Annotated in this window: 53 protein-coding genes (1 of these 53 running past the window's edge); 20 read left to right on the plus strand and 33 right to left on the minus strand. The window is 72.1% G+C overall.

The genetic code is table 11. The features are described from left to right. Together trmFO and CRT23_RS09145 are read left to right on the plus strand one after the other, a co-directional pair. On the plus strand, positions 1 to 11 hold the 3' portion of the coding sequence (gene trmFO / locus CRT23_RS09140) for a methylenetetrahydrofolate--tRNA-(uracil(54)-C(5))-methyltransferase (FADH(2)-oxidizing) TrmFO (protein ID WP_103709426.1). The gene continues 1408 nt to the left of window position 1, outside the view; the window shows 11 of its 1419 coding nt (coding positions 1409-1419); its start codon lies beyond the left edge, outside the window; it ends in the stop codon at positions 9 to 11. A gap of 135 nt (positions 12 to 146) precedes the next feature. Beyond that, the gene (locus CRT23_RS09145) at positions 147 to 1469 is read left to right on the plus strand and encodes an MFS transporter (RefSeq protein ID WP_103709427.1); all 1323 of its coding nucleotides are present in this window, start codon (positions 147 to 149) and stop codon (positions 1467 to 1469) included. On the opposite strand, the gene CRT23_RS09150 is transcribed toward CRT23_RS09145, so the two are convergent. Both CRT23_RS09150 and CRT23_RS09155 read right to left on the minus strand, forming a co-directional pair. Further along, positions 1450 to 1980 carry a GNAT family N-acetyltransferase gene (locus tag CRT23_RS09150; protein WP_103709428.1) on the minus strand — a complete coding sequence of 177 codons (531 nt, stop codon included), beginning with the start codon at positions 1978 to 1980 and terminating at the stop codon, positions 1450 to 1452. The genes CRT23_RS09145 and CRT23_RS09150 overlap by 20 nt on opposite strands. Positions 1981 to 2159: 179 nt before the next feature. After that, positions 2160 to 3878 (minus strand): L-lactate permease, encoded by a 1719-nt coding sequence (locus CRT23_RS09155; protein WP_055949243.1) that lies wholly within the window; start codon positions 3876 to 3878, stop codon positions 2160 to 2162. A gap of 278 nt (positions 3879 to 4156) precedes the next feature. On the opposite strand from CRT23_RS09155, the gene CRT23_RS09160 reads away from it, so the two are divergent. Further along, positions 4157 to 5080: a manganese catalase family protein gene (locus tag CRT23_RS09160; protein ID WP_055949125.1), complete on the plus strand. Its 924-nt coding sequence runs from the start codon at positions 4157 to 4159 to the stop codon at positions 5078 to 5080. A 169-nt stretch (positions 5081 to 5249) separates the two neighbouring features. Here CRT23_RS09160 and CRT23_RS09165 read toward each other — a convergent pair whose 3' ends face one another. The 5 genes from CRT23_RS09165 to yajC form a co-directional block, all read right to left on the minus strand. Continuing rightward, complete coding sequence (locus tag CRT23_RS09165; protein WP_055949120.1) at positions 5250 to 6131, minus strand: phytoene/squalene synthase family protein; 882 nt, start codon at positions 6129 to 6131, stop codon at positions 5250 to 5252. Next, positions 6128 to 6517, minus strand: a complete 390-nt coding sequence (locus tag CRT23_RS09170) for an MTH938/NDUFAF3 family protein (RefSeq protein WP_055949117.1) — start codon at positions 6515 to 6517, stop codon at positions 6128 to 6130. The genes CRT23_RS09165 and CRT23_RS09170 overlap by 4 nt, the downstream gene beginning before the upstream one ends. A gap of 7 nt (positions 6518 to 6524) precedes the next feature. Next, positions 6525 to 7472, minus strand: coding sequence for a protein translocase subunit SecF (secF, locus tag CRT23_RS09175; RefSeq protein ID WP_055949114.1), 948 nt, complete (start codon positions 7470 to 7472; stop codon positions 6525 to 6527). 76 nt (positions 7473 to 7548) lie between these two features. Beyond that, complete coding sequence (secD, locus tag CRT23_RS09180) at positions 7549 to 9159, minus strand: protein translocase subunit SecD (protein WP_055949109.1); 1611 nt, start codon at positions 9157 to 9159, stop codon at positions 7549 to 7551. A 134-nt stretch (positions 9160 to 9293) separates the two neighbouring features. Next, positions 9294 to 9629: a preprotein translocase subunit YajC gene (gene yajC, locus CRT23_RS09185; RefSeq protein ID WP_055949106.1), complete on the minus strand. Its 336-nt coding sequence runs from the start codon at positions 9627 to 9629 to the stop codon at positions 9294 to 9296. A gap of 259 nt (positions 9630 to 9888) precedes the next feature. Between yajC and CRT23_RS09190 the strand changes: the two genes are divergently transcribed. Next, positions 9889 to 10800: an ATP-binding protein gene (locus tag CRT23_RS09190; RefSeq protein WP_103709429.1), complete on the plus strand. Its 912-nt coding sequence runs from the start codon at positions 9889 to 9891 to the stop codon at positions 10798 to 10800. Between the two features lie 218 nt (positions 10801 to 11018). Here CRT23_RS09190 and CRT23_RS09195 read toward each other — a convergent pair whose 3' ends face one another. Further along, positions 11019 to 11432 (minus strand): DUF3597 domain-containing protein, encoded by a 414-nt coding sequence (locus CRT23_RS09195; RefSeq protein ID WP_055949101.1) that lies wholly within the window; start codon positions 11430 to 11432, stop codon positions 11019 to 11021. Between the two features lie 360 nt (positions 11433 to 11792). On the opposite strand from CRT23_RS09195, the gene CRT23_RS09200 reads away from it, so the two are divergent. After that, positions 11793 to 12830 (plus strand): ABC transporter substrate-binding protein, encoded by a 1038-nt coding sequence (locus tag CRT23_RS09200; RefSeq protein WP_103709430.1) that lies wholly within the window; start codon positions 11793 to 11795, stop codon positions 12828 to 12830. Between the two features lie 173 nt (positions 12831 to 13003). On the opposite strand, the gene CRT23_RS09205 is transcribed toward CRT23_RS09200, so the two are convergent. Continuing rightward, entirely contained in the window at positions 13004 to 14572 is a 1569-nt protein-coding gene (locus CRT23_RS09205; RefSeq protein WP_103709431.1) for an ATP-binding protein, read from the minus strand. A 475-nt stretch (positions 14573 to 15047) separates the two neighbouring features. On the opposite strand from CRT23_RS09205, the gene CRT23_RS09210 reads away from it, so the two are divergent. Continuing rightward, positions 15048 to 15254: a hypothetical protein gene (locus tag CRT23_RS09210; RefSeq protein WP_055949090.1), complete on the plus strand. Its 207-nt coding sequence runs from the start codon at positions 15048 to 15050 to the stop codon at positions 15252 to 15254. Positions 15255 to 15276: 22 nt separating this feature from the next. Further along, complete coding sequence (locus tag CRT23_RS09215; protein WP_103709432.1) at positions 15277 to 15561, plus strand: hypothetical protein; 285 nt, start codon at positions 15277 to 15279, stop codon at positions 15559 to 15561. Between the two features lie 39 nt (positions 15562 to 15600). Here CRT23_RS09215 and CRT23_RS09220 read toward each other — a convergent pair whose 3' ends face one another. Continuing rightward, the gene (locus CRT23_RS09220) at positions 15601 to 16602 is read right to left on the minus strand and encodes a P1 family peptidase (protein WP_103709433.1); all 1002 of its coding nucleotides are present in this window, start codon (positions 16600 to 16602) and stop codon (positions 15601 to 15603) included. Further along, positions 16596 to 17441 (minus strand): NAD(P)H-dependent oxidoreductase, encoded by an 846-nt coding sequence (locus CRT23_RS09225; protein WP_103709434.1) that lies wholly within the window; start codon positions 17439 to 17441, stop codon positions 16596 to 16598. Before CRT23_RS09225 ends, CRT23_RS09220 begins: the two co-directional genes overlap by 7 nt. Before the next feature lie 91 nt (positions 17442 to 17532). Here CRT23_RS09225 and CRT23_RS09230 point away from each other — a divergent pair, with 91 nt between their 5' ends. Beyond that, positions 17533 to 18453: a LysR family transcriptional regulator gene (locus CRT23_RS09230; RefSeq protein WP_103709435.1), complete on the plus strand. Its 921-nt coding sequence runs from the start codon at positions 17533 to 17535 to the stop codon at positions 18451 to 18453. A 70-nt stretch (positions 18454 to 18523) separates the two neighbouring features. On the opposite strand, the gene rarD is transcribed toward CRT23_RS09230, so the two are convergent. From rarD to CRT23_RS09260, 6 genes are all read right to left on the minus strand, one after another. Further along, on the minus strand, positions 18524 to 19381 hold the full coding sequence (gene rarD, locus CRT23_RS09235; protein WP_103709436.1) for an EamA family transporter RarD: 858 nt from the start codon (positions 19379 to 19381) through the stop codon (positions 18524 to 18526). A 173-nt stretch (positions 19382 to 19554) separates the two neighbouring features. Then, positions 19555 to 20004 carry a hypothetical protein gene (locus tag CRT23_RS09240; RefSeq protein WP_103709437.1) on the minus strand — a complete coding sequence of 150 codons (450 nt, stop codon included), beginning with the start codon at positions 20002 to 20004 and terminating at the stop codon, positions 19555 to 19557. 130 nt (positions 20005 to 20134) lie between these two features. Next, positions 20135 to 20890: an amino acid ABC transporter ATP-binding protein gene (locus tag CRT23_RS09245; RefSeq protein ID WP_103709438.1), complete on the minus strand. Its 756-nt coding sequence runs from the start codon at positions 20888 to 20890 to the stop codon at positions 20135 to 20137. Further along, complete coding sequence (locus tag CRT23_RS09250) at positions 20887 to 22023, minus strand: amino acid ABC transporter permease (protein WP_103709439.1); 1137 nt, start codon at positions 22021 to 22023, stop codon at positions 20887 to 20889. The genes CRT23_RS09245 and CRT23_RS09250 overlap by 4 nt, the downstream gene beginning before the upstream one ends. Before the next feature lie 41 nt (positions 22024 to 22064). Beyond that, on the minus strand, positions 22065 to 23285 hold the full coding sequence (locus CRT23_RS09255) for an ABC transporter permease subunit (protein WP_103709440.1): 1221 nt from the start codon (positions 23283 to 23285) through the stop codon (positions 22065 to 22067). Beyond that, complete coding sequence (locus tag CRT23_RS09260; protein WP_103709441.1) at positions 23282 to 24313, minus strand: amino acid ABC transporter substrate-binding protein; 1032 nt, start codon at positions 24311 to 24313, stop codon at positions 23282 to 23284. Before CRT23_RS09260 ends, CRT23_RS09255 begins: the two co-directional genes overlap by 4 nt. Before the next feature lie 149 nt (positions 24314 to 24462). On the opposite strand from CRT23_RS09260, the gene metC reads away from it, so the two are divergent. Then, entirely contained in the window at positions 24463 to 25650 is a 1188-nt protein-coding gene (gene metC / locus CRT23_RS09265) for a cystathionine beta-lyase (RefSeq protein ID WP_103709442.1), read from the plus strand. A 626-nt stretch (positions 25651 to 26276) separates the two neighbouring features. On the opposite strand, the gene CRT23_RS09270 is transcribed toward metC, so the two are convergent. The 5 genes from CRT23_RS09270 to CRT23_RS09290 all read right to left on the minus strand — a co-directional run bounded on the left by CRT23_RS09270 (position 26277) and on the right by CRT23_RS09290 (position 31112). After that, positions 26277 to 26870 (minus strand): pyridoxamine 5'-phosphate oxidase family protein, encoded by a 594-nt coding sequence (locus tag CRT23_RS09270; RefSeq protein ID WP_103709443.1) that lies wholly within the window; start codon positions 26868 to 26870, stop codon positions 26277 to 26279. After that, positions 26867 to 27208 carry a lipid-A-disaccharide synthase N-terminal domain-containing protein gene (locus CRT23_RS09275; RefSeq protein ID WP_055949066.1) on the minus strand — a complete coding sequence of 114 codons (342 nt, stop codon included), beginning with the start codon at positions 27206 to 27208 and terminating at the stop codon, positions 26867 to 26869. Before CRT23_RS09275 ends, CRT23_RS09270 begins: the two co-directional genes overlap by 4 nt. Before the next feature lie 3 nt (positions 27209 to 27211). After that, on the minus strand, positions 27212 to 27937 hold the full coding sequence (locus tag CRT23_RS09280; RefSeq protein ID WP_103709444.1) for a glycosyltransferase: 726 nt from the start codon (positions 27935 to 27937) through the stop codon (positions 27212 to 27214). A gap of 21 nt (positions 27938 to 27958) precedes the next feature. Beyond that, positions 27959 to 29815, minus strand: a complete 1857-nt coding sequence (locus tag CRT23_RS09285) for a glycosyltransferase family 39 protein (protein ID WP_245436081.1) — start codon at positions 29813 to 29815, stop codon at positions 27959 to 27961. A 124-nt stretch (positions 29816 to 29939) separates the two neighbouring features. Continuing rightward, on the minus strand, positions 29940 to 31112 hold the full coding sequence (locus CRT23_RS09290; RefSeq protein WP_103709445.1) for a GlxA family transcriptional regulator: 1173 nt from the start codon (positions 31110 to 31112) through the stop codon (positions 29940 to 29942). A gap of 57 nt (positions 31113 to 31169) precedes the next feature. Here CRT23_RS09290 and CRT23_RS09295 point away from each other — a divergent pair, with 57 nt between their 5' ends. The 5 genes from CRT23_RS09295 to CRT23_RS09315 all read left to right on the plus strand — a co-directional run bounded on the left by CRT23_RS09295 (position 31170) and on the right by CRT23_RS09315 (position 36914). Further along, positions 31170 to 31877, plus strand: a complete 708-nt coding sequence (locus CRT23_RS09295) for a DJ-1/PfpI family protein (RefSeq protein ID WP_103709446.1) — start codon at positions 31170 to 31172, stop codon at positions 31875 to 31877. A gap of 130 nt (positions 31878 to 32007) precedes the next feature. Continuing rightward, positions 32008 to 33327 carry an O-antigen ligase gene (locus CRT23_RS09300; RefSeq protein ID WP_103709447.1) on the plus strand — a complete coding sequence of 440 codons (1320 nt, stop codon included), beginning with the start codon at positions 32008 to 32010 and terminating at the stop codon, positions 33325 to 33327. Next, positions 33324 to 34484: an acyltransferase gene (locus CRT23_RS09305; protein ID WP_103709448.1), complete on the plus strand. Its 1161-nt coding sequence runs from the start codon at positions 33324 to 33326 to the stop codon at positions 34482 to 34484. The genes CRT23_RS09300 and CRT23_RS09305 overlap by 4 nt, the downstream gene beginning before the upstream one ends. Positions 34485 to 34645: 161 nt before the next feature. Continuing rightward, positions 34646 to 34945 carry a hypothetical protein gene (locus CRT23_RS09310; RefSeq protein ID WP_103709488.1) on the plus strand — a complete coding sequence of 100 codons (300 nt, stop codon included), beginning with the start codon at positions 34646 to 34648 and terminating at the stop codon, positions 34943 to 34945. A 163-nt stretch (positions 34946 to 35108) separates the two neighbouring features. Next, on the plus strand, positions 35109 to 36914 hold the full coding sequence (locus tag CRT23_RS09315; protein ID WP_103709449.1) for a methanol/ethanol family PQQ-dependent dehydrogenase: 1806 nt from the start codon (positions 35109 to 35111) through the stop codon (positions 36912 to 36914). A gap of 145 nt (positions 36915 to 37059) precedes the next feature. Here CRT23_RS09315 and CRT23_RS09320 read toward each other — a convergent pair whose 3' ends face one another. Further along, the gene (locus CRT23_RS09320; RefSeq protein WP_103709450.1) at positions 37060 to 37563 is read right to left on the minus strand and encodes a hypothetical protein; all 504 of its coding nucleotides are present in this window, start codon (positions 37561 to 37563) and stop codon (positions 37060 to 37062) included. A 115-nt stretch (positions 37564 to 37678) separates the two neighbouring features. Then, a complete protein-coding gene (locus tag CRT23_RS09325) occupies positions 37679 to 38776 on the minus strand; it encodes a replication protein RepA (protein ID WP_103709489.1) in 1098 nt (365 codons plus the stop codon). Positions 38777 to 39389: 613 nt separating this feature from the next. Here CRT23_RS09325 and mazG point away from each other — a divergent pair. Beyond that, positions 39390 to 40199, plus strand: coding sequence for a nucleoside triphosphate pyrophosphohydrolase (mazG, locus tag CRT23_RS09330; protein WP_280951970.1), 810 nt, complete (start codon positions 39390 to 39392; stop codon positions 40197 to 40199). A gap of 50 nt (positions 40200 to 40249) precedes the next feature. Here mazG and CRT23_RS09335 read toward each other — a convergent pair whose 3' ends face one another. Genes CRT23_RS09335 through pabB form a run of 4 tightly spaced genes read right to left on the minus strand, consistent with a single transcriptional unit; the run spans position 40250 to position 43559 of the window. Continuing rightward, positions 40250 to 40651 carry a DoxX family protein gene (locus CRT23_RS09335; protein ID WP_055949043.1) on the minus strand — a complete coding sequence of 134 codons (402 nt, stop codon included), beginning with the start codon at positions 40649 to 40651 and terminating at the stop codon, positions 40250 to 40252. A gap of 13 nt (positions 40652 to 40664) precedes the next feature. After that, positions 40665 to 41498, minus strand: a complete 834-nt coding sequence (locus CRT23_RS09340; protein WP_103709452.1) for an aminotransferase class IV — start codon at positions 41496 to 41498, stop codon at positions 40665 to 40667. Further along, positions 41485 to 42105 carry an aminodeoxychorismate/anthranilate synthase component II gene (locus CRT23_RS09345; RefSeq protein WP_103709453.1) on the minus strand — a complete coding sequence of 207 codons (621 nt, stop codon included), beginning with the start codon at positions 42103 to 42105 and terminating at the stop codon, positions 41485 to 41487. Before CRT23_RS09345 ends, CRT23_RS09340 begins: the two co-directional genes overlap by 14 nt. Beyond that, a complete protein-coding gene (gene pabB, locus CRT23_RS09350; RefSeq protein ID WP_103709454.1) occupies positions 42102 to 43559 on the minus strand; it encodes an aminodeoxychorismate synthase component I in 1458 nt (485 codons plus the stop codon). The genes CRT23_RS09345 and pabB overlap by 4 nt, the downstream gene beginning before the upstream one ends. 269 nt (positions 43560 to 43828) lie before the next feature. Here pabB and rimO point away from each other — a divergent pair, with 269 nt between their 5' ends. Beyond that, complete coding sequence (gene rimO, locus CRT23_RS09355; protein WP_103709455.1) at positions 43829 to 45184, plus strand: 30S ribosomal protein S12 methylthiotransferase RimO; 1356 nt, start codon at positions 43829 to 43831, stop codon at positions 45182 to 45184. A 352-nt stretch (positions 45185 to 45536) separates the two neighbouring features. On the opposite strand, the gene CRT23_RS09360 is transcribed toward rimO, so the two are convergent. Both CRT23_RS09360 and CRT23_RS09365 read right to left on the minus strand, forming a co-directional pair. After that, the gene (locus CRT23_RS09360) at positions 45537 to 46169 is read right to left on the minus strand and encodes a nicotinamidase (protein WP_103709456.1); all 633 of its coding nucleotides are present in this window, start codon (positions 46167 to 46169) and stop codon (positions 45537 to 45539) included. A 28-nt stretch (positions 46170 to 46197) separates the two neighbouring features. Next, on the minus strand, positions 46198 to 47172 hold the full coding sequence (locus tag CRT23_RS09365) for a quinone oxidoreductase (protein ID WP_103709457.1): 975 nt from the start codon (positions 47170 to 47172) through the stop codon (positions 46198 to 46200). A 341-nt stretch (positions 47173 to 47513) separates the two neighbouring features. On the opposite strand from CRT23_RS09365, the gene CRT23_RS09370 reads away from it, so the two are divergent. After that, positions 47514 to 47792 carry a hypothetical protein gene (locus CRT23_RS09370; protein ID WP_181017298.1) on the plus strand — a complete coding sequence of 93 codons (279 nt, stop codon included), beginning with the start codon at positions 47514 to 47516 and terminating at the stop codon, positions 47790 to 47792. 3 nt (positions 47793 to 47795) lie between these two features. On the opposite strand, the gene CRT23_RS09375 is transcribed toward CRT23_RS09370, so the two are convergent. After that, positions 47796 to 49187, minus strand: coding sequence for a GntP family permease (locus CRT23_RS09375; protein ID WP_103709458.1), 1392 nt, complete (start codon positions 49185 to 49187; stop codon positions 47796 to 47798). A 186-nt stretch (positions 49188 to 49373) separates the two neighbouring features. Between CRT23_RS09375 and CRT23_RS09380 the strand changes: the two genes are divergently transcribed. Beyond that, positions 49374 to 50585, plus strand: coding sequence for an FAD-dependent monooxygenase (locus CRT23_RS09380; protein ID WP_103709459.1), 1212 nt, complete (start codon positions 49374 to 49376; stop codon positions 50583 to 50585). On the opposite strand, the gene CRT23_RS09385 is transcribed toward CRT23_RS09380, so the two are convergent. After that, positions 50586 to 51872: a patatin-like phospholipase family protein gene (locus CRT23_RS09385; RefSeq protein ID WP_103709460.1), complete on the minus strand. Its 1287-nt coding sequence runs from the start codon at positions 51870 to 51872 to the stop codon at positions 50586 to 50588. Positions 51873 to 52098: 226 nt separating this feature from the next. On the opposite strand from CRT23_RS09385, the gene CRT23_RS09390 reads away from it, so the two are divergent. Next, positions 52099 to 53151 (plus strand): CoA ester lyase, encoded by a 1053-nt coding sequence (locus tag CRT23_RS09390; RefSeq protein WP_103709461.1) that lies wholly within the window; start codon positions 52099 to 52101, stop codon positions 53149 to 53151. Between the two features lie 107 nt (positions 53152 to 53258). Beyond that, on the plus strand, positions 53259 to 53585 hold the full coding sequence (gene hspQ / locus CRT23_RS09395; RefSeq protein WP_244472571.1) for a heat shock protein HspQ: 327 nt from the start codon (positions 53259 to 53261) through the stop codon (positions 53583 to 53585). Between the two features lie 122 nt (positions 53586 to 53707). Here the strand turns inward: hspQ and CRT23_RS09400 are convergent, their stop codons facing one another. Then, a complete protein-coding gene (locus tag CRT23_RS09400; RefSeq protein WP_103709462.1) occupies positions 53708 to 54502 on the minus strand; it encodes an invasion associated locus B family protein in 795 nt (264 codons plus the stop codon). Between the last annotated feature and the right edge of the window lie 372 nt (positions 54503 to 54874).

Consider the following 54874-nt stretch of genomic DNA (forward strand, 5'->3'; position numbering starts at 1 on the left):
CGGCCGAGTAGGGGGCCGGCTGCGGCGTTCCGAACACGCCGCCCGCAGGGACACCGCCCCCTCCCTCTCCCCCTAGCCTCGGCGAAACAATACGATCACCCTGGGATGAAGGGCCCAGGGCCGAACGTATCAGGTGAGGAACTCCGATGGCGGGATATCCCGACCACGACCAGGGCGGCTCCCGGGCCGCCGCCGTCCTGCGGGTGACGAGCGGCAACTTCCTGGAAATGTTCGACTTCTTCGCGTTCGGGTTCTACGCCTCCTACATCGCCAAGGCGTTCTTCCCCAGCGAGAGCGAGTTCGCCTCGCTGATGCTGACCTTCATGACCTTCGGGGCCGGCTTCCTCATGCGCCCCCTCGGGGCGGTGCTGCTCGGGGCCTACGTGGACCGGGTCGGCCGCCGGAAGGGGCTCATCGTCACCCTGGCGATCATGGCCGCCGGGACGATCCTGATCGCCCTGGTCCCCGACTACGCCACCCTCGGCCTCCTGGCGCCCGCCCTGGTGCTGGTCGGCCGCCTGCTCCAGGGCTTCTCCGCCGGAGTCGAGCTCGGGGGCGTCTCGGTCTACCTCGCCGAGCTGGCGCCCCCGGGCCGCCAGGGCTTCTACGTCGCCTGGCAGTCGGGCAGCCAGCAGGTGGCGATCATGGCGGCGGCGGCCATCGGCTACGCCCTCAACCGCCTGCTGTCGCCGGCCGAGATGGGCGCCTGGGGCTGGCGCATCCCCTTCCTGATCGGCTGCCTCCTGGTGCCGTTCCTGTTCTACATCCGGCGCTCGCTGCAGGAGACCCCGGCCTTCCAGGCCCGCAAGGTCCACCCGCCGGTGGGCGCGGTGCTGCGCACCCTGGGGCGGAACTGGCGGATCGTCGGGCTCGGGATGCTGATGGTGGCGATGACCACGATCGCGTTCTACGCCATCACGGTCTACACCCCGACCTTCGGCAAAAACGTCCTCAAGCTCTCGGACACCGACAGCCTGATCGTCACCTTCTGCGTCGCGGTGTCGAACCTGTTCTGGCTCCCCGTGATGGGGGCGCTCTCCGACCGGATCGGCCGGCGCCCGATCCTGCTGCTGTTCTCGGGCCTGACCCTCGTCACCGCCTATCCGGCCCTAGCCTGGCTCGTGGCGCATCCGAGCTTCGAGACCATGCTGGCGGTGCTGCTGTGGCTGTCCTTCCTGTACGGCAGCTACAACGGCGCCATGGTGGTGGCGCTCACCGAGATCGTGCCGCCGGAGGTGCGCACGGCCGGGTTCTCCCTGGCCTATTCCCTGGCGACCGCCCTCTTCGGCGGGATGACGCCGCTGATCTCGACCTCGCTCATCGCGGCCACCGCCAACAAGGCGGCCCCCGGCCTCTGGATGGCCTTCGGCGGGGCCTGCGGCCTCCTCGCCACGGTGCTGATCTACCGGCAGCGCGCCCGCGCGCCGGGGCTGGGCGCCGCGGCCCGGGTCACGCCTGCGAGACCGTGAAGATCCGGCGTCCGGGCAGCTGGCCCGCGTCGCCGGTATCGCGAAACCCGACCTTGCGCAGGAGGCCGACCGAGGCGGCGTTCTCGGGGCGGCACTGCGCGATGATGACGCGATGGGGGAAGCGCGCGCGCAGCAGGCCGAGCGCGGCGGTGACCGCCTCGGTGCCGAGCCCCTGCCCCCGCGCCGCCCCGCCGACCCAGTAGCCGACCTCGGCGGCGTGGTCGCCGCGCAGGTGCAGGCCGATCACCGCCGCGAGCGCCCCGTCCGCCCGCAGCCAGGCGCCGAGGAAGCAGTCCTTCGTCACCTTGGCCGGGCCGATGAGCTGGCGCGCATCCTTCAGGGTGAAGGGCGTGGGCAGGAAGTCGACCGCCCCGGTGATGGCCGGGTCGTCGGTCAGGGCGCGCAGGGCCTCGGCGTCGGACGGCCCCAGCGGCGCGAGGCGCAGCCGCGCGGTCTCGACCGGCTTGAGGTTCGCGAGGCTGTAGCGCGCGGCGAGCTTGCGGAAGAACATCCCCTGCACTTGGCCTCAAGCAGCCCGCGGCACAAGACGCTGCGTGCGCCGGCCAGATGACGGACCGGGTGTGGGCAGGGTCTCGGGCAGGGTCTCGGGCAGGGTCTCGGGCAAGAAAAAGCCCGCTCCGGGCGATCCGGGGCGGGCTCTGGCGTCGGCAGGTCGGTTCGACGGGGATCCTACGGGTGGATCACCATCGCGCTGAACGGGTGCACGTAGGCCTGCAGCATCACGAGGCCGCCCACGAGGCAGGCCAGCACGATCGAGTGCCAGAACACGAAGCGCAGGATCTTGCCCTCCTGGCCGAAATAGCCGGTGGCGGTGGAGGCGACGACGATCGACTGGGCGTCGATCATCTTGCCCATCACGCCGCCCGACGAGTTCGCCGAGGCCATGAGGATGCCCGATAGGCCGAGCTGCTCGGAGGTGATCTTCTGGAGACCGCCGAAGAGCACGTTGGAGGCCGTGTCCGACCCCGTGAGCGCGACGCCGAGCCAGCCCAGCAGCGTGCCGAAGAACGGGTAGAGGATGCCCGTGCCGGCGAAGGCGAGGCCGAGGGTGGCGTCGACGCCGGCGTAGCGGGTGAGCACGCCGAGGGCGAGCATCGCCGCGATGGTGATGAGCGAGTAGCGCAGCACCCAGATCGTCTCGAAATAGGCGGTGATCAGGCGCAGCGGGGAGAAGCGCATGATCAGGCCGGAGATGAGCGCCGCGAAGAGCACGCCGGTGCCGGTGTAGGACATGTAGGTGAAGGAGAAGACGGCGGCTTCCGGGTGGGCCTTCGCCACCACCGGCGGCACCTTCATGATCACGTTGTGCAGGCCCGGCACCTCGTACTTCCAGGTGAAGAGCGGGTTGACGAGGCCCTTGAACCAGCCGGTGCCCCAGATCGCCACGATCACCGAGAGGATGATCCACGGGACCCAGGCCATCAGGATCTCGCGCGAGGTGGCGGTGCGGCCACCGAGATCCACCTTCGGCAGGTCGCCGGGCACGGCCGCGCCGAGCGAGACCGGACGGCCGCCGTTGACGTAGCCGATCGAGGGGTCGTTGCCGCGCAGGGCCGGGGAGGTCCAGATCTCCTTGGGCTGCCAGACCTTGAGGAAGGCCACCAGGGCGCCCATCGAGATCAGCGAGGCGCCGATGTCGACGATCCAGGGGTTGACGTAGTTCGAGATCAGGAACTGGGCCACCGCGAAGGAGCCGCCGCAGACCAGGATCGGCGGCCAGATCTTGATCATGCCGCGGAAGCCCGCGAAGACCCAGATCAGCCAGAACGGCACGAGAATCGAGAAGAACGGCAGCTGCCGGCCGATCATCGCGCCGAGGATGTAGGGATCGTAGCCCGTCACCGAGGCGAGGCCCTGGATGGGGGCGCCGAGGGCGCCGTAGGCCACCGGCGCGGTGTTGGCGATGAGCGAGAGGCCGGAGGCCGCCAGCGGCGAGAAGCCGAGGCCGATCAGGATCGCGCCCGTCACCGCCACCGGGGTGCCGAAGCCGCCCGCGCCCTCGAAGAAGGCGCCGAAGGCGAAGGCCACCAGCAGGAGCTGGATGCGCCGGTCGGTGGTGATGCCCGCCACCGATTGCTGCAGGGTGCCGAACCAGCCCTTCTCCACCGTCAGGCGGTAGAGGAAGATGACGTTCAGGATGATCCAGCCGATGGGGAACAGGCCGAGCGCCACGCCGTAGGCGGAGGCGCGGGTGGCGAGGTCGGCCGGCATGCCGAACAGGAAGACGGCGACGCAGAAGGCCAGCACGAGGGAGAGCACGGCCGCGATATGGGCCTGCACCTTGCCGCTCGCGATCATGCCCAGCAGGGCGATGACGGGCAGCGAGGCCGCCAGGGTCGAGAGCCAGGCGTTCCCGAATGGGTCGTAGACCTGATTCCAGGTGGTCACTGTGTTCACGGGCGCCGTACTCCTCCAGGGCAACCCGATCTCATGCCGGGCCTTGGGTCCGTTGCTAGCAGAGCCGTTCGGCCGGCTCAACGCGGTTAATCATGTATTCAGAGGGTGTTGCACGCGGAACGACGCGCATCGCCGCCGCCGCCGCGGGTTTTTCCGGTCCGGATGCCCGCCCGGAGCCCTCCGCAATTCGGGCCGCGCGGCGGAACATGCACCCGCGGCGGCCACTTGCCTGTCGAGACCCCGATTGGCCAGAAGCGGAGAATTAATCTATGTTTATGCGCGTCGACAAGCTACAGGCCGAGCTTCCTGCCCCTAAGCGGAAAGATCCGAACGCGGCCGCGGCCCTACAGGAGCTGCTCGGCGGCAAGTATGGCGAGATGTCGACCCTGGGCAATTACATGTTCCAGAGCTTCAATTTCCGCAGCAAGTCTAAGCTGCGCCCATTCTATAGCCTGGTCGCTGCCATCACCGCAGAGGAACTCGGCCATGTGGAGCTCGTCAGCAACGGCGTGGCGATGCTCAACAACGGTCCCGACAATGACGGCGACGAGTCGGATGGCGGCGACATCTCGAAGGCCCCGTTCGAGGACATGAAGGATATCCGCCTGGCGGCCGCCTTCCTGTCGAACGGCGGCGGCGTCACGCCGGTCAACAGCAACGGCGCCTCCTGGAACAACGACTTCATCACCACCACGGGCAATGTCGTGGTGGACCTGCTGCACAACTTCCACCTCGAGTGCGGCGCCCGCCTGCACAAGCTGCGCGTCTACGAGACCCTGACCGACCCGACGGGTCGCGAGGTCTGCGGCTACCTGCTGGTGCGCGGCTCGGTCCACGCCCACGCCTACGCCCTGGCGCTCAAGAAGATCACCGGCGTCGAGATCGAGAAGTTCCTGCCGACCCCGAACATCAACCTCGACAAGATCCCCGAGTGCCAGAAGTACCTGCAGGAGGGCTCGCACCGCCGGCTCTACACCTTCAGCCCGGGCGACTACACCGAGATGGCCGGCATCTGGGGCAACGGCGAGGTGGCGCTGCCGGGTGACCCGCCGGGCGAGCTCAGCGTGGTCGAGGGCATGCCCGATGGCGGCAAGATCCACCAGCTCACCGGCGTGCCCTCGGCCTTCACCCCGGACTACGCCCCGGAGGAGATGTTCGAGATCGCCGCGAAGCTGACCAAGAAGGCCCGCTGACCGACGGCCGGTCGCCTCCGCCCTTCTTTAGACCCGGTGAGGGCGGCTCCCCGGGAGCCGCCCTTTTTCCAGACCCCGTGAGGGCGGCTCCCCCGGGAGCCGCCCTTTTTCCAGACCCCGTGAGGGCGGCTCCCCCGGGGGCCGCCCTTTCTCGTGACGGGTGGCGGCCTCAGCCCCGGCGGGAGGCGCGCCAGAGGGTCCAGAGACGGCGCCAGCGCGGGATCTCGACCACGGTGTTGAGGGGATCGTAGCCCGGCCGCTCCATGGCGGCGAGGTAGGGCTCCACCAGGGCCACCGGCAGGAAGGCGGGGCGGGCCGCGGGCGCGATGGTGGCGCGGGCCGCCGCGTAGGCCTTGAGGTGGCGGCGGGCCAGCGCCCGGAGGTCGGCGGTGGCGCGCAGGAGCCCGGGGCCGCCGCGCCCGGTGACGATGTCCTCGCGGGTGACGCCGTAGGTCTTGAGGATGTCGGTGGGCAGGTAGACTTGGCCGGAGCGGGCGTGCCAGGGCAGCGCGCGCAGGAGCCCGGTGACCCCGTAGGCGACGCCGGCATGGCCGGCCGCTGCGGCTCCGCCGGGCTCGACCCCGTCGCAGAGGACGAGGGCGCCGAGGCGGATCAGGGCCGAGACGGTCTCGCCGCAATAGCCCTCGAGGTCGTTCACCCGGGGCATCGGGTCCTCGTAGAGGTCGAAGACCCGGGCGTCGATGAGGTCGACGAAGGGCTGGCGCCCGAGCTTGCGCCGGACGATGGCGTCGTCGAGGGCGGCGGCCACGGGGTTGGCCTTCACGTCGCCGCGGGCCTCGCCCTGGAGGGCGTCGCGCCACCATTGCAGGCGGATCTCGCCGGCCATCGGGTTGGAGGCGGCCTCGCGCACCCGCGCAACGGTGAGGCTGAAGGCGATGAGGGCGAAGAGGTGGGGACGGGCGCTCGCGGGCGCGAACAGGGTGGCGAAGTAGCGGTCGGGATCGCCCGCCCGGACCAGGGCCTCGCAATGCTGGAAGGCGAAGGCGAGGTTGCCCTCGGCCGGGCTGGTCCGGGTGTCCGAGTCCGTCATGCGACCGCGATCAAGGCGGCGGCGACCTTGCGGTTCTCCGCCATGAGGATGTTGTAGGTGCGCGCCGCCGCCCCCGTCTGCATCACGTCGAGGCCGATGCCACCCTCCTTCAGCCAGCGCCGGAGCGCATCAGGAAAAGGCGCGATATCGAGCCCGGTTCCGATCAGGAGCAGTTCGACCGTCCCGGCCTCGGCCAGGATCGGGCGAAGGGCGTTCCGGTCGATGGCGCGGGGCTCGCGCACGTCCCAGGCCCGGATGCCCGACGGCGTGACCAGGATCGAGCCGCGATGCGACATCTCGGCGAAGCGGAAGCCGCCGTTCCCGTAGGCGTCGATGAGGTGGCGCCCGGGAACGAAGCCGTCGTGCAGGCTGCCGGAGGACGCCATGCCCGCGCTACTCCGCCGCCTGGGGCACGCGCCCGCCGGCCGGGCGCCCCTGCGCCTTCACGCCCGAGAGCATCAGGCCGAGATAGATCAGCACCGGCGTCGAGACGAAGATCGCCGAGTAGGTGCAGATCACGACGCCGGCCAGCATCACGATGGCGAAGCCCTTGATCGCCTCGCCGCCGAACAGCACCAGGGCGAGCAGCGACAGGAAGGCCGAGGTCGCGGTCATCACCGTGCGCGACATGGTGGAGTTGATCGAGAGGTTGAGGAGTTCCACCGTCGGAATGGTCTTGTAGCGCCGCATCAGCTCGCGGGTCCGGTCGAACACCACCACGGTCTCGTTGAGCGAGTAGCCCACGATGGTGAGGATCGCGGCGATCGAGGTCATGTTGAACTCGATGCGGCTGATGACGAAGACGCCGAGCGTCAGCACGATGTCGTGCAGCGTGCCGACGATGGCGCCCAGCGCCAGCTCCCGCTCGAAGCGGAACCAGAGGTAGAACAGCACGGCGAGCACCGAGAGCACGACGCCGATGGTGCCGGACTGCACGAGTTCGCCCGAGACGCGCGGCCCCACGGTCTCGGTGCGGCGGAAGACGTAGTCGGCGTCGAAGGCGGCGTGCGCCTTCTGCATCACCGCCGTCTGGCCCTGCTCGCCCGGCTGCAGGGGGAAGCGGACCAGCACCGTGCCCTCGCCGCCGAGCTCCTGCACCTCGGTCTCGCCGAAGCCGAAGCCGTTGGCGGTGTGGCGGACGGCCCCGACATCGGCCGTCTTCGACTTCGCCTGCAGCTCCACCAGGGTGCCGCCCTTGAAGTCGATGCCGAAGTTCAGGCCGACGGTGAGGAACAGCACCACCGTCGCCACCGACAGGAACGCCGAGAGCGGGAAGGTGAAGCGCCGGAAGCGCATGAAGTCGACGTGCGACTCGTCGGGCCAGAGGCGGAGCAGGCGCATGATCGGTCTCGAAACTCTTGTCCGGGACGTCGGCCGGGAAAGCCGTGTCCGTCCCCGGGGGGCGGCAGGGCCGGGATCAGAACGGCAGGGTCTTGGGCCGCGCCATGTTGTACCACAGGGCGATCATCATCCGGGTCAGGGTCACGGCGGTGATGACCGTCGTGAGAATGCCGAGGATGAAGACCACGGCGAAGCCCTTCACGGGGCCGGAGCCGAGGAAGAACAGGATCAGGGCGGCGATCGCCATGGTCGAGTTCGAATCGATGATGGTGGCGAAGGCCTTGTCGAAGCCGGCCTGGAGCGCCGACACGATGGAGCGCCCGGCCCGGACCTCCTCGCGCACGCGCTCGTAGATCAGCACGTTGGAATCCACCGCCGTGCCGATGGTGAGCACGATGCCGGCGATGCCCGGCAGGGTCATGGTCGCCTCCAGCACCGACATCAGGCCGAGGATGAGGCCCACGTGCACGATGAGGGCGATGTTGGCGAAGAAGCCGAACACCCCGTAGGTGGCGAACATGAAGGCGATGACCAGGGCGCCGGCCACCAGGGTGGCGTACTTGCCGGCCTGGATCGAGTCGCTGCCGAGGCCGGGGCCGACGACGCGGCGCTCCACCACGGTGAGCTTGGCCGGCAGCGCGCCGGCCCGCAGCAGGATCGAGAGCTCGTTGGCCTGGGCCACGGTGAAGTTGCCGGTGATCTGGCCGGAGCCGCCGGTGATCGGCGTGTTGATGCGGGGCGCCGAGACCACCTCGTTGTCGAGGACGATGGCCATGCGGCGGCCGACATTCTCCGAGGTCGCCTGGCCGAAGCTCTGGGCGCCCTTCAGGTTGAACTTGAAGCTAACCATCGGCTCCTGGGTCTGATGGTCGAAGGCCGGCTGGGCGTCGGTGAGGTCGGCGCCGGAGGCCATCACGCGGCGCTCGACGGGGACGCGGGCGCCCTTCTCGTCCTTGGAGGGCAGCAGGTCGACGTCGCCGGAGGGCGAATCCGCCAGCATCCGGAACTCGAGCTTGGCCGTCTTGCCGAGCTGGTCCTCCAGCTTCTGCGGATCCTGGAGGCCGGGGACCTGGACCAGGATGCGGTCGGCGCCCTGCTGCTGGATCGAGGGCTCCTTGGTGCCGCCGAAATCGATGCGGCGCCGGATGACCTCGATGGCCTGGGTCACGGCCCGGCGCGTCCGGTCGGTCAGGCCCGCATCCGTCAGGGTGATCTGGATCACGCCCTCGGGCTTCTCGGTGATGTTGAGGGTCTGGCCGCCGCCCTGGCCCACCAGGGCGTTGGAGATCGGCTGCGAGAGCTCGCGCAGCTTCGGCAGCACCTTGGCGCGGGCGGCCTCGTTCGCGATCCGGAGCTGGACGCCGCGCGGGATGATCTGGATGCCGCCCTCCGGGGTCACGCCGCCGGCCTCGCGTAGGACCCGGCGGACATCGTCGCGCAGGGCCGTCGTCAGGGACTTGGCGAGGTCGTTCTGGTCGACCTCGAGGAGGAGCTGCGAGCCGCCCTGGAGGTCGAGGCCCAGCACGATGGCGCGCTGGGGCACGATCCAGCTCGGGAACCAGCTCGGGAGCGAGGCCATGAAGCCGGCGCGCTGCTCGGCCGAGAAGAAGCTCGGCACGGCGAGGCTGAGGCCGATCAGGATGACGGCCAGCGTCGTGACGATCTTGGTTCTCGAGAAGCGCAGCATCCGCCGGGTCCGTCCTGTGTCCGTGTTCTCAGGGGCGATGCGGGCCCTTGTGCCCCGCCCGCAATCCCCGCCCGCAATCCCCGCCCGCAATCCCCACCCGTATGACCGGGTGGCTGCCGTCAGGCGGCCTTGCGTCAGGCGGCCTTGACCGGCGCGCCCTTGACGCGGACTTCCGAGATCATCGCGCGCACGACCTTGACGCGGACGTTGGGCGCGATCTCGACCTCGATCTCCGAGGCCTCGTCGGCGACCTTGGTGACACGGCCGACGATGCCGCCGGTGGTGACGACGGTGTCGTCGCGGCGGACGTTCTTGACCATGTTCTGATGCTCCTTCACGCGGCGCTGCTGCGGGCGCAGGATCAGGAAGTACATGATCACGAAGATGAGGACGAACGGCACCACCTGCAAGGCGATGTCCGCTCCGCCAGCGGCCGAGGTGGCCCCTTGCGCGAAGGCGGGGGTGATCAAGCGGGTGACTCCTCGAGGATAAGGCCCGCGCCGCCAGACCCTCGGTCGAGGGGGCGTCCGGGCTTGCCAAAAAGCGCGCGGACTATAGCCAGGGCCTAAGTGAAAGCAACGCCGCCCGGGTGAGGCGAATGGGTCAGCGGGCCGCAAATCGCCGGCCGCGACGCGATTTATCGGGTTCATCGCGGCGCTCCGGCACCGTAAAGCACGGCACCCGTCGCCACGGCCCCATCGCTCGACCCCGCGTTTCGAGGAACCGTCCATGACCGCCACGCCCCCCGCCGACCCCGCCGCGCTCGCAGCGTTCCTGCCGGTGCGGGAGTTCCTACCGGTGCTGGAGCGGATCGCCGCCGCCCTGGAGCGCGCCGCCCCCGCCTCCCGCGCGCCCGTCGACCTGACGGCCGCGGACGCCTTCCTGTGGGGACCGGAGCGCCGGCTGATCCCGGTGGCTAAGGTCAACCGGGTGGCGATCGGCCTGCTCACCGGCATCGACCGGGCCCGCGACACCCTGGTGGAGAACACCCAGCGCTTCGCCGACGGCCTGCCGGCCAACAACGCGCTCCTCTGGGGCGCGCGCGGCATGGGCAAGTCCTCGCTGGTCAAGGCGGCGCAGGCCGAGATCAACGCCGCGCGGGCGCCCGGCGCCCTCCCCCTGAAGCTGGTGGAGATCCACCGCGAGGACATCGAGGCGCTGCCCGACCTGATGGCGACGCTGCGGGGCGACGCCCATCGCTGGATCGTCTTCTGCGACGACCTCTCCTTCGACGGCGACGACACCTCGTACAAGTCCCTGAAGACGGCGCTGGACGGCGGCATCGAGGGACGCCCCGAGAACGTGCTGTTCTACGCCACCTCGAACCGGCGCCACCTGCTGGCCCGGGACATGGTGGAGAACGAGCGCTCCACGGCGATCAATCCGGGCGAGGCGGTGGAGGAGAAGGTCTCGCTCTCGGACCGCTTCGGCCTCTGGCTCGGCTTCCACAAGTGCAGCCAGGACGAGTACCTGGCGATGATCCGCGCCTACGTGGCGCGGCACGGCCTCCGGGCCGATCCCGAAAGCGTCCGGGCCGAGGCCCTCGAATGGGCGACCACCCGCGGCTCCCGCTCGGGCCGCACCGCGTTCCAGTTCATCCAGGATCTCGCCGGACGCCTGGGGCAGCGGCTGGAGGGCTGAGGCGGGCTCCCGGGTCGTCGTTGCGCGCCGTCTTCCCGGGTCGTCGTCGCGCGCCCCGGCGGCGCAGCGGGGGGCGACGGCTCCGTCTGCGCCGCGGCCGAGGGCCGGGAACCGCAGGTCAAACGAAAAGGGCAGAGGACGATGTCCCCTGCCCCCTCGGGCGTCACCCTGAATCAGGCCACGCCGAAATCAGGCCAAGCCGAACCTTTGATCAGGAATCAATCCTTGAGATCGGCCGGCACCTTGCCGCCGTTCTCCTCGAGCTTCTTGATGACCTGCTTGTGCAGCCAAACGTTCATCGTGGCCGAGTCCTCCTTGTCGCCGGTGTAGTGCAGCTCGTCGGCGAGCTGCTTGCGGGCGGTGAGGCTCGAATCGAGATCGAGGAGCTTCATCAGGTCGACGATCGAGGTGCGCCAGTTCAGGGACTGCGAATTCTTCGCCGCCATGCCGTTGAGGACCTGCTCGACGTCGACGGGACCGCCGGCCGGGGCGCCGGTGCTGGTGGGGGTCGAGGCGGGGGCATCCGAGCCGCCGGCGGAGGGCTGTGCGTTCGCCTCGGACGGCTTGGCCTGCGCGTCGCCGCCGCCGAAGGGGTGGAGGATCTTGCTGACGATGCTGCCGAGGAGGCTCATAACGGGGTTTCCCTCAATCTCACGTCGGCGGCCGGTGCCGCGACGGGGTGACAACGACAGGCGTCCGGCCGCGTTCCCGTAACGAGACAGATCACCGGGCGGCCCGTCCGAATCCGGTGGGTTCCCAACCGTGCCGGCCCGTGCTCCCGTTCTTCGTCGGCAGGAGATTCCGCTTCTCCCTTACACGGCACGGAGAGATGAAAACCCTAAACATCCGGGGCGGGACGCCGAGACCGGAGCGGATTCTTGCGCTGCGGTCCCGTGCGTGCCACTGCGCGGCATCCTCGTCCCCGGCCCCGCCGCACGCCGTCCCGCCGCGTGCGGGCCCGGGTTCGGCCTGCCCCTGACCGGAACCACCCGATGCGCCTGACCCGCCGGACTGCCACCTTCGCCGCCACCCTCGCCGCCTGCGCGGGTCTCCTCGCCGCCGGACCGGCCGCGGCGCAGACCGCCGCCCCGGTCCCGGTTCGCATCGGCGTCATCCCGGTGATCGGCGCGGCGCCGATCTTCGTGGCCAACGGCGAGGGCTGGCTCAAGGAGGCGGGCCTCGCCCCCACCTTCACCACCTTCGAATCCGGCCCGAACATGATCCAGGCCCTGGCCTCGGGCACCATCGACGTCTACGTCGCGGGCGTCGCGCCGCTGGCCGTGGCCCGCACCAAGGGCATTGACGTGCGGGTGGTGGCCGCCACCGCCATCGAGGAGATGGTGTTCGTGGCGGGCCCGAAGCTCGCCCCCTACTTCGCCGACGGCGCCGACAAGGCGGAGGCCTTCGCGAAGTTCCGGGCCAAGGAGGGCAAGGCCGCCCGCCTCGCCACCCAGCCGGCGGGCTCGGTGCCCAACACCACCCTGCAGCACTGGCTCTGGCAGGTGGCCAAGGCCGACAAGGCCAATGCCGAGGTGGTGGCGATGGGCATCGACGCGACCCAGCAGGCGATGCTGGCCGGGGCCGTCGACGGCGCCTCGATCCGCGAGCCGGCGCTCACCATCGTGCAGATGCGCAATCCCGCCATCAAGCTGATCGCCACCGGGGGCGAGATGTTCCCCGACCAGCCGGGCACCGTGGTGGGCGTGTTCGGCGCCTTCGCCGACAAGAACCCCGCCGCCGTGGAGGGCCTGGTGAAGGCCGTGATGCGCGCCACCGAGCTCCTGAAGAGCGACCCGGCCCGCGCGGCCAAGCCCGTGGAGGCGGCGCTCGGCAAGGGCATCACCGACACCGCGACCATCACCAAGGCGCTGACCTCGCCGGCCGCCCGGTTCACCGCCGATCCGCGCCAGATCATCGCGGCGACGAAGGCGATGCAGGCCTACCAGGTCTCCATCGGCACCCTCGACAAGGACGTGCCCCTGGAGGGCCTGTTCGAGCCGAAATACTACGAGGCCGCCACGAAGCGCTGAGGCATCCTATCAGCCCCGGTCCCGGGCGCGCCGCGCCTGGGTGAGCCCGCCGGAGCCCCGGGACCCGGATCGGCAACACAGCGCGGGGCCAGCCGGCGCGAAACGAGACCGGCCCCGATCCGCCCTCCCCCAGGGGATCACGCGGATCGGGCCAACGGAGGCCGTCGGCGGCCCTACTCGGCCGCGAACAGCCCGGGCAGCCCGGATTCTGGGTCGGCCGGCGGGGACGCGGTGCCGGGCTTCGCCTCCAACGGCGCCTTGGGGTCGCCGGGTCCGGTCTCGCAGGCCAGGGCCGGCAGGGCGACGATGCGGTTGCCGCGGTAATCCATGCGGCAGACGATGGTGCCGCGGGTCTCCACGTAGGCGAGCAGGCGCCGGGCCCGGCCGGGCGAGCGGCTGCCGATCGCCCGCGCCAGGGCCTCGTCGCCGGGGCAGGGCTCGCCGGCGAGCGCCGCCCGGGCGAGGAGCAGGAACAGGCCCTGGACCTCGTCCGGCAGGGTGGCGGCGACCCCTTGCGCCTCCTCCCAGCGCCCGTCCGCCTCGTCCGGGGCGACGTCGGCCCCGTCGAACCCGGCGCGGGCGACGCCGAGGCGGCGGCGGAAGGCGGCCAGGCTGATCGCCTCGCCGTCGAGGCCGCGCATGCGGCAGCGCACGAGGAAGTCCTGGTAGACCACCGCCACCGGCTGGCCGCCGGCATCGGGGTCGGCGGCGATGCCCCGCAGGACCGTGTCGAGCCCGGCCCGGACCTCCTCCTCGCTGAGGGGCGTGGGCGCCTCCACCGGCTCGGGCCGGTAGGCGCTGAGCTCGCGCATGAGGTCAGCCGGCGTGGCCCGCGGCGCCGGCGGCGTGCGCGGCGCCGGGGCCCAGGCCTGCGCCGGCTCGTCGGGCGAGCGGGTGAGGATGAGGGCGCGCAGGTCCGCATCCGCCGGGGCGGGCAGCGGCACCAGCTTGGGCGAGCCCGAGCGCGCCGAGGTCGTCACCGGACCGATGCGCAGCGCCAGGGGCCGCCGGCTCAGGGCCGGGCCGAGGGCGACGAACTCGCCCCGCGACAGGTCGCGAAAGCGCTCGGCGCCGCGCCGGTCGAGGCCGAGGAGGTCGGCGGCGCGGGCCATGTCGATGTCGAGGAAGGTGCGGCCCATGAGGAAGTTGGTGGCCTCGGCCGCCACGTTCTTGGCGAGCTTGGCGAGGCGCTGCGTCGCGATGATGCCGGCCAAGCCCCGCTTGCGGCCCCGGCACATCAGGTTGGTCATGGCGCCGAGCGAGGCCTTGCGGGCCTCGTCCGAGACGTCGCCGGCCGCCGCCGGGGCGAAGATCTGCGCCTCGTCGACCACGATCAGGGCGGGGTGCCAGTGGGTGCGCTCGGCCTCGAACAGCCCGCCCAGGAAGGCGGCCGCGGCGCGCATCTGCGCCTCCATGTCGAGGCTCTCCAGGGTGAGCACCACCGAGACCCGGTGCGCCCGCACCCGCGCGGCGATGGCCTGGAGGTCGGCCTCCCCGTGGGCCCCGTCCACCACCACGTGGCCGTAGGCCTCCGCCAGGGTGACGAAGTCGCCCTCGGGGTCGATCACCACCTGCTGCACCGCGCCCGCGCTCTGCTCCAGCAGGCGCCGCAGCAGGTGCGACTTGCCCGAGCCCGAATTGCCCTGGACCAGGAGACGCGTGGCCAGGAGCTCCTCGAGGTCGAGGCGCGCGGGCTCAGCCCCCGGCCCCATGCTCAGACCCATCTCGATGCCGACCGTCATGCCTGCTCCGGCTCTCGCCCCGGGGCTGGTTCCCCGGCGCGCCCTCAGCTCTCGCACGAAGGTCTTAACACGCGCGTCCGCCGGCGGGTCCGGCCCGCGCCGCCGGCATCCACAGGCCAGGGGCCGCACCCCGGCGGCGAGGGCGCCGACCGGTCGCGACGCGTTCTTCTTTCGTTCGAGGCGCCGCGGTGACCCCTGTATTGTGTCCTAGGCTTTTGTGCCTGTGTGTTTTGTCCTAGGTTCATTTCCTTATCCGGCGGCAGGTGTCCGGACGGACGCACGAACAAACGGGAAACATCGGCCTGTCCAAGCCTGATCGGCCATGATCGGCCATGATCGGTCGATGACGGGCCCCGGCGGCCCGGCGATCGGCCGAGGACGGGCCCCGGCGGGCCGGCACCAACCGGCACTAAGTTGCACACGAATGCGGGAGAGGCCCTTGCCGCACGGGAGCCCCGACCCAGTTACTCCGGGCATGAACCCGATCCTCGTCGTCGCCCTCGTCTGCGCCTCCACCGTCCAGGCTCCGGATTGCTCCCGCGAGACGGCCCTCGACATCATCACCGGTCCGGCCCACACCCTGCAGGAATGCCTGGTGCAGGGACCGGTGCTCGCCGCCAGTGCCGGGCGCGGCAGCGCGGAGAACACCTACGTGAAGACGCGCTGCGAACCGCGGCGCTGAGCCGGCCGGAGCGGAGCAGCCGATGGACGATGTCAGCCCCGAGCGCGCGGTGATGATCCGCCTGCGGGCCCGCCTCGCGGTGGTGGAGCGCGCGGCCTGGTTCGGCCTCGTCCAGGCCATGCGCACCCAGCCGGCCGAGACCGAGGCCTATCTCGCGGCCGAGCGGGCCAAGTGCGCGGAGGGCTTCGGCCAGCGCGGCTGGGCCGCCGACCTGACGGAGGCCGAGCGCCGCATGCTCGGCGCCGAGGTCGATGCGGGCCTCGCCGGCCTCATCGCGGATGCCAAGGCCGAACTCGGCCCGTCCTGAAACCGTCCGAACGCGGCCGGCGCCGGAGCCGTCCGGTCGTCACCCGTCGAAGCGGTCGACCCAGGCCGGTGGCCCGGCCCATCCGGGCGGCACCGTGGCGCGATGCACCCCGATCGCCACCGCGCGGGCGAGGGTGCGCGCCGCCGCGTCGCCGATCCGCGCCAGGTCGATGACCGGGTCGGCGAGGGGAACCCGGCCGGTGGCCACGGCGAAGACGGCGTCGCCGTCGAGGGGCGTGTGGACCGGCTGGATCGCCCGGGCGAGGCCGTCCTGGGCCATCACGGCGAGGCGGCGCGCCTGCGCCTTGGTGAGGACGGCGTCGGTGGCGACCACCGCCAGGGTGGTGCTGGCCCCGGCCCCGGACAGGGCCTTGCGCGGCCAGTCGAAGGCGTCGGCCGGCATCGCGGCGGGGAGCCCGAGGCCGCCGAACTCGGCGCCGACCTCGTAGGGGCCGGCCCAGAAATGCGGCCCCGCCCCCACCGTCGCCCGGCCGAAGGCGTTCACCGCCACCAGGGCGCCGACGCGGATGCCCAAGCCCGCGACCGCCGCCGAGGCCGAGCCGATCCCACCCTTCAGGTTGGCGGTGGCCGCCCCCGTGCCGGCGCCGACGGAGCCGAGGGCGACGTCGCGCGTCGCCGCCACCGCCGCCGCGTAGCCGAGGTTGCGATAGGGCGAGAACCGGCCCCAGGCCTTGTCGCCACCGTTGAGGAGATCGAACAGGATCGCGGCCGGCACGATCGGGACCCGTGCCGGGCCGACGGGAAAGCCGCGCCCGGTCTCGGCGAGGTGGGCGACGACGCCGGCGGCGGCGTCGAGGCCGAAGGCCGAGCCGCCGGAGAGCACCAGGGCGTCGATGCGCTCCACGCTGCGCTCGGGGTCGAGGAGGTCGGTCTCGCGGGTGCCGGGCCCGCCGCCGCGCACGTCGACGCCCGCCACCACGGGTTCGTCGAACAGGAGCGCGGTGACGCCGCTGGCGCGCCGCAGATCGGTGGCGTGGCCGACCCGGAGGCCGGCGATGTCGGTGATGCGGTTGGTCAGCACAGCGCCTCCCCGGAGGATGTCCCTCGCGATCCGCGGATCGAACCCTCCGCCTCGGGCGCCGCCGCGCGGTGGGCGTCGAAGCCGGTCGCAGCCGGCCCGGCCGCCTCGGAGCGTAGCTCCATCGCGGGCATCGTGTAATCCCCGCCGTTCTGGCGTCGGAACGGAATCGCCGGGATCGCGAACAGGGTCCGCATCCGGTCCTCCAGGGCCGCGGCGGTCCGGTCGAACGTGGCCGCGTCCATCCGGTCCGCCCGGTACACGACGAACGGCGGCAGCACGTCGTAGCCCGGATAGAACAGCACGCCGTGCTGGATGGGGAAGAGCAGGTCGTCGATCGGCCCGTTGATCCCGCGCGGGCCGTAATGCGACGGCCAGCCTCCGGCCGTGACCACGAGCATCGCGCGCTTGCCGGCGAGCGTGCCCTCTCCGTAGCGATCCCCCCAGCGTGTCTCGCTGTGCTCGCCGACGCCGTAGGCGAAGCCGAACGTGTAGACCCGGTCGATCCAGCCTTTCAGGATCGCCGGCATGGAGAACCACCAGAGCGGAAACGCCAGGATCAGGGCATCGGCCCAGAGCAGGTCGGCCTGTGCGGCGACCACGTCCTGCGTGAGGCGCCCGCCGGCGAACGCCGCGCCGGAGGCCGCGGGCACCCGCAGGCGCTCGGACGCCGGGAGGGCGGGGAAATCGCGCCGGTCGACCGCGGATTTCCAGTCGATGGCGTAGAGGTCGGTCACGCGGACCTCGTGCCCCTCGGCCAGGAGTGCGGCCACCGCCACGGCGCGCAGGGCGTTGGTCAGGGATGCGGCGTCGGGATGGGCGGAGACGACGAGGATCTTCATGCTTGCGGCTCACCGGAGGAGGGAGGCACGAGGCTAGGCGCGGCGCGATCCATCCGTTAGCTGACGGAAACGGATAGGATCATGCCGCGCAATGGATCGATCGGGCGTCACCCTGGAGCGCATGCGCAGCTTCGTGCGCGTGGCGGAGCGCGGCAGCCTGTCCGCGGTGGCGCGCGAGCAGCGCGTGGGACAATCGACCGTCTCGCGCCACGTGGCGGACCTCGAAAGCGTGCTCGGGGTCACGCTCCTGAATCGAACCACCCGGCGCGTCACCCTCACCGACGAGGGCCGGCGCTACCACGAAGAGGCCCGCACCATCCTGCGGCTGGTGGACGAGGCGACGGACGGGGCCCGGAGCGCCGGCGGCGGCCTGACGGGCACGATCCGGGTGTCCTGCACCGCGGCCCTGGGAATCCGGCACGTCTGCGGGATGGTCTTCGCCATCCAGGATCGCCACCCGGGGATCGTGGTCGACCTCAGCCTCTCCGACACCCGCATCGACCTCGTGCAGGAGGCGGTCGACGTGGCGATCCGGCTCGGCCCCCTCGCCGACAGCACGCTGCAGGGCCGGACCCTCGGCCAGTCACGGCGCATCCTGGTGGCCTCCCGGGCCTATCTCGCCGAGCGGGGCAGGCCGCGGACGCTCGACGACCTCGCGGGCCACGCCGCGATCCGCATGAGCAACGTCGCCGGGAGTGCGATCGTCCCCCTGCGCGGGCCGGACGGCGCAGAGGTCCGCGTCCCCTTCGACGGACCCCTGCGGGTCGATCACGGCTTGGCGGCCCGCGAGGCCCTGGCGCGGGGGCGGGGCATCGCGGTCGCGCATCTCTGGCTCGTCGACGACCTGCTGGCGGACGGGACCCTCGAACAGATCCTGCCGGACGTCACCCCCGAACCCGTGCCCCTCTCCCTTCTGATGGTGCCCGGTCGCACGCGCATCGCGCGCGTTCGCATGCTGGTCGATGCGCTCGCGGCGTCCCTGGCGGGGCTCCCCGGCCTCATCCGGGCGTGACCGCCGCGACCGCCCCCGGTGCGACGCCGCCTCTTCGGCGCCCGCTTCGGCGTCCTCTTCGGCGCCCTCTTCAGCCGGCCCGCGCCTGCCGGGCGGCGCGATAGGCGTCGGCGGCGTAGATCGCCAGCGCCAGCCAGATCAGCCCGAACAGCACCGCGCGGTGGGGCTCCAGCCGCTCGCCGTAGACGAGGGTGCTGAGAACGAGGAGGCAGGAGGGCGCGAGGTACTGCATCAGCCCGAGCGTCGCCAGGGTGAGCCGCTCGGCCGCGGCCGCGAACCAGATCAGCGGCAGCGCCGTGGTGGCCCCGGTGAGCAGGAGGAGGCCGGCCCGCACCGGGTCGCCCTGGATCACCGGCGGCGCGAAGGCCGCGAGGTAGATCAGCGCCACCGGCAGGAGCACCAGGGTCTCGGCGGCGAAGCCCACCATGGCGTCGACGCCGACGACCTTGCGGGCGAGCCCGTAGAGCGAGAAGCTGCCGGCCAGCGCGAGCGAGACCCAGGGCAGGCTGCCCGCCAGGGCGACGGCCAGGAGCACGGCGCCGGCGGCCAGCGCCACCGCCGCGGCCTGGACCGGCCGCAGGCGCTCGCCCAGCACCACGGCGCCCAAGGCCACGCTCATCAGCGGGTTGATGAAGTAGCCGAGACTCGCGTCGAGCATGTGCCCGGACTGCACGGCCCGGAGGTAGAGGAGCCAGTTCACGCCGATCAGCCCGGCCGACAGGACGAGGAGCCCGTGGCGGCGCACCAGGGGGAAGGGGTTCCGGATCCGGCGGCGCAGGGCCACGAGCAGGCCGGCGACGAGCAGGCTCGACCAGACGATGCGGTGGGCCAGGATGCTGGGGGCCGGCACGGCGTCGAGCAGGCGGAAATGCACCGGGACCACGAGGCCCCAGCTCAGATAGGCGCCGAGCGCGTAGATCAGACCCAAAGGCCGCCTCCCCTTGCCGTGCCGGCCGCTTAGCCAAGCCGTGCCGGCTGAGTAGCCCGCGGCCCGTTCGGGCCGCCGGCCCGCGGGGGACCGGGCGCGGCTTATAGCAGGCGTTCAGGGACCCGCCCGTGCGGGATGGCGCATGGCGGGGGCGCTCGGAGCGCCCGGCGCGCTCAGCGGGTGCGCGCGAGGGTGACGGCGGGGTCGCCGCGCATCAGGGCGTTCAGGCGCTCGGTGTCGAAGCCCTCGGCGGCCTTCTTCACCGGCTTCGGGGCCGGCGCGGCGGCGACCCGGGCCACGGGCTTGGCCGGGGCCCGGCCCGCCGCCTCGCGGGCGGGGGTCTCGCGGGTGGTGGAGGCCTTGGGCACGGGGGGCCGGGTGACCGTCTGGCGGGCGACGGCGTCGCGCCCGAGGATGTCGCCGATCGAGGGCCCGGTCTCGGCCGGGAGCGCGCCCGTCACGGTGGGCTCGGGCGGGCGGATCCGGGTGAGGGCGGCCACCGGCGCGGAGGCGGTGGAGGCCTTGGGGGCCGGGTGGTCGAGCCGGTCGACGCAGGCGAAGGCGATGACCAGGGCACTGCTGCCGAAGACGCTGCCGACGACGATGTTCCGCAGGATACGCAAGGGACGGGCTTCCCGGATACGCGAGTACCGGGATGGATTTAGCGGATCGGCGTTAACGAACCGGAGCCCGCCGCCCGGCGGGACGTCCTGCGCCGGCACAACTTCGCCGGGCCGCGCCGCGTCCCGCCCCTCACAGGAGGCGTGCGAGAAATTCCCGGGTGCGGGGATGCTCGGGGCGGTCGAAGAAGGCCTCGGGCGGCGCGACCTCGACGATCTGGCCCGCGTCCATGAACACCACTCGGTCGGCGACCCGGCGGGCGAAGCCCATCTCGTGGGTGACGCAGAGCAGGGTCATGCCGCGTCCCGCGAGATCCGTCAGGGCGTCGAGCACCTCCTGCACCATCTCGGGATCGAGGGCCGAGGTCGGCTCGTCGAACAGCATCACCGCCGGGTCGAGGCAGAGGGCGCGGGCGATGGCCACCCGCTGCTGCTGGCCGCCGGAGAGCTGGCCGGGCATGCGGTGCGCCAGATCCGCGACGGCGAGGCGTTCGAGCTCGTCCCGCGCCCGCGCCTCGGCGGCCCGGCGCCCGATGCCGCGCCCGTGGATCGGCGCCAGGGTGCAGTTCTCCAGCACGGTGAGGTGGGCAAACAGGTTGAAGTGCTGGAACACCATGCCGACGGTCCGCCGCACCGCCGGGAGGCGGGCGGGGGTGAGGTCCTGGCCGGCGACCCGGATCGTGCCGCTCGCGAAGGGCTCGAGGCCGTTGACGCAGCGGATCAGGGTCGACTTGCCCGAGCCGGAGGGACCGCAGATCACGAGCCGCTCGGATTTCGCCACCGTGAGGGAGACCTCGCGCAGGACGTGGGCGGTGCCGAACCATTTGTTCACGCCGCGGAACTCGACGGCGGGGGTCTTGAGATCAGGGGTCGCGGGGCCGTCCGTCATGCCCGGCCCCGCTCGCCGGCGGCCAGACGCCGCTCGATGAAGGCGGCGTAGCGGGCCATGGAAAAGCAGACCGCGAGGTAGAACAGGGCCGCGAAGGCGTAGGCGGTGGCGGGAATGGTCGGCGCCGACCAGCGCGGATCGGCGCGCGCCGCCTCCAGCACCCGGATGAAGTCGGCGATGCCCACGATGGAGACCAGGGTGGTGTCCTTGAACAGGCCGATCAGCGTGTTGACGATGCCGGGCACCACCACCTTGAGGGCCTGGGGCAGGATCACGAGGCGCAGGGCCTGGACCCGGGTGAGGCCGAGCGCCAGGGCCGCCCGCCCCTGCCCCGCGGGGATCGCCTGCAGGCCGCCGCGCACCACCTCGGCCATGTAGGCGGAGGCGAACAGCGCGATGCCGACGAGCGGGCGCACCAGCCGGTCCACCGTGAGGTCCCCGGGCAGGAACAGCGGCAGCATCACGTTGGCCATGAACAGCACGGTGATCAGCGGCACCCCGCGCCAGAACTCGATGAAGCCGATGCAGGCATAGCGCAGCACCGGCAGGTCGGCGCGCCGCCCGAGGGCCAGCAGGATGCCCAGCGGCAGGGCGGCGACGATGCCCACCAGCGAGACCACCAGGGTCACCAGGATGCCGCCCCACAGGCTGGTGGCCACGGGGGCGAGGGCGAGGACAGGGGTCCCCGCGAGCAGCCCGTAGGACAGGAGCGGGCCGACCAGGAAGACGAACACCGCCCCGAGGCCGCGGCGCGGCGCGTCGAGCCACAGCATCCAGACCGCGCTGAGCGCCACGAGGCCGAAGAACAGGTTCGGCCGCCAGCGCTCGGCCGCCGGGTAGGAGCCGTAGACGAGGTAGTTGATCTTGGCCCCGATGAAGGCCCAGCAGGCGCCGACCGGGCGCCCGGCGACCTCCGGGCGGCAGGCCTCGCCCGACCCCCCGCTCCAGACCGCGTCGGTGACGAGGAAGCGGAACACCGGCGGCAGCAGGAGCGCCAGCCCGGCCAGGATCACCAGGGTGGTCAGGGTGTTGCCCGGCCCCGAGAACAGGTTGGTCCGGAGCCAGCCGACGGGCCCGTCGGTCCGGCGCGGCGGCGGGGCCGGGGGCAGGAGGATCTCGCGCACGATCGTCATGACACATTTCTCATGGCACGATCCTCACGGAGAGATCCGCCTCATCGCGTCACCGGCGCCGCGCGGCGGTTGTAGGCGTTCATCAGAGCGGCGAGGCCCAGGCTCAGGGTCAGGTAGACCGCCATGGTGATCGCCACGACCTCCACGGCCTGGTTGGTCTGGTTGAGCACCGTGCCCATGAAGACGTGGACGAGGTCGGGATAGCCGATCAGCACCGCCAGGGACGAGTTCTTCGTCACGTTGAGGTACTGGCTGGTCAGCGGCGGCACGATCACCCGCATGGCCTGCGGGATGGTGACGAGGCGCAGGGTCTTGGCCCGGCTCAAGCCCAGGGCCGCCGCCGCCTCCCCCTGCCCCCGGGCCACGCTGTTGAGGCCGGCGCGCACAATCTCGGCGATGAAGGCGGCCGTGTAGGTGGACAATCCGAGGAGCAGCGCGGCGAATTCCGGCAGGATTCCGAGCCCGCCCTCGGGTCCGAAGGGGCCGGGGGACGGCCAGGCGATCCCGACCGGATGGCCGGCGAGGCCGAGCCCGATCCAGGCCAGGGCCGGCAGGCCGAGCACGAGGGCCAGGGCCGGCAGGCCGCGCGAGAGGGCGGATCCCGGCCCCGCGACCGGGCCGGGTTCGGCCCCGGCCGCGTCGCGCCGGGCCCTCCGGCGCATCCAGGCCCGCGCCCCGACGAGCCCCGCCACGAAGGCGGCGGGAACGAGCCAGGCGGCTCCGACGAACTCCGGGCGCGGCAGGACCAGCCCGCGCTGGCTGAGATAGGCCCCGCCCCAGGCCGCCGGGTCGCGGGCCTCGGGCAGCATCACCCGCACGGCCACGTACCAGACCAGGAGCTGGAGCAGCAGCGGCAGGTTGCGCAGGGCCTCGACATACGTGGCCGCCAGGGTCCGGAGAAGCCAGTTCGGCGAGAGCCGGGCGATGCCGACCGCGAAGCCGATGAGCGTGGCGAGCCCGATGGCGAGGCCCGAGACCAGCAGCGTGTTGAGGAGCCCGACCCAGAACGCGTCGAGGTAGGTCGAGGTCGCGGCCGCGTAGGGGATCAGCCGCTGGCCGATGTCGAACCCGGCGGCCCGGGCGAGGAAGCCGAAGCCGGCGGTGATGCCCTGGCGCGCGAGTTTTTCGGATGCGTTGGTGACGGCGAGACAGGCCAGCCCGGCAAGGGCGAGCGCGACGAGGGCCTGCAGCGCGAGAGCCTGGAGCGCGAGGGCGCGCGCGGATCTCGGTGCCGATCCGGGCCTGGGCGGACCGGCCCTCACCGGATCGGCGGCCCGTAGTGCAGGCCCCCGTTGGTCCAGAGGGCGTTCAGCCCGCGGGGAATCTTCAGGGGCGTGCCGTCGCCGAGGTTGCGGGCGAAGACGTCGCCGTAATTGCCCACATGATGGACGATCCGGTAGGCCCAGTCGCCGGTCAGCCCGAGGCCCTGGCCGTACCGGCCCTCGAGGCCGAGGATGCGCTTGACGTCCGGGCTCAGGGTCTCGCCCCGGAGCCGATCCACGTTCTCCTGCGTGATGCCCGCCTCCTCCGCGTCGATCATGGCGTAGTGGGTCCAGGCGACGAGGTCGCGCCAGGCATCGTCGCCCTGGCGCACGCCGGGCGCGAAGGGCTCCTTCGAGATCGCCTCCTCCAGGATGACGTGCGCCTCCGGGTGCGCGGTCTTCAGGCGCTCGCCGTAGAGGGAGGACTTGTCCGTGGAGTAGGCGTCGCAGCGGCCGGATTCGTAGGCGCCGAGGGTCTGCTCGCTGTTGGCGAAGGTGACGACCTGATAGCTCAGGCCCCGCGTGCGGAACCAGTCGGCGGTGTTGAGCTCCGTGGTGGTGCCCTGCTGCAGGCAGATCGTGGCCCGGTCGAGCTGCTTGACGGCGGTGATGGCCAGGGATTTCCGGACCAGGAATCCCTGCCCGTCGAAGAAGGTGATCACCGGAAAATTCATCGCGGCGGTGTCGCGCGACAGGGTCCAGGTCGTGTTGCGGGCGAGCACGTCGATCTCGCCCGATTGCAGGGCGGTGAAGCGCGCGGCCGAGGATTGCGGGATGAAGCGCACCGCGTCGGGATCGTCGAAGATGGCCGCGGCGAGCGCCCGGCAGAAATCCACGTCGAGGCCGTGCCAGCGCCCCTGCCCGTCCGGCATGCTGAAGCCCGCCACCCCGCCGCTGACCCCGCAGACGAGGTGCCCGCGCGCCCGCACCTGGGCGAGGGTGTCGGCTTGCGCGCGCGCCGCAGTCTGGGTCAGCGCCGGAGACGCGGCGAGCAGGGCGGCGAGGAGCGGGATCGACAGGGATCGCATGCGCGCATTGCAGGGCATCGCGCGCCGGGGTCAAGCCGCCGGCCTCACACCTGGCCTCGCACCTGGCCAACCGACCCAACCCCGGCTTGACGCCGGTGCGCGCGCCGGGCTTCGGTCGCGGCAGGTTCCTCCCTCGCCCACCGGTGCCGATGTCGAACACCCCTCCCCGCGATCCCGCCCGCTTCGGGGCGAGCACCCGCCTGGTCCATGCGGGCCGCGACCCCTCCGCCCAGCACGGCTTCGTCAACACGCCGATCTATCGCGGCTCGACCGTGCTGTTCCCGACCTACGACGACCTCCAGCACCGGCGCGGGCGCTTCGATTACGGCACCTCGGGGACGCCGACCACCGAGTCCCTGACCCAGGCCTGGAGCGAGCTGGCGGGCGCCGCCGGCACCGTGCTGACGCCGTCGGGCCTCGCCGCCCTGACGGTGGCGCTGATGGCGGTGGTCTCGGCCGGCGACCACCTGCTGGTGAGCGATTCCGCCTACCGGCCGACGCGCATCTTCTGCGACGGCGTGCTGAAGCGCTTCGGCGTCGCGGTCGAGTACTACGATCCGCTGATCGGCACCGGCATCGCCGACCTGATGCGCGACACCACGAAGGCCGTGCTGGTGGAGGCCCCGGGCTCGCAGAGCTTCGAGATGCAGGACGTGCCGGCCATCGCCGCGGTCGTGCACGCGCGGGGTGCGGCCGTGATCATGGACAACACCTGGGCGACGCCGCTGCTGTTCCCGCCCCATGCGCGCGGGGTCGACATCGCGGTCGAGGCCGGGACCAAGTACCTCTCGGGCGGCTCGGACCTGCTCCTCGGCCTGACCTCGGCCAACGCCCGATACTGGCCGGCCCTGCACCGGACCTTCGAGCACTTCGCCATGTGCCCCGGCCCGGAGGACGTGTTCCTGGCCCTGCGCGGCCTGCGCACCATGGCGCTGCGCCTGCGCGAGCACGGGGCCCAGGGGCTCGCCATGGCGCAGTGGCTCCAGGCCCGGCCGGAGGTGGCCCGCGTGCTCCATCCCGCGCTGCCCGACGATCCCGGCCACGCCATCTGGACGCGCGACTTCTCCGGCGCCTCGGGCCTGTTCGGCGTCATCCTGAAGCCCGCCCCGGAGCGGGCCGTGGCGGCCATGCTCGACGGCCTCGAGCTATTCGGGATGGGCTTCTCCTGGGGCGGCTTCGAGAGCCTCGTCATCCCGTTCGACTGCAAGGCCTACCGCACCGCCACCCAGTGGAATCCGGGGGGACCGGGCCTGCGCTTCCACATCGGCCTGGAGGATCTTTCGGACCTGCAGGCGGATCTCGACGCGGGGTTTTCGCGGTTGCGCGCGGCCCTCTGAGCAGCCGGGCGGCCCCGGCATCGCCCCCGAAAACTCTTGACAATATTCCTATTCTGTGGTTCCGTCCGGGCACTCGCCTTCCACACGGGAGGCCCTCCGGCGGACCGGGTCGGGGGGCTCGGGGGGAGGAGACGGCGCCCCGCGTCGATGGCCCGGTTTCGCCATCGCCCCGGGCCGCATCGGCGACGCAAGGCGTCTCGGACGGGAAGGCCGCACGGCTGCAAGGCCGCACGGCTGCACCCGGTCCCCTGAGGCGCACCGAGAGAGCGGACGGCCCGCCCACTACGAGGCGGGTTCGGGGCTTGGCGCCCTGATCAGACGGCCGCCGGACTGCGCCGCCCGCACGGGCGACGGGGTCCGGAGGGGGGCTGCCACCAGCCGGGTCGCCGGTGCCGAGAAGACGCCGTGACGAAAAGGATCGGCCCCGCAGGGGGCCGGGCCGAGGGACGCCGGGGGACCGGCATAGCAGTTTCGAAAACGTGGTCTCGCGGCGTCCCGCGTCTCCCGTTTCGCATCGGGTTTCTTTGGCCCTCCCCCGCGCCGAACCGGCGGCGGGGCCGCGCCCCCGTGGCCGAACCGGCGGCGGGCCGCCTTCCCGTGGCGGGCCGCCTGGGCGGGGCGTGCCCTCAGGGCGCCAGCCAGACCCCGCGCCAGCCGTCGGCCCGCGTCCAGGCGGCCCGCCGGTGGCCGCGCCGGTCGAGGTAGAGGAATTCGAGGCGGGCGAGCGTGACCACCACGGCGCAGAAGTTCGGCCGGCCCAGGGTCACGGCCGCCTCGGCATCCGGCAGGGTGTAGGCATCGCCCGTGGGCAGCACCGCCCCGGGGGCGGGGTCGGCGCCGTAGCAGACCCGGCTCATCGCCATCGCGCCGGCCCAGGCGGCCTCCGCGAGGGCGTCGTCGGTGTGGAGCGTCGCGGGGCCGGCGGCGCGGATCTGGATCTTCGCGTCGGAATCGTAGCCGTGCAGGGCCGCGATCCCCGAGGCCGCGATCTCGGACGCCTTGTCGGAGCGGCGGTCGCAGTGGAAGCGCAGGGCTCCGGCCAGCGGGTCGGCCGCGCGCAGTACCACGGTGCGCACCTGCGGGTGCCCCCGCGCGTCGACGGTGGCCAGCGCCGGCATGTGGAAGGCGTTGCGGCGCAAGCGCGGCCCGTCTTCCAGCAGGCGCCAGACCTCGGCGCGGGCCGCGTCGAGGTCGTCGTGGAAGGGCGGCAGCGGCGTCATCGCGCCGGGGCACCGGCCCGGGCGGCGCGGCGCTCGCGCAGGATCAGGACGACGTTGCGCAGGTAGATGAAGGTCGAGAGGGCCTGTCCGAAGATGATCACCGGCTCGCGCCGCACGAGGCCGTAGACCAGGGTCATCAGGCCGCCCGCGATGGAGAGGAACCAGAAGGCCAGGGGCATCACGCTCTTGCCCGCCCGCTCGGAGGCGAGCCACTGCACCACGAAGCGGGCGCCGAACACCGCCTGGGCCAGGATGCCGAAGACCAGCCAGGCATCGAAGCGGGTGACGAAGACGTCGTAGACGTAGCCGCGCACGTCCTCGGCGAGCTGGATCAGCATGGCTCAGGCTCCCGTCACGTCCGTGACCCGCGGGGTGACCCGCTTGCGCCGGATCAGCCACCACACCCCGGCGAGGTCGAGGAGCCCGACCCAGAGGCGGTCGAACAGGCCGTATTTCGAGGTGCCGGTGAAGCGCGGCCGGTCGACCACGTCGCGGTGGACCACGCCGAAGCCCTCGCGGGCGACGAGGGCCGGCATGAAGCGGTGCTGCCCGTCGAAGAACGGGAGCGTGTGGTAGACGTCCCGGCGCACAAGCTTGTAGCCGCAGCCGGTGTCGCGGGTGGCGTCCTTCAGGATGCGGACCCGGACCCCGTTGGCGATGCGCGACTGGAGGCTCTTCAGCCGCCCGTCCTTGCGTCCGACGCGCTGGCCCTGGGCGAGGCCGACCCGCGCGCCGCCCGCCTCGATGGCCTGGAGCAGGGACTCCAGGAAGGCCGGGTCGTTCTGGCCGTCGCCGTCCATCAGGGCGCAGACCGGCGCCCGGGCCAGCGCGATGCCGCTGCGGATGCCGGCCGCCTTGCCGGCGGTGCGGTCGTGGCTGAGCACCCGCAGCCAGGGCCGGCCGACCCGGGCCGCCCGCAGGGCCTCGGCGGTGCCGTCGGTGGAGCCGTCATCGACGTAGATCACCTCGAAGGGCGCCAGGGTCGCGCAGGCGGTCTCGAGTTCGGCGACGAGGCTCGCGATGTTGCCGGCCTCGTCCTTCACCGGGATGATCACGGAGAGGCGCATGGGTGTTCGATCCGAGGAGGGTCAGGGCGTCACCGCGTAGGCCGAGAGGTCGACCCGGCGTCCGCCGTTGATGTTGAAGCCCGAGACGGTGCCGACCCGGTTCGGCGCCAGTCCGGCCGCCGCGGCCGCCGCGGCGAACTCCGCCGCGAACCGGCCTTCCACGTAGACGAGGCGGCAGCCGTCGCCCGGGCGCGGACCTTCACCGTTCGGCGAACTTGCACCGTTCGGCGAACTTGCGCCCTTCGGCGAACCTGCGCCGTTCGGCGACTTCGGCCCCTTGAGGAACTCGACGGCCTCGGTGCCGGTGCCGAGCATGGCGAGGTCGGTGCCGATCAGGAAGACGAAGCTCGGCTCGCGGTAGCCGAGGCTGGCCACGGCCGGCCGGGGGCAGGGCACGGCCTCGCGGAGCGCTGCGAGGCGGGGCGAGACCTTGAGGGCGGCCATCACCGGCTGGGTCAGGCCGAACACGGCCGGCGAGAGCAGCATCGCGGCCAGGATGCCGAGGCCGAGGGCGCGCTCGGGCAGGCCGCGGGCGAAGGCGTGCCAGGCCAGGGCCGCCACGGCGCTGGCGCCGAGCAGCAGGGGCAGTCCGGCCCAGGGCAGGGTCCGGTCGTAGGTCCAGGCGAAGGCCGAGAGGCCGAGGGTGAGGCCGACGGGGATCAGCACCACGAGCCCGGCGGTGAGGCGCGCGCCGCGGCGCTCGGGGTGCAGGGCGCCGGCGGCCAGCGCCCGCACGGTGAGGATGGCGATGGCCGGCATCAGCGGCAGCACGTAGTGCGGCAGCTTGGTCGGCACGATCTCGAACAGGATCCAGGTCGGCACGATCCAGGCGAGGAGGAAGGCGATGGCGGGCTCGCGCCGGTAGCCCCAGGCGAAAGGCGCGCTCAGCGCCGCGAAGGCCGCGCCGGGCCAGAAGGTGCCGAAGAACGCCACCAGGTAGGCGCCGGGCGGGGCGAAGTGCTTCTCCGAGCCGCCCTGGACCTTGCTCAGCATGTCGTGGCCCACCGCCTCCCCGTAGAAGGCGCCGCCGCTCTTCCAGGTGATGGCCGCGAACCAGGGCGCCACGATCAGCAGGGTCAGCGGCAGGCCGAGGCCGGGCCGCAGGGCGCCGAGCCAGCGGGCGGAGCGCCAGCGGACGGAGAGGATCAGGGCCGGCAGGCCGCAGAACAGCGGCACCATCGGGCCCTTGATCAGGATGCCGAGGGCGAGGCCGAGCCAGAAGGCCAGCACCGTGGCGGTGTCGAGGGGCCCCGCGACGCCGTGCCCTCCGGCCCCATGTTCTCCGGCTGAATGCCCGTCCGGGCGCTCGCGGCGGAGCCAGGCGCGGGCGAGGCCGCCGAAGGTCGCCACCGCGCAGGCGCAGAGCAGCGCGTCGGTCTTGGCGAGGCGGGCCTCGGCCGAGAGCACGACGCAGGCCCCGAACAGGGCGGCGGCGAGGAACGCGCCCCGCCGGGGTAGGAAGACCAGGGCCGACCAGTAGGTGAGGAGCACCGCCCCGATGGCGCCCAGCAGGGACGGGATGCGGTAGAGACCGATGGTGGTGCGGGCGTTCGGCACCCCGAGCGCCTCGGCGGCGCCGACCACCGCGGCCTGGGCCCAGTAGATGCCCACCGGCTTCTTGTGCCGGGCCTCCGCCTGGAAGCGGATGTCGACGAGGTCGCCGGTCTCCAGCATCTGCTTGGAGGCCTGGGCGAAGCGCGGCTCGTCGCGGTCCATCGGCTGGAGCGAGGCGAGGCCGGGCAGGAAGCAGACGAGGCAGAGGGCCACCAGGAGGGCGCAGGCCCAGGCATGGCTCCGGGCCGCGGCGGACAGGAGGGTGTCCGGGAACGCGAAGGCGTCCCCGCGGGCCGGGCGGGGCACGGTGGCACGGTCGATCATGCGGGCGGATGGGCCGTCAGGGGGGACATACGCGGCTCCGGACCGGCACCCGGCCCCAGGAATCCGGTCGATGATTCCGGCCGATGCCGCGAGGCCGGCGGTGTCGATGATGCGGCCGGGAATGTCAAATCCCCGGTTCCGCAGGGGCGCCGGCCGCCGCAACCGGCGCGCCCTGCCCCGCCCCCGACTCCACCCCGGCCCCGGCCCCGGCCGCGCGGAACCGCTGGCGGTAGGCCGCGGGCGCCACCGCCACGTGGCGGAGGAAGCTGCGCCGCAGGGTCTCCTCGGAACCGAAGCCGCAGCGCGCCGCGATGCGCTTCACCGGCAGCGCGGTCTCGGCCAGGAGCCGCCGGGCCGCCTCGACCCGCTGGCGCTCCAGGGCGCGGGCGGGGGTCAGCCCCGTGGCCGCCCGGTAGTGCCGGGCGAAGCCGCGCGGGCTCATGCCGGCCGCCTCGGCCAGGCGCGGCACGGTGAGGTCCTCGGCGAGGTGGTCGGCGATCCAGGCCTGGAGCGCCTCGAAGCGGGCGCCGCCCGGCACGGGCGACAGCACCTGCTGCGACAGGACGGTGCTGAACTGGGCTTGGCCGCCCGGGCGCTTCAGGAAGACGACGAGGTGGCGGGCGACCGCCAGGGCCGCGGCCTGTCCGAGATCGGCCTCCACCAGGGCCAGGGCCAGGTCGATGCCCGCCGTCACCCCGGCGGAGGTCCAGACCGCGCCGTCCCGGATGAAGATCGGGTCGGGCTCGACCCGGACCTCCGGATGGCGCCGCGCGAGCGCGGCGCAGCGGGTCCAGTGGGTCACGGCCCGGCGCCCGTCGAGGAGGCCGGCCGCCCCGAGCAGGAAGGCACCGGTGCAGACGGAGGCCACACGCCGGGCCTGGGGCGCCCGGGCGGCGACCCAGGCGGGCAGCCCGTCCGCGATCGCCCCGTCGACGCCGCGCCCGCCGGCGACCACGAGGGTGTCGACGGGGGCATCCGCCTGCGGCAGCGGCTCCGTCGCGAGGCCGAGCCCGGCGGAGCTCCGGACCACGCCGCCGCCCGCCGCCGCCACCCGCAGGGTATAGGGCGCCGGGCCGGCGCCCGCGCGGTCGTCGGTCGTGGCGAAGAGGTCGTTCGCGGTGGCGAACACCTGGAGCGGCCCCGACACGTCGAGCAGTTGCACCCCCGGGAAGGCGAGGATTTCGATGCGACGGGATTCGTCGCAGAGGGATTCGCGGCGGCGGGATTCTGGACGGAGGGATACGCGGAGCGGTTCGTCCGCGATGCGCTCTGGCAGGAAACGAGGTCTCGTTGTCATTTCGGCCAGAGCCTGCCGGGTTAGGGTCGTCCTGTCCAGACACCCGGAGACAGCCCGATGCCCCTCGAGATCGGCCTTCTGACCTTCCCCGACGTCCAGCAGCTCGACCTGACCGCGCCCTACGAGGTCTTCGTCGGAATCCCGGAGGCGCGGGTCCATCTCGTGGCCGCCGACCGGGGGCCGGTGACGAGTTCCACCGGCCTCGTGCTCGCCCCGACGCTGGCCATGGCCGACTGCCCGCAGCTCGACGTCGTCTGCGTGCCCGGCGGCCTCGGGGTGAACCCGCTGATGCAGGATGCGGCGGTCCTGGCCTTCCTGCGCGAGCAGGCGGAGGGGGCCCGCTACGTCACCTCCGTCTGCACCGGGGCCCTGGTGCTCGGGGCGGCCGGGCTCCTGCGGGGCCGGCGCGCCACCACCCACTGGGCCAGCCTCGACCTCCTGGCGGCCTTCGGGGCGATCCCGGTCTCCGAGCGGGTGGTGCGCGACGGCAACCTCCTCACGGGCGGCGGCGTCACCGCCGGGATCGACTTCGCCCTCACCCTGGCGGCCGAGCTCTCCGGGCGGCCGGCGGCGGAGGCGATCCAGCTCGGCCTCGAATACGCGCCCGCCCCGCCCTTCGCCGCCGGTACGCCCACCGCCGCCGGCCCGGCCGTGCTGGCGGCGGTGCGGGGGCGCCTCGCTGCCGGCCGGGCCGAGCGGGAGCGCATCGTGGGCGCGATCACCGGGGCGACCGACATCGTCCCCTGGGGACCGACCGGGCCCTGAGCCGGGCCGCGCCGGTCCTTTCCGCGTTCTTAAACGTATTCTGCGCGCCTAGCGGGCGGCACCGGCGAATCTAAAGTGCGCGACCTCGGAACTGAACGACGTTGCCGGCCCTCGAGCACGGGAGTGGACCATGACGACGGGCATCGCCACCGGCGCGGGCGCGACGCGGCGGGCGGATCTCCCCGATGCCCTGCGCATCGGGGCGATGGGCGCGATCCTGCTCTTCATGCTGATCGGAGCCGATCCCTTCCTCGACGGGACGGCGGCGGAGAACGCCGCCTCGCGGGCCGGCGGCAACCTCGTCAACCAGGTGCTGTTCCTGGCCATGGCGGGCATCGCGGTGGCGGTGCTCGCCTGGCGCGGGCGCGAGGCCCTGCGCCCCCTGGCCACCCTGCCCATCCTGGCGATGCTGGCCTGGATCGGCGTCTCCACCGTCCTCTCGATCGAGCCCACGGTCTCGGCGCGGCGCCTCGTCTCCCTCGTCATCATGTTCGGCGGGGTGGTGAGCGTGCTGGTGCTCGCCCGCGACGCGCGCCAGTTCGCCCACGTCCTCGGTGGCACCGTCCTCCTCGTGCTGGCGACCTGCTACCTCGGCCTCGTGCTGGTGCCCGAGCGCGCCATGCACACCGCCCTCGACCTGATCGAGCCCGAGCATGCGGGCAGCTGGCGCGGCGTCTTCTCCCACAAGAACGGCGCCGGCGCGGCCATGAGCCTGTTCATCATCGTCGGGCTGTTCTGGGCCGGGATGGGCCAGCGCCTCCTGGGCTCTGCGGTCGTGGTGCTGGCGGGCGTGTTCCTCGTCTTCACCAACGCCAAGACCTCCCTGCTCATGACCCCGGCGGTGCTCGGCCTGACCTGGGCCTGCACCCTCTCGGCCTCGGGTGCCTGGCGCCGCCTGGTGCTCCTCGGGCCCCTGGGGCTGCTGCTCCTGCTCACCGTGGGCTCGGTGATGTCGTCGGGCCTCGGCGCCTTGGTGGCGGGCCTGGCCACCGACCCGACCTATACCGGCCGCACCGAGATCTGGCGCTTCGCCCTCGACAACATCGCCAAGAAGCCGATCACCGGCTTCGGCTACGGCGCCTTCTGGGAGAGCGTGTTCTACGGCGGCGGCGGCGATGCCACGACCTGGGTCAACCGCGCCACCGACGCCCATGACGGCTACCTCAACACCGCCCTGGAGAGCGGCCTGCCGGGCCTCGCCCTCACGGTGTGGTGGATGGTGCTGGCCCCCCTCTCCGACCTCCAGGCCCAGCGCCGGTCCGAGGCCGGCCCCGCCCTCGACCCCCTGCGGCTGCTCTTCCTGCGGATCTGGCTGTTCGGCCTGATGGTGGGGGTCTTCGAGTCGGTGTTCTACCAGGCCACCAACGCGCTGTTCTTCCTCGTCGCCCTCTCGGTCTTCGGCCTGCGCTTCGGGGCCGCCGGGCAGGTCGTCGCGGAGTCCCCGCGATGAGCGCCCCCTCCCCGCCCGCCCATCCGCCGGCGGCGCCGCTGCCGGCGCTCACCGCCCTGCGCTTCGTGGCCGCCGCCTACGTGGTGGCGTTCCACTACGCGACCTTCTTCTTCGCCGACGCGGCGATCCCCGGGGCGGTGCGCCTCGGCTATTCCGGGGTGACCTTCTTCTTCCTGCTCTCGGGCTTCATCCTGGCCCATACCTACCGGGACGTGGACCTGACCGACCGCGCCGCCCGCGCGCGCTTCGCCTGGGCCCGGGTGGCGCGGGTCTACCCGGTCTACCTGGTCTGCCTCGTCCTCGCCCTGCCCTGGTTCGCCGCCTGGGTGGCGAAGTCCACCCCGCCCCTGCAGGGGCTGATGGCCGCGAGCGCGGTGCTGGCGCCGCTGGGCCTGCACGCCTGGGTGCCGGGGGCCGCCTGCGCCCTCGACTGCCCGAGCTGGTCGATCTCGGTGGAGGTGGTCTTCTACGCCCTGTTTCCCTTCCTGCTGCCCCTGGCGCGCCGGGCGCCCGGCCGCACCGCGCAGCTGACCCTCGCCGCCTGGATGGCCCTGACCGCCGGGACCGCCCTCGCCTTCGCGCGCTACGCCCCCGGCGTCTCGCTCATCGATCCGGAGGCGGGGGGCGCCGGCCCGGTGCTGCTGGCCCAGGCCATCAAGTACAACCCCCTGCTGCGCCTGCCCGAATTCGTGGCCGGGCTCCTCCTCTACGGGGCTTGGACCCGCTGGCGCCTGCCGACGCCCGCCCTCCTCGCCCTGGCGGCCCTCGCGGGCCTGGGGCTGGTGGCGGGGGCGCCCCACCTGCCCGCGGTGCTGCTCCACAACGGCCTCACGGCCCTGGCCTGGGCGCCCCTGATCCTGGCCGGCGCCCAGCTCCGCGGCGGCCCCCTGGTGAAGCCCGGCTTCGTCTTCCTCGGCCGGATCTCGTTCGCCCTCTACCTCATCCACGTCCCGGCCTACGCCCTGGTGAACAGCCTCGACCGGATCGCCCTCGGGGGCCGCCTCGCCGCCGCGCCCTGGCTCGGGGCGGGGCTCGCCGCCGCCCTGGCCCTGGCCCTGAGCGTCCTCCTGCACCGGGGCCTCGAGGAGCCGATGCGCCGGCGCATCCTGCGCTGGGCCGCGCGCCCGCGGAGCGCCGGCCCCGTCGCCGTGGGCTGAACCGCCCCCGTCAGGGAGCGTTCAGCAATCCCCCGGCAGGATCACCGTCCTCCGGCCTCCCGGCGGCCGGATGGTCAAAGACAACACAGGTCACACCAGCAGAAGGTCATGGCTTCATGTCCGTGAAATCGCTGTTTCACCCGAAATCGCTGTTTCGCACGATGCTCGCCCGCACGACGCTGACCGCGTCGCTCGGTGTCGCGGGTGCCGTCGGGGTCGCCGCAGCCGCCCAGGCGGCGCCCCTCGCCCCGGCTCCCGCCGGGACGCTGACGGGTCCCGCCATCGAGACCGTCGCCTATGGCTGCGGTCCCGGCTTCATCCCGAACCGGTTCGGCGATTGCCGGCCGATGTACCGCCCCGACGGATATTACCGTCCGCGGCCGTTCTACGGGCCCCGTCCCTTCTACGGACCGCGCTACGGCTACTACCGCCCGCGCCCGCCCTTCGGGCCCTATTTCTAGGCTCGGGCGCGTCTCGACTTCGAACCGGTTCCCCTTCCGGGCTTGTCCCGACACCAGACCGGGCGGCGGCGCGCCGCCCGCGTCACTTCGCTGCCGCGCGCCGGCGCCGTGCCGGGACTAGGACCCTTGGCCTGTCCCGAAACCCCGCACCCGGGGAACTCCCATGCGCGCGCTCCTCCTCCTCGGTCCGTTCCTGATCGGCCCGTTCCTGATCGGCCCGTTCCTGATCGGCCTGTCGGCGATCGTCCTCCCGGGTACCGCCAGGGCCGAGACGGTGCTGCCCACGGTCGACGCGGCCAACACCCGCTATTCGGATCTCGACCAGATCACCGCCGCCAATGTCGGCCGGCTCCGGGTGGCCTGGACCTTCTCCACCGGCGTGCTGCGCGGTCACGAGGGGGCGCCCCTGGTGGTGGACGGGGTGATGTACGTCCACACCCCCTTCCCCAACACCGTCACGGCCCTCGATCTCGACCAGGACGGGCGCATCCTCTGGCGCTACGAACCGAAGCAGGACCCGGGGGTGATGCCGCTCCTGTGCTGCGACACGGTCCATCGCGGACTCGCCTATGCCGACGGCGCCCTCTTCCTGCAGCAGGCCGACACCACCCTGGTCTCCCTCGACGCGAGGACCGGCCGGGTGAACTGGTCGGTCCGCAACGGCGACCCGGCCCGGGGCGAGACCAACACCGCCGCCGTGCTGCCGGTGAAGGGCAAGGTCCTGGTGGGCCTCTCGGGGGGCGAGTTCGGGGTCCAGTGCCACGTCACCGCCTACGACGCCCAGACCGGCGCCCGGCTCTGGCGCGCCACCGCGACGGGCACCGACGAACAGATGCGGGTCGACCCCGCGCGCACGACGGCGCTCGGCAAGCCGGTCGGCCCGAATTCCTCCCTGAAGAGCTGGGAGGGCGACCAGTGGAAGACCGGCGGCGCCTGTGCCTGGGGCTGGTTCGCCTACGATCCGGGCCTCAACCTCGTCTATTACGGCACCGGCAATCCCTCGACCTGGAATCCGCGCCAGCGCCCCGGCGACAACCGCTGGGCGACGTCGATCGTGGCCCGCGACCCCGACACCGGCATCGCCCGCTGGCTCTACCAGATGACGCCCCACGACGAGTGGGACTACGACGGCGTCAACGAGATGATCCTCACGGACCAGAAAATTGACGGCGTCACCCGCCCGCTCCTGACCCATTTCGACCGCAACGGCTTCGGCTACACCCTCGACCGCGCCACCGGCGAACTGCTGGTGGCGCAGAAGTTCGACCGCTCCGTGAACTGGGCGAGCCACGTGGATCTCGACCGGGCCTCGCCGGATTACGGCCGCCCGGTCCGCGACCCGCGCTATTCCCCGGAAGCCACCGGCGAGGACGAGACCACCACGGGCATCTGCCCCGGCGCCATCGGGGCCAAGAACCAGCAGCCGGCGGCCTATTCCCCGCGCACCCGGCTGTTCTACGTGCCGACCAACCACATCTGCATGGATTACGAGCCCTTCCAGGTCAGCTACACCCCCGGCCTGCCCTATGTGGGCGCCACCGTGAGCCTGCACCCGGCCCCCGACGATCCCCGCACCGGCACCCTGACCGCCTGGGACGGGGTCGCGGGCGCGATCCGCTGGTCGATCCCCGAGCCGTTCTCGGTCTGGTCCGGGGTGCTCGCCACCGCCGGGGACGTGGTCTTCTACGGCACCCCGGAGGGCTACCTGAAGGCCGTGGACGCCCGTTCGGGACGCGAGCTCTACCGCTTCAAGACTCCCTCGGGCATCGTCGGCAACGTCACCACCTACCGCCATCGGGGCCGGCAATACGTGGCCGTGCTCTCCGGCGTCGGCGGCTGGGCCGGAATCGGCCTCGCGGCCGGGCTCACCGACCCGAACGACGGCGCCGGGGCGGTGGGCGGCTACGCCGCCCTGTCGCGCTACACGGCGCTCGGCGGTCAGCTCACCGTGTTCGCCCTGCCCGAGTGATCTTCGCCCTGCCCGAAAACCCTGCCCCGGAAATCCCTGCCCCGGAAATCCCTGCCCCGGAAATCCCTGCCCCGGAAATCCCTGCCCCAAGTCATCTTTGGGGAGCGCCGGGGATCTTTCGGACGGCGCGGGAGCCGGCCGCCGGTCAGCCGAGATCCTCGTGCTCCTCCGCCGGGGCGTAGACCGCCTCGCCGAGGCGCTTCAGCGGGCCGCCCGGTCCCGAGCGCTTCCACAGGCGTGTGTTGAGGGCGGCCACGGGGTCGTGCCCCGGCACCGCGAAGCCCAGCGCCGTCAGGCCCTCGAGGATCTCGCCGGCATGGAGGGGCCGGCCGGCCTCGTGCAGCAGGTTGACGGCAGCCGCCACCAGGGCGCGTCCGTGCCGGCGGGCGGCCACGAGGTCCTCGCCCGCCCGCGCCGCGTCCGGCAGCGGGTCGAGCCCTTGACCTTGCCCGGCGCCGGGCACGGGAATGGAAGCAGGTTCTAGAACCTCCGGCCGCCCCGGCGGCACGTCGGCGGCGCGGCTCGGCCCGCCGAGGCGGCGGCCGAGCTCGAGGTAGAGCTGGTGCTCGGCGATGGCGCGGTCGAGCGCGTCGCGGCGATGGCGCAGGTCGCGCAGGGCGGCCTCGGCCTCGGCCTCGGACAGGAACATGGACGCCTCACGGAATATTCTTTAGAACCGACCGGGGTCAGATCGGTTCGTCGAATATTCCTTATGCCCAGCGTCTCCGCAAGATATATTCCCTAGGCCATAGAGGGAATATCCGTCACGCCACGGCCTGCGTGGCCTTGCGCGGCGGCCTGGCACCCCGCGGCGGGATCAGCAGGGTGCTCGGGTCGGCGGGCTGCAGCAGCATGCCGGTGTCGTCGAGGCGGATGGGCAGCTTCGGGAACACCTCCTGCAGGTGGGCGAGATCCGCCTTGAAGGCCTGCCGGAAGCTGCGGATGCTGGCATTGTCGGCGCCGAACTGCTTGTGCAGGTTGTCCCAGGTCAGCCGCAGGGGCCGCTGCAGGGCGCGCAGGCGGTAGCCGACCCAGAACAGCAGGTCGAGCTTGCGCGCCGAGCCCGAGAAGGCCTTGGCCGCGCGGATGTCCACCGGCAGGGCGTGCTGGATCAGGTTGTCGTAGAAATCCTGGTGGAACTGGACGCTCTTCTGCCAGACCACCCCGTCGGCGCCCTGCGGCAGCCAGAGGTCGAGCTGGCGGAAGGGCGGCACGTTGAGGGTGCTGGCGCTGCCCGCCCCGTCCCAGAGGCCGATCTGCAGGGTGCAGGCGGCCAGCCGCGCCAGTTGCTCCTTGAACTGCCGGATGGTGCCGCGCTCGCCGCCCGTGACGGCGAAGCCCATCTCCTTCATGAAGCCCGACAGGCTGTCGGCCACCGCCACGGTGGGGCTGCGCTGGCGCACGGCCTCGGTGCAGAGGTGCAGCAGCACGAGGCGGGCCTTGGGGCCGTAGGGCAGGCCCTGGAACTCCATCTCGCCGGTGGCGGGATTCTTCAGCCGCCCGGCCAGGAGGCTGAGGGAATTCCGGCCGTATTCGCGGAAGAACTCGCGCGTGTCGCCGGGGTCGCGATAGGGCAGGCCGCAGAGCGCCAGCACCGAGTGGATGTGCTGGAGGTTCTCCGGGCCCGTGGGCTCGGTCTCGATGACCTCGCGGATGGCGTCCCGGCGCCGCTGGTCGCGGCCCATGGCCTGGCGCCGGTCGACCACGGCACCGCGGGCGGCGGCCTCCGCGTCCCGGGCCCGCTGCCGGTGCAGGATGGTCTCCGCGATGGTGGCGAACAGGAAGCTGCCGCGGGCCGCCTCGACCTCGGCCAGGAGGTCCGCGTCGCGGATGCCCGCCAATGTGTCCTCGATCCCCAACAGACCCTGCCCCGATCGATCCCGAACCACGCCACCCGGCGACCATGCCCGATTCCCCGCCCGGGAGTCTCGGCGACCGAGGCGGAAGGTGGACGTCATCCCGGCTATCCACCGGCCGGGACGGGACAAACGCTCGCGGGCCTGCACGCCGGATCCGGCCGCAGCGCCCCGACGCAGAGTTCGATACGGGGCCGGATTTTGCACAATCCCCAGAGTTCACCGCTCCCGTCCCGGATCCACGCCGAACCCGATACGCAGTTACGCAGAATCCCATGCACCGCCCGGGTTTGCGCACGCAGAGTCCGATACGGATCTGCGCAGAGTTCCATACGCAGCTGCGCAGAGTTCGATGCGCGAACACCCGTCAAGCCACGGGGAAAGCAGGGGTTTTGGCGCCCCCATATAACTCTCAGAAATGACTCTCTGAGAATCTCTTACTGATACCTTTCCTAAGGGTCCGGGTGTCGTTCGGAAGAACGAACACACCCCCGGCCAAGGCTTTTTCATGGGAATTTTCCAAAGCAAGCCACCGCCTCTCCCGCCTCCATCCCCAGCCTCACGGGTTGGCCCGCAATCCGCTAAGGCAAGCGGATCGCGGTCGGATGGGAGGATTGTCGTGAGGATCGAGGATTTGTTGGCGCTGATGGCACAGCTGCGCGACCCGGAGACCGGCTGCGCCTGGGACGTGGCCCAGGATTTCGCCAGCATCGCGCCCTACACGGTGGAGGAGGCCTACGAGGTGGCCGACGCCATCGCCCGCGGCGACGCGGAGGACCTGCGCGACGAGCTCGGCGACCTCCTGCTCCAGGTGGTCTTCCACGCCCGCATCGCGGAGGAATCCGGGCTGTTCGCCTTCCCGGACGTGGTCCGGGCCGTGATGGAGAAGATGGTCCGGCGCCACCCGCACGTCTTCGCACCGGACGGCTCCCTGCTGCCCGCAGGTTCCCCCCGGCGCGACCCCGAGGCCGTGGCCGTCCAATGGGCGGCGATCAAGGCCGAGGAGCGCCGGGCCAAGCCCTCGCGAGAGCCGGGACCGCTGGCGGGCATTCCCCTGCCGCTGCCCGCCCTGACCCGGGCGGAGAAGCTCTCGGCCCGGGCCGCCAGCTACGGATTCGACTGGACCGATCCGGCGCAGGTGGTGCTGAAGGTGCGCGAGGAGATCGACGAGGTCGCCGACGCCATGGCCCATGGCACCCGGGCGGCGGTGGCGGAGGAACTCGGCGACCTCTTGTTCTCGGTGGCCAACCTCGCCCGCCACCTCGGGGTCGATCCGGAATATTCCTTACAGAAAGGGAATATGAAGTTCGAGCGCCGCTTCAACGCCATGGTGGCAGCCTTGGCGGCGCAGGGGCGCGGACTCGCCGACAGCGACCTCGACGCGATGGAGGCGGCCTGGGCGGCGGTCAAGGTGGCGGAGAAGGGCTGACCCCGGCGGTGCCCCCCGGCTGGGCACACTCGAGCGCTCGCCCCGGGAGCTCAGGCCGGGCGTCGGCGGAACGGCCAGTCGATGACCCCGCCGGCATAGAGGGCCCACCAGACGAAGACCGGCTGAAACGCCAGTCGGGGGCCGTGGTACCACCAGCTGTCGGGCAGGCCCGGCACGACGATGCCCTCCAGCGCGTGCTTGAGGTTGGCCGGGAAGACGCAGACCGCGTAGAGGGCCAGGCCGATCCCGGCCCAGCGCCGGGTCGGACCCCAGGCGAGGCCGAGCACCCCGGCGAGCTCGCACAGGCCGGTGACGATCACCACGAGGCGGGGCTCCGGCACCCAGTCCGGCATGATCGGCAGGAAGGCGTCGGGGGCGGCGAGGTGCACCACGCCGATGAAGCCGTAGGCCGCCATCAGGGGCAGGCGCCACCAGACGCGCGGCGCCGTCATGACTCGAGTGCCGTCATGGAGCGAATGCGTCGCGCAGGTCGGCCACGAGGGCTGCCACCACGGGGTTGTCGGCGCTCGCGAAGGGGGTCTCGCCGATCGCCGTCACGGGGGCGAGACCCCGCAGGGAATTGGTCACGAACACCGCCTCGGCGCGCCGCAGCGCGTCGAGGCCGAAGCTGCGTTCGGCGACGGACACGCCGAGGCGCGGGGCACATCCCGAGAGAACCTCGGCGCGCAGGATGCCCGGCAGCACGCCGTCCGACAGGGGCGGGGTGACGAGGCCGCCGTCGATCACCGCGAACAGGTTGGCCGTGCCGGCGCAGGCGACGTGCCCCCGCGTGTTCCGGAACAGGGCCTCGTCGAAGCCCGCGGCCCGGGCCGCGCCGGCGGCCAGCACCGCGTCGAGGTAGCCCAGCGTCTTCAGCTGCGCGGCCGGTGAGGTCTCGTTGCGACGGATCTCGGTGGAGTGGAGGGTGAGAGGCGCGAAGGCGAGGGCCGGTCCCACCGGGGCCGCGCTCGCCCACAGCACCGGCCGCGGCTCGGCCGGGGGGCTGAGCCCGCGCGGGCCGGAGCCCCGGGTCACGGTGGTGCGGATCGCCGCCAGGGGATGGGCCCCGCCGGCGCGCGCCGCGAGCGCCCGCATGGCGTCCGCGATGCGCTCGGGCGCTACGGGAAAGCCCAGCGCCGTGGTGGCGGCGGCGAGGCGGCCGACATGCGCGGTCTCGAACACGACGCGGCCGCGTCGGGCCAGCGCGGTGTCGAACACCCCGTCCCCGAGGGTCAGGCCCCGGTCGGCAAGGTCGAAGGGCACCGGCCCCTCGGTGAGGCCGCCGTCAAACCACAGCATCGGTCTGGGCCGGCAGGGCATGGTCGGCGCGCCAGTCGCGGGCGAGGCGCAGGAAGTTGGCGAAGACGGCGTGACCGTTCTCGGTGAGCACCGATTCCGGGTGGAACTGCACGCCCCAGGTCGGGTGGCTCCGGTGCGACAGGGCCATCACCTCTCCCTCGGGGGAGACCGCGTCGACGCTGAGGCGGTCGGCCATGCCGGGCTCCGGCGCCACGATGAGCGAGTGGTAGCGACCGACCTGCATCGGGTTGGGCAGGCCGGCGAAGAGCCCGGCCCCGTCGTGGCGGATCGGCGTGGCCTGCCCGTGCAGCGGGCGCCCGGCCCACGCGACCCGGCCGCCGAAGGCCGCGCCGATGGCCTGGTGGCCGAGGCAGACGCCGAGCAGCGGCACCGCGCCGGAGAGCTCCCGGATGGCGGGGAGCGAGATGCCGGCCTCCGCCGGGGTGCAGGGACCGGGCGAGATCACGATCGCCTCGGGCTCGAGAGCGCGGATGCCGGCGACGTCGAGGGCGTCGTTGCGCGCCACCCGCACGGTCTCGCCCAGCTCCTCGAAGTAGCGCACCACGTTGAAGACGAAGCTGTCGTAGTTGTCGATGACGAGGATCACGGCGCCCTCCCCGCCCCGGCTTCGGCTGCCAAGATCTCGGGCTCGGCTGCCAAGACCTCCGGCTCGGGTGCCAAGGCTTCGGGTTCGAAGGCCTGGAACACCCGGGCGGCCTTGGTCAGGGTCTCCTCGTATTCGGGGGCCGGCTCGGACAGCAGGGTGACGCCGCCCCCCGCCTGCAGCACGGCCCGGTTCCGGTCCATGAACACGGTGCGGATGGCGATCGCGGTGTCGAGGTCGCCGCTGAAGTCGAGGGCGCCGATGGCGCCGCAATAGAGTTCGCGCGCGTCGCCCTCGATCTCCGTGATGATGTCCATGGCGCGCAGCTTCGGCGCGCCGGTGATCGAGCCGCCCGGGAATGTGGCGGCGATCAGGTCGAGGGCGTCCATGTCCGCTTTCAGGGTTCCGGTGACCACCGACACGAGATGGTGGACCGAGGCGTAGGATTCGAGGCCGCACAGCACCGGCACCCGCACGCTGTGCGGCTCGCAGATGCGCGAGAGGTCGTTGCGCAGGAGATCGACGATCATGATGTTCTCGGCCCGCTCCTTGGCGTTGGCCTGCAGCGCCTCGCCCAGGCGCGCGTCGGCGGCCGGGTCGGCCACGCGCCGCACCGTGCCCTTGATCGGCCGGGTCTCGATCGCCCGCCCGCTGAGCTTGAGGAAGCGCTCCGGGCTGCTGGAGGCGACGCGCAGGTCCTCGAAGGCGAGATAGGCGCCGAAGGTCGCCGGGTTGGTGGCGCGCAGGCGCCGGTAGAGCCCGAACGGGTCGAAGCCCTCCGGCAGATCGGCCTCGAAGCGCTGGGCGATGTTGGCCTGGTAGATGTCGCCGGCGCGGATGTAGTCGCGCACCCGCTCCACCGCCGCCTCGTAGCCGGCGCGGGTGAAGTTCGAGCGCCAGGCGAGCGGTCCCTGCGCCGCCGGCTCGGGGCTCGGCCGCGCCTCGGCCAGGCGTGCGGCGAACTGGGCCAGCCGGGCCCGGGCCCGGCCCTCGCGCGCCGCCGGATCGGTCTCGGGAAAGCCCGTGGCGATCAGGCGGCAGCGCCCGGTGCCGTGGTCGAGGCTCAGCACCGTGTCGTAGAGGTTGAAGGCGATGTCGTCGCAGAGGCCCGCCCGCCGGGCCGGGGGGGCCACCCGCTCCAGCGTCGCGCCGAGGTCGTAGGCGAAGTAGCCGATGGCGCCGCCCGCGAAGGCGGGGCCGTCGGGGTCCCGCGCCGTTCGGTAGGGAGCGAGGCAGGCGCGCAGCGCCTCCAGGCCGGAGCCCGGCACGGGGCGTCCATCCAGGGTGGCTTGGCCATCGCGGAACCGGAAGCGCCCGAACGGGTCCGCCGCCAGGGTCGAGGTCCGCCCCAGGGTGTCGTGGTGCATGGCGCTGTCGAGGAAGGCGAGTCCCGGCAAGGCGGCCAGGGCCTCGGCCGCCGCGACGGGCTCGACGAACGGGATGTCAGCAATCCACATGACGACTCGAAGCTTTCAGGGCTGCGACGGACCGACGATCCCGGTGTGCCGAAGCATCGGGGGCCGACGCATCCGTCCTGGCCTGCGGTATCATGCACAGGTGGCATGCGCGATGCCGTGGCAAAAGCGCGATCCGCGCATGGCTCGACCCTGTGCGGCTCGCGTGGCGGAGCGAATCCCGTTATAGGGCTGTCAACCTCTTTGTCCCGCCCTTCCCCGATTCCACGGCCGGTCCGGTTCCAGCAGCCGTGCCGGCCCGACGAGCATCCATGACCGCATCCCCCCTGTCATCGACCCCCGCCGAGGCGGCGCCGAAGAGCGCCCCGAAGATCTCCTTCGTCTCCCTCGGCTGCCCCAAGGCGCTGGTGGATTCCGAGCGCATCCTCACGCACCTGCGCGCCGAGGGCTACGAGCTCGCCCGGCGGCATGACGGCGCGGACGTCGTCATCGTCAACACCTGCGGCTTCCTCGATTCGGCCAAGGCCGAGTCGCTCTCGGCCATCGGCGAGGCCATGGCGGAGAACGGCCGGGTCATCGTGACCGGCTGCATGGGCGCCCAGCCCGACGAGATTCGCGAGAAATACCCGAACCTGCTCGCGGTCACCGGCCCCCAGGCCTACGAATCGGTGGTGGCGGCGGTGCACGAGGCGGTGCCCCCGGCCCATGACCCGTTCCTCGACCTGGTGCCGCCGCAGGGGGTGAAGCTCACCCCGCGCCACTACGCCTACCTGAAGATTTCCGAGGGCTGCAACAACCGCTGCACCTTCTGCATCATCCCGTCCCTGCGCGGCGACCTGGTCAGCCGCCCGGCGGGCGACGTGCTGCGCGAGGCCGAGAAGCTGGTGAAGGCCGGCGTCAAGGAACTCCTGGTGGTCTCGCAGGACACATCCGCCTACGGCGTCGACATCCGCTACGCCACGAGCCCCTGGCGCGACCGCGAGGTCCGGGCGAAGTTCTACGACCTCGCCGCCGCGCTCGGCGAGCTCGGGGCCTGGGTGCGGATGCACTACGTCTATCCCTACCCGCACGTGGACGAGGTCATCCCCCTGATGGCGGAGGGCAAGATCCTCCCCTACCTCGACATGCCGCTCCAGCACGCGAGCCCCTCGGTGCTGAAGCGCATGCGCCGGCCCGGCAACCAGGAGCGCCAGCTGGAGCGCATCCGGCGCTGGCGCGAGATCTGTCCGGACCTCGCTATCCGCTCGACCTTCATCGTCGGCTTCCCCGGCGAGACCGAGGCCGAGTTCGAGGAGCTGCTCGCCTGGATCCGGGAGGCCAAGCTCGAGCGCGTCGGCTGCTTCGAGTTCGAGCCGGTGGCCGGCGCCGTGGCCAACGGCCTCGGCGACCTCGTTCCCCCGGAGGTCAAGGCCGAGCGCAAGCGCCGCTTCATGGAGGCTCAGCAGGGCGTCTCCGCCCGCCTGCAGAAGGCCCGCATCGGCAAGCGCCTGCCCGTGATCATCGACGCGGCCGATGGCACCGTCGCCAAGGGCCGCTCGAAATACGATGCCCCCGAGATCGACGGGAACGTTCACATCACGGCGCGCCGACCCCTGCGGGTGGGCGACATCGTCACGGTGAAGATCGAGCGCGCGGACGCGTACGATCTCTATGGCAGCGCGGTGTAAACCGCGACGCGTCTCTCTCCCCGTTGTGAGGCGGCGGTAGGGTGGTCGTGTGCCCCTCGGCCGATTGAGGCTGGCGGAGCCACCTCTCCCCCCGAGGGCAAGTCTATCGCCTCGGGTGGCGCGCCGTCATTCCGGGACGCCGAGGGCGAGCCTGGAATCCAGGGCCGCTGACGGTGCGAGGCCTCGCATCACCTGGGTTTCTGGATCCCGGGCTCCGCTGCGCGGTCCCGAGGATGACCGGATGCTGCGAGTGCGTTTCCGAAGCGCAGTTCGGACGCGCTGCCCTGTCGCAAGGGAGAGAAACGCGTCTTGTTCGGACAGGGCAGCGCGGCCGAGAGACGGGCTCGTAAGCCTACCCGCCCCCGATCGCCCCGCTCATGATCCGCCCGACTCCGGCCGCCGCCATGTCGCCCCAGGCCCTTTCCACCGAGCCGTCCCGGTCGATGCCCCGCACGGCGTCCGCGACCACCAGGGCCTCGAGACCGGCCGCCCGCGCATCGCGGGCGCTCCAGGCCACGCAGTGATCCGTGGCGAGGCCGCACAGGACCACCCGCGTGAAGCCGCGCTCGCGCAGGTAGCCGGCCAGCCCCGTGGGCGTGCGGCGGTCCGCCTCCAGGAAGGCCGAGTAGCTGTCGACCCCTGGATGGTGGCCCTTGCGGATCACCAGCTCGGCGCGGTCCGCCGCGAGGCCGGGGGCGAGGGCGGCCCCGGCGCTGCCCTGCACGCAATGCTCCGGCCACAGCATCTGCGGGCCATAGGCCAGCGCTACAGTGTCGAAGGGCGCCCGGCCGGGATGGCTGCTCGCGAACGAGACGTGCCCCGGCGGGTGCCAATCCTGCGTCAGCACCGCGTGCGGGAACAGGCCGAGGAGGCGGTTCACCGGCCCGACCACAGCGTCGCCCTCGGGCACGGCGAGCGCCCCCCCGGGCAGGAAGTCCACCTGCACGTCGATGACGAGGAGGACGTCCCGGGCTCCCGGGGTCACGCGATCCTCCGATCCCGGGAAAGCCGGATCACGGGATCATCACCGTGGCGCCGGTGGTCTTGCGGGCGGCGAGATCCCGGTGGACCTGCTGCACGTCGGCGAGCTTGGCCGTGCTGTGGACCGGGATCTTCACCGCCCCGCTCGCCACCACCGAGAACAGGTTCTTGGCCATGGCATCGAGGGTCTCCCGCTTGCTCGCATGGGCGAAGAGCGAGGGGCGGGTGGCGTAGAGCGAGCCCTTCTGGCCCAGCAGCGCCAGGCTGAAATCCTCCACCGGACCGGAGGCCGAGCCGAAGCTGACGAAGAGGCCCAGCGGGCTGATGCAGTCGAGGGAGGCCGGGAAGGTATCCTTGCCGACACCGTCATAGACCACCGGCACGCCCTTGCCGCCCGTGATCTCCCGGACGCGGGCCGAAAAATCCTCGTCGCGGTAGAGGATGACGTGGTCGCAGCCGTTGGCGCGGGCGAGCTCCGCCTTCTCCGCCGAGCCGACGGTGCCGATCACCGTGGCGCCGAGATGCTTGGCCCACTGGCAGGCGATGAGGCCGACGCCGCCGGCAGCGGCGTGAAACAGGATGGTGTCGCCCGGCTTCACCGCGTAGGTCCGGTGCAGCAGGTACTCGGCAGTGAGGCCCTTGAGCATCATCGCGGCGGCGGTCTTGTCGTCGACGTCGTCGGCGAGGTGCACGGCGGCGCTCGCCTCGATCACCACCTCCTCCGCGTAGGTGCTCGCGGCCGAGCCGTAGGCGACCCGCTCGCCGACCCGGAAGTCGGTGACGCCCTCGCCCAGGGCCACGATCACGCCGGCGCCCTCCTTGCCGGGGATGAAGGGCAGCTGGGGTGCCTTGTAGGCGCCCGAGCGGAAATAGATGTCGATGAAGTTCACCCCGATGGCGGTCTGGCGGACGTGGATCTGGCCGGGGCCCGGAGCCGGCAGCGCCACGTCCTCGTAGCGCATCACCTCGGGGCCGCCGTACGCGTGAACCTGGATCGCCTTCGGCATCGTGTCGTTCCTCAGTGTGGGTCTTCAGTGCGGATCTTCGGCGGGACGGATGCGACGCCACCGGCCGCGATGACTGCGACATAGACGGTCCCAGACCGCCGGCAATGGCGCAAGGCTCGCATCCCTCCCCTGCTGGCCCATGTGCCGCCCCCACGGACCCATGTGCGCCCGCGCACGGGGCCGGCGCCTCCGGGCGGCGGGGGCGACCGGATTGCGTCCGCGGCGGCCCCGTGATTAACGCAGGTTAATGATCCGGTCCGCGTCGCGCTGCCGGGACTTGGACCCGGAGAGCGCCGACTCGGTCCGGTCGGGGCGACACGACCATGAGGGCGGATCGGCGGATGGATGAGATCGTGTGGATCCGGCCCGCCGGCTACGACCCCGCGGTCCAGCCGGGCACGATCCTGCGCCCGGATGCGGGGCTGCCGGAGTTCCGGGTCCTGGCGCGCCGACCCGTGGTGATGATGTTCCATGCCGGCCCGGCCTGGGACATCCGGCCCTTCACCCAGCTCACCCTGCGGCTCGTGGCGCCGGAGGAGACCCCGGTGCGCGCCGGATCGGAGCGATCCTCCGGGCCTGGGGGAACCGGAGGCGACGCCGGTTCGGGCGCGGCGGGTTAAGGCTCACACGATGCCGGTGAGGTAGTAGACACCGATCACCAGGAACACCGCCACGGTCTTCAGGAGCGTGATGGCGAAGACGTCGGCATAGGCCTGCCGGTGGGTCAGGCCCGTCACCGACAGCAGGGTGATGACCGCGCCGTTGTGCGGCAGGGTGTCCATGCCGCCGCTCGCCATGGCGGCGACCCGGTGCAGCACCTCCATGGGGATGTTGGCGGCCTGCGCCGCCGCGATGAAGGTGGAGGACATGGCCGCCAGCGCGATGCTCATGCCGCCGGAGGCCGACCCGGTGATGCCCGCCAGCGCCGTCACGGTCACGGCCTCGTTGACCAGGGGGTTCGGGATCGCCGAGAGGGCGTCGCGGATGACGAGGAAGCCCGGAAGGGCCGCGATGACCGCGCCGAAGCCGTATTCGGAGGCGGTGTTCATCGCCGCCAGCAGCGAGCCCGCCACCGCGGCGCGGCTGCCCTCGGCGAAGCCCTGGGAGACGGGGCGCCAGGCGAAGACCAGCACCGTGAGGATGCCGGCGAGCAGGGCCAGCTCCACGGCCCAGATCGCGGTCACGGAGGAGACCGCGGTGACGATGGGCTTGTCGAGGCCGGCCAGCACCGTCTCGGCCTTGGCGCCGTAGAGGCGCGGGATCGCGGCCGTGAAGGCGAGGTTCGACAGGCCGACCACGATCAGCGGCAGGAGGGCGATGGCCGGGTGGGCGCGGGCGGCCGCCTCCATCACCTGCGGCTCGTTGCTGTGGCCGGTGCCGTAGCCCTCGCCCCGGCGCTTGGCCGAGGCGATGCGCCGGTCGAGATAGGCGACGCCGACCACCAGGATGAAGGCCGCCCCGATCAGCCCGAGCCAGGGGGCGGCCCAGGTGTTGGTGCCGAAGAAGGTGGTGGGGATGATGTTCTGGATCTGCGGCGTGCCGGGCAGCGCGTCCATCGTGTAGGAGAAGGCGCCGAGCGCGATGGTGCCGGGGATCAGGCGCTTGGGGATGTCGCTGAGGCGGAAGGCCTCCGCCGCGAAGGGATAGACCGCGAACACCACCACGAAGAGCGAGACGCCCCCGTAGGTGAGCAGGTTGCACACCAGCACGATGGAGAGCACCGCCCGCCGGGCGCCCACCAGCTCGATCACGGCGGTCACGATGGAGCGGGAAAAGCCCGACATCTCGATGACCTTGCCGAACACCGCGCCGAGCAGGAACACCGGGAAGTACAGCTTCACGAAGCCGACCATCTTCTCCATGAACAGGCCGGAGAAGACCGGCAGCACCGCCGCGGGATCGGTGAGCAGCACTGCCAGCAGGGCCGCCACCGGCGCGAACAGGATGACGCTGAAGCCGCGATAGGCGACGAACATCAGGAATCCGAGCGCCAGCAGCGCGATGAACAGGCTCATGGGAACGGGCGTCCTCCGGGCGGCCGATGTCCACGGCCTTGCACCGGATGCTACAAGCCTCGCCCCTGCGGCACCATCGCGGCCTTGACCGACGGGGTGACACGCCTCTGTTAGCGTTAGGTTTTACGGGGGCGCGTCGGCCTGCACAGCCGACGGGCCCGAGGCCGTTCAGGAGACCGCGAGCCCGTGGCGACACTTCCTCCGAAATCCGAGACCTTCGCGGTCGCCGTGGTCGGTGCCGGCGCGGCGGGCCTGAGTCTCGCCCTGGCGCTCGCCCGCGAAGGCGTCGCCACCGCCCTGGTGGGCCGGCACGCCCCCGTGGCCGACGGGCGCACGGTGGCGCTCCTCGACGGCTCGGTGCGCTTCCTCGATGCCCTCGGGGTCTGGGCCGCGATCGCGCCCCAGGCGAGCCCCCTGGCCGAACTCCACATCGTCGACGACACCGGCAGCCTGTTCCGCCCACCCCCGGCCCGCTTCGTCGCCACCGAGATCGGCCTCGACGCCTTCGGCTGGAACGTCGAGAGCGCCCGCCTCGTCGAGGGCCTGCGCGCCGAGGCCCGGGCGGCGGCCCACCTGACCCTGTTCGAAGAGGATGCCGCGGGTTTCGCGGCCGGCGCCGACGCGGCCACGATCACGCTGGCCGGAGGGGCCACCCTGTCGGCCCGGCTCGTGGCCGGGGCGGACGGCGCCCGCTCGAAGCTGCGCGAGGCCGCCGGCATCCTGCCCCGCACCTGGTCCTACCCGCAGAGCGCCATCACGACGATTCTCGCCCACACCCGGCCCCACCGCGACGTCTCCACCGAGTTCCACACCCGGCAGGGGCCGTTCACCCTGGTGCCCCTGCCCGGCGGGCTCCGCTCCAGCCTCGTCTGGGTGATGGGCGAGAGCCCGGCCAAGCGCTTGGCCGCTCTCGACGACGCGGCCCTGGCCCGGGCGGTCGAGCACCAGGCCCAGGCGATGCTGGGGGCGATGTGCGTCGACGGGCCGCGCGGCCTCGTGCCGATGCGGGGCCTGTCGGTGCCGAGCCCGGTCGCGGCCCGCCTCGCCCTGATCGGCGAGGCCGCCCATGTCTTCCCGCCCATCGGCGCGCAAGGATTGAACCTCGGCCTGCGCGACGCCGCGTCCCTGCGGGATGCGGTGATGCGCGCGGTGTCCGATGGGCGCGACCCGGGTTCGCGCGCGGCGCTGGCCGGCTTCGCCCGCGGGCGCGACCTCGACGCGCGCTTGCGGTCGACCGCGGTCGATGCGCTCAACCGCAGCCTGCTCGCCGACCTCCTGCCGGTGGACGCCCTGCGCGGCCTCGGTCTCCTCGCCATGACGACGATCGGCCCGTTGCGTCGCGTCGTCATGCGCGAGGGCGTGCTGCCCCGCCTCGGCGCCCCGAGCCTGATGCGCTGATCAGCGCCCGGCCACGCTCCGGACCGGCGGCTGGGCCGGATTCTCCTGCGCCGCCCTGCGGTCGACCGAGCCGGTGGCGATCTCCGCCGCCGGGTCCGTCGCACCGTCCTGGAAGGCGGTGCCAGCCTTGCCCAGGGCGACGCCGTGGGCGAACAGAGCCTTCATATACGCCTGGTCGAACGGCGCAGCGGAGGTTTTCCCGAAGCGCCCGTCGATCTGGGCGACCTGAAGGTCGAGGCCGGTGCGCCGGGCGAAGCCCTGGCTGAGGGCGAGCGCGGCCCGGGTCTGCGCCTTGATCGCCGCCGACATCGAGCGGCCGAGCACGCTCAGGGTGGTGCGCGACGCCATCTGAAAGTCGGGCGCCAGGCTGTTGTTGACGACGAGGTAGACCCGAGGCGTCGGTAGGGGCGCCGGATCCTTCGCCAGGAGCATCGATTCCGGAGCGAGGTAGTACGGCGCGGTGGTGCCGCCGTCGTCGTGCATCTCCTGGAAGTGCCTGCCGTCGCCCGCCACCGCGTCGATCATCACCGGCGGGAACACGCCGGGCACGGCCGAGGAGGCCAGGATCACCGACCGGAACAGCGCCAGCGCCTTCGGGCCCCCGGTCTGCGCGATGGCGCCCATGTCCCACAGGACCGGCCGCTCGCCATCCACCGCCGTGGTCGCCACCAGGAGCCGGCGGCCCTTGGCGTGCTCCGCGGCCACCGCCTTCAGCAGGGCCGGGGTCACCGCCCGGTCGATCCTGCGCTTGAGGGGCCAGGTATCGGTGAGGGCCTCGTTCGTGCCGCCGAACTCGAACACGTCCGCGGCGGAGATCTCGGTGTAGTTCTGGCGCAGGGCTGCGTCGCCGGCGGCGCCGATGAAGGCGAAGGGTGCGATCATCGCGCCGGTGCTCACGCCCGTGATGATGCCGAAATCCGGCCGGGTCCCGGCCTCGCTCCAGCCGTTGAGCAGGCCGGCCGCGTAGGCGCCGTTCTCGCCTCCACCCGAGAGAACGAGCCAGGGCTGCCTGGCGGCCGAGGCCCCGTCCAGCAGGGTACGGAAGGCGGCGGCATCGTCGCCGGGAATGCGGAGCCCTGCAGCCAGGCCGTCCGGCCGCGCCGTCGCGGCCTCCGCGGCCGTGAAGGCCACGCGCCCGGATGGCGTCTCCGCCGAAACCTGCTTCTCGGCGGCCGGTCTGGCACGCTCGGCGGCGAACGCGGTCTGCGGAAGGCTGAGCCCGATCAGGGCCGCCCCGAGTAGCACCGGATGGCGGAAGCCGGTCCGCCGGGTCGATGATCCGGACATGGGTCCGTCCTTCGTAGTCCGTGAGGTGCCCCCCTCGATCGTGAGAACGTGAGCCGGAGACACGCGTTCCACCGCCTGTCCCGCAGCGACGGCACGGCAAACGGCGTGCGTGCGCCCGCGCACCTTTACGGTAGGGTCAACCTTGCCCTAACCGCTGGTTCGGGACGCCGATCTCACACACAAAACGCATCTCACACAAAGAAACTCCTGGGAGCCAGAAACCCTCATGAAACTGCCACGCCGCTTCTTCCAGCCGCTCGCCACCGGCGCACCGGCGCCCTTCCGCGAGCTTCCCGTCAAGCTGGAGCGGATGATCCACTTCGTTCCGCCCCACAACGACAAGGTCCGGGCCCGCGTGCCGGAGCTCGCCGCCACCGTCGACGTGGTTCTGGGCAACCTCGAGGACGCGGTGCCGATCGACCAGAAGGAGGCCGCCCGCAAGGGCTTCGTGGCCATGGCCCAGGCCACCGATTTCGCCGCCTCCGGCACCGGCCTCTGGACCCGGATCAACGCCCTGAACTCGCCCTGGATTCTCGACGACCTGTTCGAGATCGTCTCCCAGGTCGGGAACAAGCTCGACGTCGTGATGGTGCCCAAGGTCGAGGGGCCGTGGGACATCCACTACATCGACCAGTTGCTGGCTCAGCTCGAGGCCCGGCACGGCGTGACCAAGCCGATCCTCGTCCACGCCATCCTGGAGACCGCCGAGGGGGTCGCCAACGTCGATGCCATCGCCTCCGCCTCGCCCCGCATGCACGGCATGAGCCTCGGACCCGCCGACCTCGCGGCCTCCCGCGGCATGAAGACCACCCGTGTCGGCGGCGGCCATCCGGATTACCGGGTCATTGCCGATCCGACCCAGGACGGGGCCGCCCGGGCCTCCGCCCAGCAGGACCTCTGGCACTACACCATCGCCAAGATGGTCGATGCCTGCATGGCCAACGGCCTCAAGGCCTTCTACGGCCCCTTCGGCGACTTCTCCGACGGAGAGGCCTGCGAGGCCCAGTTCCGCAACGCCTTCCTGATGGGGTGCGCCGGGGCCTGGACCCTGCACCCGAATCAGGTCGCCATCGCCAAGCGGGTCTTCGCCCCCGACCCGGCGGAGGTCGCCTTCGCGGTGCGGATCGTCGAGGCGATGCCCGACGGCACCGGCGCGGTGATGCTCGACGGCAAGATGCAGGACGATGCCACCTGGAAGCAGGCCAAGGTCATCGTCGATCTCGCCAAGCTCGTGGCCGAGAAGGATCCGGAACTCGCCAAGACCTACGGTCTCGCCTGAGCGTTTTTCGCCTCCCCTTCGTCATCGGCGGTGCTCCGCCGATGACAAGTGGCCCGGAGCCGCTTATTTTCCGTCGCATGACCGATACGATCACTGCTGATTCCGTGATGAGAACCGCCAAGTTCGGCCTCGGTGCCGTCGTGCGCCACCGCATCTATCCCTTCCGCGGCATCGTCTTCGACATCGATCCGGTGTTCGACAACACCGAGGAATGGTGGCTGGCGATTCCCGAGGAGGTCCGGCCACGCAAGGACCAGCCGTTCTACCACCTGCTCGCCGAGAATGCGGAGAGCGAATACGTGGCCTACGTGTCCGAGCAGAACCTCGTGACCGACACCTCCGGGGAGGCCCTCCGGCATACCGGGATCGCCGAGGTGTTCGAGCGCGGCGCCGATGGCAGCTACCGGATGCGCGGGGCTGCCCACGCCAACTGAGACCCCACCGGGCCGATCGGCGCCGGGAGACAGGCCCGTGAAACGCAATGAGGCCGGGCATCGCGCCCGGCCTCATTGCGTTGGAAGGCCGGCCGCGCGAGCGGCCGGCGGGAGTTGCGATCTCAGGGCTTCGGCGCGGTGGCCGGCGCACCGGCGGCCGGTGCCGCGCCGTTGGCGTTCTGCTGCTCGAGCTTCTTGCGCATGTCCTCGCTGCGCTTCTCCAGCTCGGCCTGCAGCTTCTTCTGCTGCTCCTCCAGCACCTTCGGATCGATGGCGGGGCCGTCGAAGGCCTTGCCGAAGCCGGTGATCGGCACCGCGAAGGTGACCTCGCGCTGGGTCTGGTTCTGGACGCTGACGTTGAGGGTGGTGCCCTTCTTCATCGCGGTGACGAGCTCGGGGCCGACATTGCCGGCCTCGGCGAAGCAGCCGTTGGGGAAGCACACGGCGAACTTGCCGGCGGTGCCCTGCTGGCCGTCGATGGTGAAGCGGATGCCCGGCTGCAGCAGCAGGCCGAGGGGCAGCAGGTAGCGGATCACCCGCACTTCCTGCTTCTGAACGGCATTCTTCATCTCGTAGACGGCGACCGCGAGCACGGGCTGGCCCTGATCGGAGACGAAGTCACGGGTGGTGTAGCAGACGTCGGTGCCGCTGGCCTGGTCCTTGCCGCAAACCTTGGTCCATTCCGTCTGGGCCGGATCGGATTTCACGTTGACGATCTGCGGGCCCGTCTGGGCCGCGCCGGTGGGAGCGGCGGCCGGGGGGGCCGTCGGCGCGGGGGCGGTCGGGGCCGGCACGGCCTTGCCCTTGCCTCCCTGCGCGAGAGCCGGTCCGGCAACCCCCGTCACTCCGGTAAGGCCCGCCAGGGCGAGGAACGCGGCGACGCGCAGCGGGCGCGCGGGACGGTTGGCGAAGAACATCAGCTCTGACCCCTTAAGATGACGGCGTAACGGATTCGGCTCGCGGGATGCGCCTCGAAGCTGGGGCGCGGATTCGCATCGAACGGTTCGGACTTCAAGGGCGCTTCGGGCGTTCGGACGTCCGTTCGGCCCTGGCCCGGCGCATTCATCGCACCAGGCCCGCCGGACAGGCACCTTTCGACCGAGATCGCTTCGAAGCCGACATCCCCCTGGGCCGAGACCACGACTGGACCGGGATCGCAGCGGTGCAGCGGATGAGACCCTCCGCCACCGCGCGGCAACCCGCGGACCGCACCATCGATGGCGCAGTCCCGTCCCGACGACAGGGCGGCCTGCTTTCCCCCCGAATGCGGCGAAGACATGACACCACGG

It is taken from the genome of Methylobacterium sp. V23 (assembly GCF_002917135.1).
Classification (GTDB): domain Bacteria; phylum Pseudomonadota; class Alphaproteobacteria; order Rhizobiales; family Beijerinckiaceae; genus Methylobacterium.

Excerpts from the sequence above, each read along its gene's own strand:
- CRT23_RS09145 (WP_103709427.1), top strand. The coding sequence starts at position 147 with ATGGCGGGATATCCCGACCACGACCAGGGCGGCTCCCGGGCCGCCGCC.
- CRT23_RS09150 (WP_103709428.1), bottom strand. The coding sequence starts at position 1,980 with ATGTTCTTCCGCAAGCTCGCCGCGCGCTACAGCCTCGCGAACCTCAAG.
- CRT23_RS09160 (WP_055949125.1), top strand. The coding sequence starts at position 4,157 with ATGTTTATGCGCGTCGACAAGCTACAGGCCGAGCTTCCTGCCCCTAAG.
- CRT23_RS09165 (WP_055949120.1), bottom strand. The coding sequence starts at position 6,131 with ATGACGGACTCGGACACCCGGACCAGCCCGGCCGAGGGCAACCTCGCC.
- CRT23_RS09170 (WP_055949117.1), bottom strand. The coding sequence starts at position 6,517 with ATGGCGTCCTCCGGCAGCCTGCACGACGGCTTCGTTCCCGGGCGCCAC.
- secF (WP_055949114.1), bottom strand. The coding sequence starts at position 7,472 with ATGCGCCTGCTCCGCCTCTGGCCCGACGAGTCGCACGTCGACTTCATG.
- secD (WP_055949109.1), bottom strand. The coding sequence starts at position 9,159 with ATGCTGCGCTTCTCGAGAACCAAGATCGTCACGACGCTGGCCGTCATC.
- CRT23_RS09190 (WP_103709429.1), top strand. The coding sequence starts at position 9,889 with ATGACCGCCACGCCCCCCGCCGACCCCGCCGCGCTCGCAGCGTTCCTG.
- CRT23_RS09195 (WP_055949101.1), bottom strand. The coding sequence starts at position 11,432 with ATGAGCCTCCTCGGCAGCATCGTCAGCAAGATCCTCCACCCCTTCGGC.
- CRT23_RS09200 (WP_103709430.1), top strand. The coding sequence starts at position 11,793 with ATGCGCCTGACCCGCCGGACTGCCACCTTCGCCGCCACCCTCGCCGCC.
- CRT23_RS09205 (WP_103709431.1), bottom strand. The coding sequence starts at position 14,572 with ATGACGGTCGGCATCGAGATGGGTCTGAGCATGGGGCCGGGGGCTGAG.
- CRT23_RS09210 (WP_055949090.1), top strand. The coding sequence starts at position 15,048 with ATGAACCCGATCCTCGTCGTCGCCCTCGTCTGCGCCTCCACCGTCCAG.
- CRT23_RS09215 (WP_103709432.1), top strand. The coding sequence starts at position 15,277 with ATGGACGATGTCAGCCCCGAGCGCGCGGTGATGATCCGCCTGCGGGCC.
- CRT23_RS09225 (WP_103709434.1), bottom strand. The coding sequence starts at position 17,441 with ATGAAGATCCTCGTCGTCTCCGCCCATCCCGACGCCGCATCCCTGACC.
- CRT23_RS09230 (WP_103709435.1), top strand. The coding sequence starts at position 17,533 with ATGGATCGATCGGGCGTCACCCTGGAGCGCATGCGCAGCTTCGTGCGC.
- CRT23_RS09245 (WP_103709438.1), bottom strand. The coding sequence starts at position 20,890 with ATGACGGACGGCCCCGCGACCCCTGATCTCAAGACCCCCGCCGTCGAG.
- CRT23_RS09250 (WP_103709439.1), bottom strand. The coding sequence starts at position 22,023 with ATGACGATCGTGCGCGAGATCCTCCTGCCCCCGGCCCCGCCGCCGCGC.
- CRT23_RS09260 (WP_103709441.1), bottom strand. The coding sequence starts at position 24,313 with ATGCGATCCCTGTCGATCCCGCTCCTCGCCGCCCTGCTCGCCGCGTCT.
- metC (WP_103709442.1), top strand. The coding sequence starts at position 24,463 with ATGTCGAACACCCCTCCCCGCGATCCCGCCCGCTTCGGGGCGAGCACC.
- CRT23_RS09270 (WP_103709443.1), bottom strand. The coding sequence starts at position 26,870 with ATGACGCCGCTGCCGCCCTTCCACGACGACCTCGACGCGGCCCGCGCC.
- CRT23_RS09275 (WP_055949066.1), bottom strand. The coding sequence starts at position 27,208 with ATGCTGATCCAGCTCGCCGAGGACGTGCGCGGCTACGTCTACGACGTC.
- CRT23_RS09280 (WP_103709444.1), bottom strand. The coding sequence starts at position 27,937 with ATGCGCCTCTCCGTGATCATCCCGGTGAAGGACGAGGCCGGCAACATC.
- CRT23_RS09285 (WP_245436081.1), bottom strand. The coding sequence starts at position 29,815 with ATGATCGACCGTGCCACCGTGCCCCGCCCGGCCCGCGGGGACGCCTTC.
- CRT23_RS09290 (WP_103709445.1), bottom strand. The coding sequence starts at position 31,112 with ATGACAACGAGACCTCGTTTCCTGCCAGAGCGCATCGCGGACGAACCG.
- CRT23_RS09295 (WP_103709446.1), top strand. The coding sequence starts at position 31,170 with ATGCCCCTCGAGATCGGCCTTCTGACCTTCCCCGACGTCCAGCAGCTC.
- CRT23_RS09300 (WP_103709447.1), top strand. The coding sequence starts at position 32,008 with ATGACGACGGGCATCGCCACCGGCGCGGGCGCGACGCGGCGGGCGGAT.
- CRT23_RS09305 (WP_103709448.1), top strand. The coding sequence starts at position 33,324 with ATGAGCGCCCCCTCCCCGCCCGCCCATCCGCCGGCGGCGCCGCTGCCG.
- CRT23_RS09310 (WP_103709488.1), top strand. The coding sequence starts at position 34,646 with ATGCTCGCCCGCACGACGCTGACCGCGTCGCTCGGTGTCGCGGGTGCC.
- CRT23_RS09315 (WP_103709449.1), top strand. The coding sequence starts at position 35,109 with ATGCGCGCGCTCCTCCTCCTCGGTCCGTTCCTGATCGGCCCGTTCCTG.
- CRT23_RS09320 (WP_103709450.1), bottom strand. The coding sequence starts at position 37,563 with ATGTTCCTGTCCGAGGCCGAGGCCGAGGCCGCCCTGCGCGACCTGCGC.
- CRT23_RS09335 (WP_055949043.1), bottom strand. The coding sequence starts at position 40,651 with ATGACGGCGCCGCGCGTCTGGTGGCGCCTGCCCCTGATGGCGGCCTAC.
- CRT23_RS09340 (WP_103709452.1), bottom strand. The coding sequence starts at position 41,498 with ATGCTGTGGTTTGACGGCGGCCTCACCGAGGGGCCGGTGCCCTTCGAC.
- pabB (WP_103709454.1), bottom strand. The coding sequence starts at position 43,559 with ATGTGGATTGCTGACATCCCGTTCGTCGAGCCCGTCGCGGCGGCCGAG.
- rimO (WP_103709455.1), top strand. The coding sequence starts at position 43,829 with ATGACCGCATCCCCCCTGTCATCGACCCCCGCCGAGGCGGCGCCGAAG.
- CRT23_RS09365 (WP_103709457.1), bottom strand. The coding sequence starts at position 47,172 with ATGCCGAAGGCGATCCAGGTTCACGCGTACGGCGGCCCCGAGGTGATG.
- CRT23_RS09370 (WP_181017298.1), top strand. The coding sequence starts at position 47,514 with ATGGATGAGATCGTGTGGATCCGGCCCGCCGGCTACGACCCCGCGGTC.
- CRT23_RS09375 (WP_103709458.1), bottom strand. The coding sequence starts at position 49,187 with ATGAGCCTGTTCATCGCGCTGCTGGCGCTCGGATTCCTGATGTTCGTC.
- CRT23_RS09385 (WP_103709460.1), bottom strand. The coding sequence starts at position 51,872 with ATGTCCGGATCATCGACCCGGCGGACCGGCTTCCGCCATCCGGTGCTA.
- CRT23_RS09390 (WP_103709461.1), top strand. The coding sequence starts at position 52,099 with ATGAAACTGCCACGCCGCTTCTTCCAGCCGCTCGCCACCGGCGCACCG.
- hspQ (WP_244472571.1), top strand. The coding sequence starts at position 53,259 with ATGAGAACCGCCAAGTTCGGCCTCGGTGCCGTCGTGCGCCACCGCATC.
- CRT23_RS09400 (WP_103709462.1), bottom strand. The coding sequence starts at position 54,502 with ATGTTCTTCGCCAACCGTCCCGCGCGCCCGCTGCGCGTCGCCGCGTTC.